This window comes from Curtobacterium sp. MMLR14_002, from assembly GCF_001864975.1.
Classification (GTDB): domain Bacteria; phylum Actinomycetota; class Actinomycetes; order Actinomycetales; family Microbacteriaceae; genus Curtobacterium; species Curtobacterium flaccumfaciens.
In genome coordinates, this window is sequence record NZ_MJGT01000050.1 from 21,949 (window position 1) to 79,401 (window position 57,453).

Below are 57,453 nucleotides of genomic sequence, written 5' to 3' on the forward strand. Positions count from 1 at the left end.
TTCCGCCCGGACCGGCTCGACGACGTCGCGGTGCCGGACGGTCGCCAGGCACGGGAAGCAGACCAGGTCGCCTTCGCGGACATCGGCGGGCAACGGAGCCGGGAGGCGGTGGAACGGACCGTCGGCCTGACCGTCACAGCGGGTGACGACGTACATCGGGGAGAGGGGAGCGGTGCTCCGGCGTCCGATCAGGCGCACCTGGTCGAGCACGGCGCAGGTCGGCAGGACCGCGTCCAGTTCCAGGAGCACCACCCCGGTGCGCGGCCGCCGCACACGGGTGACCGACGCCACGGCGACGCTGACGTCGCGGGGTGCCCAGCCGCGCGGGCGGTACCGGGGCGAGGACTGCTCGGCGGTGTGCACGGTCGGGGTGCCGGTGAGGTCGGCGAGCCGGACCATCGAGATCGCCGAGACCAGCAGGTCGTCGGTGGTCGCGACGGTGTGGGCGGGCCAGAGGAACGGGTCCATCGGATCGGGGAGCGACGCGCGGAGCGTCGGCATGATCGCAGTCAGTGTCACGACCACACGCTCTCGCGGGCTCGCGCAGCGCGGAAGGCCTCCTGACGGAACCCCTACGGTCGGCGGCGGAGTCCTGACGGAGCGCTCACCGGCGGGTGGCCGAGCGGAGGGCCGCGGTCCACCCGAGGGAGATCACGCCGGCGCCGATCAGGGTCTTCACCACGCCACCGAGGACGAACGGGTAGAGCCCGTACTGCAGGGTCTGCTGCAGGTCGAGGCCGAGTGCCACCGCGAGCCAGGCCATCCCGGCGACGAAGGTGACGACGGTGCCGAGGGCGAAGGACAGCAGCGCGTTCCGCAGCGGGCGGTCGCCGAAGCGCTCAGCGACCCAGCCGACCAGGGCCGCGGCGGCGACGAAGCCGACGATGTACCCGCCGGAGGGGCCGACGAGCACGCCGAACCCGGCCGAACCGTCCGCGAAGACCGGCAGCCCGACGACGCCGAGCAGTGCGTAGACGAGCATCGACAGGGCACCGCGACGGGCACCGAGGGCACTGCCGACGAGCAGCACGGCCAGGGTCTGCCCGGTGATCGGGACGGGCCAGATCGGCACGGACACCTGCGCGGCACCGGCGGTCAGCAGCGCGCCGCCGAGGACCAGGGCGGTGCTGACGACGGCGGTGCGGGGGAGCAGTGCGTCGGCGAGCGGACGGTGTGCGGCGGGGGTGATCGTGGTCATGGTGACTCCTTGCAGAGGGGAGAGAGAGGGTCAGACCGCGACGGCGGCCAGCAGGGACTCGGCGTCGCGTCGGGCCTCGGCCACGGCGGCGGTGTCGAGGCCGCAGGCGCGCAGGCAGGTCGCGACGAGGGCGTCGCGGTCGGCGTCCTGCACGGGGCCGGACCGGCGGAGCTGGATGACGGTCTCGGTGATCTGGATGAGCACCGCACCGAGGCGCGACGGCGAGACACCGGCGGCGACCTCCGGGGCGGCAGCGCGCGAGCCGAGGCGCCCGTAGGCCTCCTGCAGTTCGACGCGCTCGGCCCGGAACCCGTCGTAGCGCTCGCCCTGCACCTCGGGCAGCAGGTAGAGCGTGCCGATGTTGTGCGGCGTGCGGGCGAGGGTGTCCACGTCGGCGACGACCAGCGCGGCGAGGGCCCCGGCTGCGGAGGCCGACTCCGGCACGAGCTGCTCGAGGCCGCGGACCAGCTCGAGGCTCGGGCGCACCGAGGTCGTGAGCAGCTCGACGAGCATGTCGTCCTTGCCGGCGAAGTGGTAGTACAGCGAGGCCTGCCGGATCCCGACCCGTTCGGCGATCGCCTGGGTCGAGGTCGCGCTGATGCCGTTCTCGACGAACAGCGCGGCGGCGGCGTCGAGGATCTGGTCGCGCGGGCTCAGCGCGGAGTCGGCGTTCGGCACGACCCGCGGTCGGCCGGGGCGCACGGGCCGGTCGTCGGGGGACATGCCCCCATCCTGACAGCCGGTGTCCGTCACGACTGCTCCCGGTACGCGCGCCAGCCGCCGTGGTGGGTGATGTCCTCGGCCCCCTCGACCGCGAACGGCTCGACCAGGAACCCGGTGACCTCGGTGCCGTCGTCGAGCGCCACGGTGCCGATCGCCATCGGTGCCGGCAGGGCCGCGACGAAGGTGCCGAAGCCGGCGGCGGGCAGGCGCCAGACCTCCCCGACGATGCCCGAGCCCGAGCCCGAGCCCGAGCCCGAGCCGGAGCCCGGCGCGGCGGCGCCGGACGCGACCGGACCCACGCGGACCAGCCCGGGCTTGGGCGGCACCGTGTCGAGTGCGTACAGCCGGTAGTCGGACGCGGTGCGGGCCTCCCGGACGAACGATCCGCCGGACGCGACCAGCTGTCCGTTCAGGGGTTGCCCGCGCAGGTGCGCCCCGACGACCAGCAGGTCGACGGTCGGGGCGGCGAACGCGGCGGCCAACGCCGCCAGGCGCCGGTCGCTGAACGCCGGACCGGTGAGCATGACGCCGAACGGCAGGCCGTCGACGAACCCGGCGGGCACGGCGAGCGAGGCCATGTCGAGCAGGTTCGCGAAGTTCGTGAACCGACCCATCCGGCTGTTCGCGCCGATCGGGTCGGCCGCGACCTGCTCGAGCGTCGGGTGCCACGTCGTCGTCGGGGTGAGCAGGGCGGTCGTGCCCTCGAGTGCGGCGCGACCCGCTGCCCCGAACGCGTCGAGTCGTTCCTGGTCGGCGAAGAGCTCCGCGGCGGTCGGCCGTGCGCCACCGAGCACGATCGCGGCGACCGACGGGTCGAGGTCGGCACCGACCTCGTCGCGGTGGGCCTCGATGTGGGCGCCGACGGCCGCGTACCGTTCGGCGACGAACGCGCCGTCGTAGAGCAGCGACGCGGCGTCGAGCAGGGGTGCGATGTCGACCTCGACCACCTGGTGTCCGAGCGCACGGAACCGGTCGACGGCCGCGGTGAACGCCTCGGCCCAGCCGGGTGCGAGCCCCTCGAGCTGCGACGGCAGCGGCACCGCGATGCGCGGGACGGCGGGCAGGTCGGCGAGGGCGAGGTCGGGCCGCGCGAGCGGGTCGACGCCGTCCGGACCGGCCATCAGCTCGGCCGCCGTGCGCGCCAGGTCGAGCGACCGGGCGAACACCGTGACGCAGTCCTGCGAGCGGCAGGCGGGGACGACCCCGGTGTTCGGCACGAGCCCCTTCGTCGGCTTCACCCCGACCAGGTTGCCGAGCGCGGCGGGCACCCGGCCGGACCCGGCGGTGTCGGTGCCGAGCGCGAAGTCGACGATGCCCAGGGCGACCGCCGTGGCGGAACCGCTCGACGAGCCGCCGGAGATCCGCGTCGGGTCCCAGGCGTTCCGGACCGCGCCGAAGGGCGAGCGGGTGCCGACCAGGCCGGTGGCGAACTGGTCGAGGTTCGTCTTGCCGACGACGACGGCGCCGGCGGCGCGGAGCCGGGCGACGGCGGTGGCGTCGGCGGCGGGGTCGTGGGCGTAGGAGTGCGCGGCTGCGGTGGTGGGCAGGCCGGCGACGTCGATGTTGTCCTTCACGGCGAACAGCAGGCCGGCCAGGGGCAGCGTCGGGTCGACGGCTTCGGCCTCGGCCAGCACGTCGGTGCGGTCGCGCAGGGTGATCCAGACCTCGGGGCGGTCGACGGCGTCGATGCGGGCGAAGGCGTCGCGGACGCGGGCCGCGGCGGACGTCGTGGCGGCCGCGGTGGCGGCGGTCGGGCCGGCGCTCGCCGCGACGGCCCCGCTCACGCTGCCGCTCCGATCGCGGCGAGGACCTGGCCCGGCGCGACCTGGTCGCCCGGCTTGATGTACACCTCGAGCACGTGGCCCGGAACGGGTGCGTGCACCATCGACTCCATCTTCATCGCCTCCACGGCCAGCAGCTTCTGCCCCTCGTCCACACGGTCACCCGGGCGGACGTCCACCTGCCACACGGTCGAGGTGAAGGGGGCGTACACGGCGGTCGACCCCTCGGGCACGGTCACGGCGTCGGCCACCACGGCGGCCGGTTCGTCCCGGACGTCGAACTCGCCCGATGCCCGCCACCGCTCCTTCTCCTCGCCGAACGCCTGCGCCTGCTGCGCCCGGAAGTCCGCGATGGACCCGGCGTTGTCGGCCAGGAACCGGTTGTACGACGCGATCGAGAACTCGCCCTCGACGGTCTCGAACGAGCCCCGTCCGGCGTCCGTCTCCGCGCGCAGCTCGAGCAGCTCGTCGGCACCGACCGGGTACCACTCGATCCGGTCGAAGAACCGCAGCGCCCACGGGTTCTCCTGGAACAGCCCGCCCCGGCGGAACCGGTTCCAGATCTGCACCGTGCGGCCGACGAACTGGTAGCCGCCAGGACCCTCCATGCCGTAGATGCACAGGTACGCGCCACCGATGCCGACGGAGTTCTCGGCGGTCCAGGTGCGGGCCGGGTTGTACTTCGTCGTGACCAGGCGGTGCCGGGGGTCGAGCGGGGTCGCGACCGGGGCGCCGAGGTACACGTCGCCCAGGCCGAGCACCAGGTAGCTCGCGTCGAACACGGTGCGGAAGACGTCGTCGACGCTGTCGAGCCCGTTGATGCGACGGATGAACTCGATGTTCCACGGCGTCCACGGGGCGTCGTTCCGGACGCCGTTCATGTACCGCTCGATCGCCAGGCGGGTGGCCGGGTCGTCCCATGACAGCGGCAGCTTCACGGTGCGCGACGGCACGACGAGCTGGTCGGTCGGCGGGATGTCGTCCTCGAGCTCGCGGAGCAGCCCCGCCACGTCGCGCGCCTTGAGCACGGACGCGTCGGTGTGCACCTGCAGCGAGCGGATGCCCGGCGTGATGTCGAGGATCCCCTTCGGGGTGTGCTCCTGCAGCTTCGTCATGAGCGCGTGCACGCGCATCCGCAGCGCGATGTCGAGGGTCATGTCGCCGTACTCCACGAGCACGTTGTCGTCGCCGTCGCGTCGGTACGCGACGCTCGGCCGCACGTCGGTCGCGTCCAGGCGGGCGATCACGCCGTCGTCGCCGTCGCCTCCGGTGCGCGGCACCGTCCTGGAGGCCCGGCGTGCGTCGAGCGCGGCGGCGTCGGCTTCGCGGACGGGGACGAACCGGACCGTGTCACCCGGTCGGAGCTGGCCCAGCTTCCACAGGTCGCCGCTGGCGACCACGGCGGGGCAGACGAAGCCGCCGAGCGACGGCCCGTCCGGTCCGAGGATGATCGGGGTGTCCCCGGTGAAGTCGATCGCACCGACGGCATACGGGGTGTCGTGGATGTTCGACGGGTGCAGACCGGCCTCGCCGCCGTCGGTCCGCGCCCACTCCGGCCGCGGCCCGATGAGCCGGATGCCGGTGCGCGCCGAGTTGTGGTGCACGGCGTAGTCGGTGGCGTAGAAGACGTCGAGGTCGGCACGGGTGAAGAAGTCCGGTGCGGCGTGCGGCCCCTCGGTGACGGCGATCTCCCACGCGTCGGTCAGCGCGGTGCGGCGGTCGGCCGGGGTCGGACCGCCCACCAGACCCAGACGGGTCCCGGACGGGAACGCCGGGTGCGGGGCGTCCGAGTCCGGGGATCCCGGGCGCAGGACGTCGCCGGCGAGCAGGGCCCGACCGGCGTGACCGCCGAAGCCACCGAGCGTGAAGGTCGCGGTCGAGCCGAGGTAGGTCGGCACGTCGAAGCCGCCCCGGACCGCCAGGTAGGTGCGGAGGCCCGGACCGGGGGCCGTGCCGATCGCCAGGGTCTGCCCGGCGCCGACCTCGACGGGCTCCCACAGCGCCACGGGTTCGCCGTCGAGGGTGACCGGTGCCGGCGCACCCGTGAGCGCCACCACCGCGGCGGCCGAGAAGCGGAGCGTCGGGCCGGTGGCGGTGACCTCGAGCGCGGGGGCGCCGTCCGGGTTCCCCACGGCGCGGTTCGCCTCGGCGAAGGACGCCGCGTCGAACGGGCCGCTCGGCGGGACGCCCACCTGCCAGTACCCGACCCGGCCCGGCAGGTCCTGGATCATCGTCATGGTGCCCGGGGCGACGACGTCGATGCGCGGGTCCGGGTCCTCGGTCGCGTCGAGCGTCGAGGTGGAGTGCGTGGCGGTGCGGAGCTCGAGGTCGTCGGTCAGCGCGCGGAGGAGCCCGGCGTTCGTGACGATGCCGTCGATGCGGGTGGCCGCGAGCCCGTCGCGCAGCAGGTCGAGCGCGTCGTCGCGGGTCTCCCCGGTGGCGACCACCTTGGCGAGCATCGGGTCGTAGAACGCGGACACCTCGGAGCCGGTCTCGACCCAGCCGTCGACGCGGATGCCGGTGCGCTCGCCGGAGGGGGTGGTCGCGCTCGGGAACACGGCCTGGGTGACGAGGCCGCTGGAGGGCAGCGAGCCCTTCGCCGGGTCCTCGGCGTAGACGCGGGCCTCGACGGCGTGGCCGTTCGGGGTCCAGGTGCGGTCAAAGACGTCGGGATCGATGCCGGCGGCACCGTCGCGGGCCAGGCGGAGCATGAGCTCGACGAGGTCGACACCGAAGACCTCTTCCGTGACCGGGTGCTCGACCTGCAGGCGGGTGTTCACCTCGAGGAACGACGCCTCTTCGCGCACCGGGTCGTAGACGAACTCGACGGTGCCGGCGCTGCGGTACCCGACGCTCTCGGCCAGGCGGCGGGCGGACGCGTGCAGCTCGGCGCGGACGTGCTCGGGGAGCGCCGGTGCCGGGGCCTCCTCGATGACCTTCTGGTTGCGGCGCTGCAGGGAGCAGTCGCGGTCGCCGATCACCGCGACACGGCCCTCGCCGTCGCCGAAGAGCTGGACCTCGACGTGCCGGGCCGGCCGCACGAGTCGTTCGAGGAAGATGCCGGCCGACCCGAAGTTCGCAGTCGCCAGGCGGACGACGCTCGTGTAGGCCTCGCGGACCTCGTCGAGGGTGGAGCACGCCTGCATGCCGATCCCGCCGCCGCCCCCGGTGGCCTTGAGCATGACGGGCAGCCCGATGCGCTCGGCCTCGGCCACGGCGTCGTCGACGCTGGCGAGCAGTCCGGTGCCGGTGAGCATCGGGACCCCGGCTGCGGCGGCGAGCTCGCGGGCGGTGTGCTTCGCGCCGAACCGGACGATCTGGTCGGCGGTCGGCCCGACGAACCGGATGCCGGCGTCTTCGCAGGCCTGGGCGAACTCGGTGTTCTCGGACAGGAACCCGTAGCCGGGGTGCACGAGTCCGGCGCCGGTGTCCTTCGCGGCCTGCACCACCGCGTCGATGCGCAGGTAGGAGCCGCGGGCGGGTGCGGGTCCGAGCCGGACGGCGGTGTCGGCCTCGCGGACGTGGGGTGCCGCGCGGTCGGCGTCGGAGTAGACGGCGACGGTGCGCATGCCGAGTGCCTTCGCGGAGCGGATGATGCGACGGGCGATCTCACCGCGGTTCGCGACGAGGACGGTGTCGGTGCTGAGGGCAGGGGTCTGGTTCACGGTGGCGGTCCCGGTGGGGTCGGGCGCAGCGGTCACGGCTGGACCACGATCATGCGCAGCGGTGTGCAGGAGAAGTCGTTGCAGGGGTTGTTCATCTGCGGGCAGTTCGAGACGACGACGAGCACGTCCCGCTCGGCCCGGATCGCGACCCGCTTGCCGGGGGCGCTCATGCCGTCGACGATCCCGAGGGCGCCGTCGGCCTCGACCGGCACGTTCATGAACCAGTTGAGGTTCGACACGATGTCGCGGGCACCGAGTCCGTGGCGGCCGGCCTCGGCCAGGAAGTTCTCGCGGCAGCCGTGCTGGTACTGGGTGTGGTGCCCGTACCGCAGGGTGTTCGACTCCTTCGAGCACGCGCCGCCGATGGTGTCCTGCCGGTCGATCTCGTTCGCGACGACGGTCATCAGCGGGCGGCCCTCGTTCGACATCAGGACGGTGCCGGTCCGGACGTACGCGTTGCCCTGTGCGGCGAGGGTGTCCGGCACGCTGTACCGCTCGTCGGGGTCGTGGGCGTCGTAGAGCAGGCAGTCGGCGCTCTGGTTGCCGCCGACGTCGACGATGGTGAGCACCTCGCCGGCGCGGACCACGGCAGACCACGGCGCCAGCGGGGCGACCCGGTCGTCGCGGACCACGGCGCCCGGCACCAGGGACTCGCTCCAGTCGAGGGCGACGTCCGGGTCGTGGACGGCTCCGACCGGGACGGTGGAGGTGGGGGTGTGGGTCGTCGTGTCGGTCATCACAGGCCTCGGGCTTCCGCGTGGTCGATCGAGTTCAGGTAGGCGCGGGTGAGCTCCGGCGTCGCGGTGAACCGCTCGTCGGCCGCTGTCGTCGGGGCCCCTCGCCAGGCGTGCACCCGCAGTGGTCCGACGAGGTAGTCCGGGCGCGGGTCGATCGGGTGCGCGACGTTCGCGACCAGCACGAGCAGCGGCAGCTCGGCGACGAGCGTGACGTGGGTGCCCGCGCCCGCCGAACCGGTGAAGGTCATCGCCCCCTCGGCGTCGATCCGCACGCCCTGGAAGAACGAGATGCTCGGCGGCAGGTCCCGCTTGGTGAGCCCGTGCTTCGCGGCGGCCTTCGCGAACAGCGACCGACCGCTCGGGGTGCGCCCCTCGGGTGCCGCGTCGCCGTACTTCCGCTCGTTCCAGGCGTCGGTCGAGGTGCCGCAGAACGCGTCGTGGTGCCCCGAGGTGTCCTCGAGCACGGTCGCCAGCGCCCGACCGTCCCCGCTCAGCAGCGGCGAACCCTGGCCCAGGTACGCCTGCCACGGGATCTTCTGGGTGTCGGCGACGTTGAGCCGCTCCCACGGTTCGAGCGCGTTGAACACCAGGACGTTGGCGCAGGCCTGACCCGTCGGGTCGTCGAACCGCAGCCGTGACCCGCGGGCCAGCACCTTGTGCGTGTAGCCGCCCGGCGCCACCGTCTCAGCCCAGACGAGTTCTGCGGGGTCGACGCCCTCGGGGGCGAACGGTGACGACGACGCCGGCAGGTACGGCATGTACTCGGACTGCGAGCCGGCCTGGGCGCGTGCGTCGGACCGGGAGGCGAGCACGCTGTCGGTCTGGTGGAGGTCACGCATGGGGTTCCTTCCGGATCAGGCTTCGACGGAGGCGGCGGTCGGGCTCGCCACAGTCGCGGCTGCGGGGACGGGTACCGCCGCGGTGGTGGGCACCTCGGCCAGGGTGATCGGCCCGTGTGTGCGGTGCCGCCAGCTCGACCACGCCCAGCCGACGAGCAGCACGCCGCCGATGAAGAGCAGGGCGCTGTACTGCAGCCACCACGAGGTGCCGGTCAGGTCGTAGATCTCCGGCCGGGGCCAGATGAGGTTGATCGCCATGCCGATCTGGAACGCCACGGCCAGCGCGTTGAGCGGGATGCCCCAGCGACCGAGGGTGAACAGCGGCTTGCCGTCCTCGTCTACCCCGGTCGGCAGCCCCGTGCGACGGAGCTTGATCCGCTGGACCAGCAGCGGCCCGGTGACCCCGAGGTAGGCCAGGTAGAGCATCGCGATGCACAGGCTCGACAGGGCGGTGAAGATCGCGGACTGCCCGATGTTGACGGCGAGGGCCAGCCCGGCGCCGACCCCGACGACGATCGACGCGGCGATCGGGGTGCCGGTGCGGGGCGAGACCCGGGCGAGGGTGCGGTGGAAGGGCAGCGCCTTCTCGCGGGCCATCGAGTAGACCATCCGGGCACCGGCGGTCTGCACGGCGAGGGTGCAGGCGAAGACGGCGACGGCGACGGTGCAGAGCAGGAGCTGGCCGAAGACGTCGCCGAGGGTCGAGGTGATCACCCAGGCGAGACCCTGGGTGGCGAGCTTGCCGTCGGTCAGGCTCGGGGCGGCGACGAGGGCGCCGATGATGAGCAGCCCGCCGCCGAGGCCGGAGACCGTGAGTGCCCGGACGATCGTCTTCGGGGTGGTCCGGCGCGGGTTGTGGGTCTCCTCCGCGAGCTCACCGGCCGAGTCGAAGCCGACCATCACGTACGCGGCCATCAGCGAGGAGGCCAAGAACGCCCACACGTACGGCTCGGTGCTCGTCGACCCGGCGGTCGTGAACACCACGGAGGCGCTGCGGTGCGGCAGGAGGAACAGGGCGCCGATGAGCACGACCACGCCGACGATCTCGATGAGCACGCCGAAGCTCGTCACGCGGGCCATCAGCCGGACGCTCGTGATGTTCACGATCGTCGTCACGGCGAGCATCACCAGCCCGAGGACCACCGCGTTCGCGGCACCGGTCGGCGACGCGACGGACGGGTCCGCGCCCGGACCGCCGACGACCTGGAACCCGTCCCAGATCGCGGGGAGCACGGCCTGCACGGCGATGGCCGCCACCGCGACGGTGAGGATCTGGCCGATGATCATCGTCCAGCCGGTGAACCACCCGAACCGGGCTCCGGCCAGACGGCTCGACCACTGGAAGATCGCGCCGGAGATGGGCCAGCGGGCCGCGAGCTGCGCGAAGTTCAGCGCGACGAGCAGCTGGCCGCCGAAGACGAGCGGCCACGCCCAGAAGAACGCAGCACCGCCCAGCCCGAAGCCGAGTCCGAACAGCTGGAAGACCGTGGTGAGGATCGAGACGAAGGAGAAGCCCGCCGCGAAGGAGGAGAACGAGCCGACCCCGCGGTGGAGTTCCTGCTCGTAGCCGAGGCGGGCGAGCCCCTGGGTGTCGACGTCGGACGTGGCGCGCGGTGCGTGGAGCGGTGCTTGCGGAGAACGCATGACTGCAGACCTTTCGCGGAGTACCTGTCGGGTGACAGGTAGTGCGACAAGTGTCTTGCGGCCCTGTGTCGGCGCCGTTGCCCGTCTGTTTCGAGTGCGTGACGGCAGGCCCCGGCGTGTAAACGTTCCGAGTCGGCGGGCGGATCAGCGGCGGGGGATCACCGGTGGGGGATCACCCGTGGTGGGGGATCACTCGACGTCCACGTCCCGCTTGCCGCGGCGGACGATGAGCGGGTCCGGCTTGCCGATGACGTCGGCGGCCTTGTCCGGGTAGTCGAACTGCGTCAGGAAGTACCGCATCGCGTTGAGCCGCGCGCGCTTCTTGTCGTTCGACCGCACGATCGTCCACGGCGCGTAGCGCTTGCTCGTCCGGGTGAACATCGCTGTCTTCGCCTCGGTGTAGTCCTCCCACCGGTCGAGCGACAGCAGGTCGATGTCGGACAGCTTCCACCGCCGCACCGGGTCGAGCTGGCGCATCGCGAACCGGGTCCGCTGCTCGCGCCGGGTCACCGAGAACCAGAACTTCGTCAGGTGGATGCCGGAGTCGACGAGCATCCGCTCGAACTGCGGCACCTGGGTCATGAACGACTCGTACTCGTCGTCGCTGCAGAAGCCCATCACCCGTTCGACGCCGGCACGGTTGTACCAGGAGCGGTCGAACAGGACCATCTCACCCGCGGCCGGCAGGTGCTGCACGTACCGCTGGAAGTACCACTCACCGCGCTCGCGCTCGGTCGGCTTGCTCAGCGCGACGACCCGCGAGGTCCGGGGGTTGAGGTGCTCCGTGAACCGTTTGATCGTGCCGCCCTTGCCCGCGGCGTCACGACCCTCGAAGAGCACGACGACCTTCTGGCCGGTGTCCTCGAGCCAGTACTGGCACTTCAGCAGCTCGATCTGCAGCAGGTACTTCTGGTACTCGTACTCGTCCCGCGGCAGGCGCTCCGAGTACGGGTAGTCGTCCTGCCAGGTGAGCACCGGGTTGCCGTGCGGGTCGATCAGCTCCGGGTCGGCCGTCTGACCGTCCGCGACGCTGTACCCCTCGGTCCGCAGCTGTTCGATGTACTCCCGCAACGGCTGCGAGTACGGCGCTGTGTCCACGGTGTCCTCCCTCTGCGAGCCGATCGGCTGTCGGCCCCAGGGCCATCCTGGCCCGGCCACCCGCACGACCGCCCCACGCCTCGCCCTGGACGCGACCCGATGACGGCCTGGAGGCGCGGTGCGGGCCCGCCCCGTGCCTCCCGACCGCATGTGGCCCTTCGCAGGCATGATGGGGCCATGACGGACCAGGCCGAGATGATCCACCCCGAGATCGCACCGAGCGGAGACGGGTGCGTCGAGTGCGACGCGACCGGTTCGTGGTGGGTGCACCTGCGCCGCTGCGCGGCGTGCGGCCACGTCGGCTGCTGCGACGACTCCCTCAACACGCACGCGACGCGGCACTGGGAGGAGACCGGGCACGCGGTCATCCAGAGCTACGAGCCCGGCGAGACCTGGGCCTGGGACTACCGCGACGACACCCGCTCCGAGGGGCTCGAGCTCGCAGCCCCCACCAGCCACCCCGTGACGCAGGCAGTCCCCGGGCCGGCGGATCGCCTTCCCGGGGACTGGTTGGAACTGCTCGGCGGATCGCGCTGATCCGCGGCGGTCGTCAGGTCAGACGGCCGCGGTCGCCTCGTCGCGGTGCGGGAGCTTCCAGCCCGGACGCACGAAGTGGCAGGTGTAGCCGTGCGGGTTCTTCTCGAGGTAGTCCTGGTGCTCGTCCTCGGCCTCCCAGAACGGGCCGGCCGCGGTGACCTCGGTGACGACCTTGCCGGGCCAGATGCCCGACGCGTCGACGTCCGCGATGGTGTCGAGCGCGACCTGCTTCTGCTCGTCCGAGGTGAAGAAGATCGCCGAACGGTAGCTGCGACCGATGTCGTTGCCCTGGCGGTCCTTCGTCGACGGGTCGTGGATCTGGAAGAAGAACTCCAGCAGGTCCCGGTACGAGATCTGGGACGGGTCGAAGACGATCTCGACCGACTCGGCGTGGTCGCCGTGGTTGCGGTACGTCGCGTTCGGCACGTCGCCGCCGGAGTAGCCGACGCGGGTGCTGACGATGCCGGGACGACGACGGAGGAGCTGCTGCGCTCCCCAGAAGCATCCGCCGGCGAGGATGGCGGTCTCGGTGGTGGTCATGGTGGCCTCCTGGGCTCTCGTGTCACTGGCTGCGACACCGTGTGGTGCAACCGGCAACAGGGACGATCTGTTCCCGTCGTCAGGTCCGCTGTGGGGCACGGACCCACCCGGGTGTGCGGTCGGTACGACTCGACCCTACGAGTCCGTGCTCCGTGTCACCCCTGCGGTACGGTCAGCCTCACATGAAGCGGTCATCCATCGACGAAGTCCAGCGCCGTCCACCTGGTTGGTGGCTGCTCGGACTCGCGTTCTGTTTCCTCGTCTTCCTCGAGGTGTTCGTGGCGATCGGCTCGCTGCCGGGGATGCTCGCCGCGCAGCTGCTGTACACGCCGTGTGGCTCCGACGAGACGATGCGGTGTTCGTACGCGGTCGGCGATGTCGCGGAGTTCCTCGTGCCGTTCCTCGCACTCGTCGTCGCGATCACGACCTGGGTCATCGGGGCGTCCGGCGCTCCCACGGTGCGGCGACAGGTGCTGATACCCACGATCGGCCTCGTGGTCATCGTCCTGATCTTTGTACTCGGCGTCGTCGCGATCGATCTGTCGATCCGATGACGGTCGTCAAGCGAACTCGCCGCCACACGCTCCCGAGGACCTGATGCCGTTCACTCCAGAAGAAGCCGCCGAGCAGTCGGCGATCCTGGCCGACCTCCGAGCGCTGGGGTACGACTTCTCGAACCTGTCCGCCTTCGCTCAGTCGGGTATCCGGTACAAGGACGCGGTACCGACGCTGATCGAGTGGCTAGGGAAGGCGCGGACGCCGATGATGCAGCGGGCAGTCGCTCACACGCTGACGAACCCGTCGGCAAAGGGCGCAGCCATGCCCGCGCTGATCGAGGCGTTCCGGAACTTCACTGACGAAGCGGGCACGCGCTGGGCGGTGGGGAACTCGATCGAGACCGCCTACGTGGACACGTACTTCGACGACGTGGCAGCGCTCGCGCTCGATCCTCGGTACGGACGTGCACGGCAGATGGTGGCCCTCGCGCTCGGGAAGTCGAAGCGGCCCGAAGCGGTCGGCGTCCTCCTTCAGCTCATGGACGACCATGACGTCAGCGGGCATGCGGTCTTCGCACTGAGCAAGCGGCCGAACCAGCGAGCGCGGGCGGCGTTCGAGGAGAAGTTGACCGACGACCGCCCGTGGGTGCGGAAGAAGGCTGCGCTCGGGCTGCGGAAGATCGGGTAGTTCTGACCCCGCTCGTTGCGGGAGACTGCTCTTCGCGTCGATTCTCGTCGAGGAGCGCTTCCAGCAAGCCGAAGGGGCGTCGATCGACCTGCGGGGATCGAGACCAAGGAATGGCGCTCGACGCCATCACGCTCCCGAGGACCTGATGCCGTTCACTCCAGAAGAAGCCGCCGAGCAGTCGGCGATCCTGGCGGACCTCCGCGCGCTGGGGTACGACTTCTCGAACCTGTCCGCCTTCGCCCAGGCCGGTGTCCGGTACAAGGACGCGGTACCGACGCTGATCCAGTGGCTAGGGAAGGCGCGGACGCCGATGATGCAGCGGGCAGTCGCTCACACGCTGACGAACCCGTCGGCAAAGGGCGCAGCCATGCCCGCGCTGGTCGAGGCGTTCCGGAACTTCACCGACGAAGCGGATACACGCTGGGCGGTGGGGAACTCGATCGAATCAGCGTACGTGGACACGTACTTCGACGACGTGGCAGCGCTCGCGCTTGACCGGAAGTACGGCGATGCTCGCCAGATGGTGGCCCTCGCGCTCGGGAAGTCGAAGCGGCCCGAAGCGGTCGATGTCCTCCTGCAGCTCATGGACGACCACGACATCAGCGGGCATGCGGTGTTCGCGTTGAGCAAGCGGCCGAACCCGCGAGCGCGCGAGGCCTTGGAGGAGAAGTTGACCGACGACCGCCCCTGGGTGCGGAAGAAGGCTGCGCTCGGGCTGCGGAAGATCGGGTGATACGGTCAGGCCGCGTGAAGCGGTCATCCATCCACGACGAGGGTCAGCGCCCGTGTGTTCGTGGCGTCTCGCTGGAGAAGGTCGCTTGACTGCACCCGATCCAGCTCGATGGGCGTTGCACCCGAACCCGGTGTGGGCTGGCCGAGTCGACTTCGTCGCGGACGCGACGATCGCTGAAGATCCGACGAGTCCTCTGCAGTTCGAGCAGCTCCTCTTCCGGGACCTCGGTGACGGCACCCACCAGCTCTGCTGCATCCCGTTCTTCACGTACGGCTGGTCGCTCGGTGACAGAGTGCGTCTCGAGGAGCGTGACGGAGTCGGTCCCACGCCGACTGCAGTTCTCGAACGAAGCGCATTCTGGGTTCTCCGAGCATTCGTTGAGCGTGATGACGCAGCCGCAGCACTCCTGGAGCTGTTGCAGCGAAATGACGCGCTCGTGGAAACGCGCGGGCGTCTGGTCGCGTTCGCGGTCGAGGGCACCCAGAGACTCGCTGCTGTTCGAGAAGCACTGGAAGCTCTGCAGCGTCCGGACTTTCTGTCCTACGAGACCGGCTGGCTCTGACCCGCCTCGTTGCAGGAGACTGCTCTTCGTGTCGATCTTCATGGAGGAGCGCTTCCGGCAAGCCGGAGCAGCGTCGATCGATCTGCGGGGCACGACGGTCTGGGCGATCCTCGACCTTCCGCCCGGGATCGCACGGGGACGGATCGTGTTCGAGGCGGCCCGTGGTGATCGAGACCAAGGAATGGCGCTCGACGCCAAGGGGGCGACGGTGACGATCAACCATCTGAGCGGGCGCGGGTTCCGGCTCTGGACGGATACGGCACCGCCGGTCATCGAGTTCGCGGTCGACGACCCGTCACGCCTCGAGCGGATGCGGGTGTGGAACGTCTGGCGCTCCCCGTACGGCTCGGAGGATGCATGGACGGGGAACTTCGGCATGATCGTCGAGCAGGAGGTCGACGCGATGGTCGTTCGGTGCAGCAACGGACTGGGCGACGTCGACTTCGAGGACTTCCGCTTCCGCATCGAGTTCTCGCATGCATGAGGCGGCACAGCCGTTCCTGAACCGAGCTCGCCGCCCTGCGCTCCGGAGGACCTGATGCCGTTCACTCCAGAAGAAGCCGCCGAGCAGTCGGCGATCCTGGCGGACCTCCGAGCGCTGGGGTACGACTTCTCGAACCTGTCCGTCTTCGCCCAGGCCGGGATTCGTTACAAGGACGCGATCCCCCTGCTGATCGAGTGGCTGCGGAAGGCGCGGACGCCGGCCATGCAACAGGACCTCGCTCATGCGCTGTCGAACCCGTCGGCAAAGGGCACGGCCATGCCTGCGCTGGTCGAGGCGTTCCGGAACTTCACCGACGAAGCGGGTACGCGCTGGGCGGTGGGGGCCTCGATCGAGACGGCGTACGTGGACACGTACTTCGATGACGTGGCAGCGCTCGCGCTCGATCCGCAGTACGGAGGAGCACGGCAGATGGTGGCCCTCGCGCTGGGGAAGTCGAAGCGGCCAGAAGCGGTCGATGTCCTCCTGCAGCTCATGGACGACCACGACATCAGCGGGCATGCGGTGTTCGCGTTGAGCAAGCGGCCGAACCCGCGAGCGCGGGCGGCGTTCGAGGAGAAGCTGACCGACGATCGCCCGTGGGTGCGGAAGAAGGCTGCGCTCGGGCTGCGGAAGATCGGGTGAAGCCCGCCGCTCATGCGAAAGGAACCGCAGGAATGCCGGATGACACCGTCGTCACGCACGAGAACCCAGTGCTCGGAGTCGAGAAGGTCGTCCGTGTGGAGCTTGATCCGTCGTGGGACCCGATCCGCTACGAAGACCTGACGATCATCGTCCTCGACGACGGCCGCAACGTCGTCAGCTGCGTCCCCTTGTTCGCGAAGGACGTCCATCTCGGAGACATCATCGACACGGTCGAGGACACTTCGACCGGACAGCTTGAGTACGGAGGTCGCGTCGAACGGGGACAGTCGTGGGTCTTCAGGATCAGCCCTCGTGATGCAAGCGCCTTCCGCATCGCTCACCAGGTCATCCACGAATTCGGCGGCGCCGTCGAGACGTGGGGCTCGATCACAGGAGTAGCGATCCGAGGGGATGCGGCCGCCGACCAGTTCGCGGACCGGTTGCAGCGGCTGGAAGACGACGGACTCATCGAGTACGACACCGCAGAGCGCTGAGCGGGCGGGCGCGCCACGGGCTGGCGAGCCCTTGAATCGGTGCAGGACGCCGGACCGGAGGCGCGGTGCCAGCTGGCACCGCGCCTCCCGTCCGGGGTGGGGTCCCGTCAGTTCGCGGTGTCCTCGAGCGCGTCGAGTGCGGCCACGTCCTCGGCAGTGAGCACGAAGTCGACGTCGGCGTTCGCGGCGATGCGCGACGGGGTCGTGGACTTCGGCAGGGGCAGGACGTCCTTCTCGAGCAGGTAGCGGATCGCGACCTGGGCGACGGTCTTGTCGTACTTCGCCGCGATCTCGGCGATCTGCTCGTTCTCGAGCAGGCCTCCGGTGGCGAGCGGGGAGTATCCCTCGGTCAGGATGTCGTGCTCGCGGTCGAAGGCGGTCGTCTCGTCCTGGGTGTTGCCGATGAACCAGCGGATCTGGTTGGCGTGCGGGACGACGTCCGTGCGGCCGAGCAGGTCCTCGAGGTCGGCGACGGCGAAGTTCGAGACACCGATGCTCTTGGTGCGGCCGGCGTCGTAGAGCTCCTCGAAGACCTTCCACACCTCGACGTTGCCGTCGCGGTGGTCCGAGCCCATGTCGCTCCAGGGCCACGGCGCGTGGATCAGGTACAGGTCGACGTGTCCGAGGTCGAGGTTGCGGCTCGACTCCTCGAAGGCGTCGCGGGCACCCGAGGCCGTCTTGATCTCGGCCGGCAGCTTCGTGGTGATGAAGAGTTCGTCGCGGGGGATGCCACTGTCGCGGACGGCCTCGCCGACGCTGGCCTCGTTGCCGTATGCCAGGGCGGTGTCGATGTGGCGGTAGCCGAGGTCGAGGGCCGTCTTCGTGGCGTCGTACGCGTCGGAGCCGGACGGGATCTGCCAGGTGCCGAAGCCGATCTTCGGGATGTGCAGACCGTTGGACAGGGTGAACGTGTCGATGAGTGCGGGCATGCAGCGGACAGTACGCCGGTCGGGTTCAGCCGCGGTCACGGAGCGGAACGCGGGTGTCCTCGGGCTTGCGCGCACTCGGGGAGGAAGTGCCGGTACTCCTCCTTGCGGGCAGCGGTGCTCACTGCGCCGTCGAAGTCGGTCTCCGGAACAACCCCGACCGCGACGTCACCGTGGCCAATCCCATCGCAGACGGCGACGATGATGCCGTCCGCTCCGTCGGCCTGAGACAGTGTCGCTGGGCGATGGAGCACCTGTGGAGACAGGTCGTACCAGACGAAAGCGGACGCGTCAGGGGCGACTGCTGACGCTTCGGCGATGGTCATCCCGACCCGGATCTTCGTGGGGACCGGCGGTGTCAGAGGGGTGCACCCCGTCAGCAGCACTGCAACGAGGGAGCTCGCGAGAGCTGCGGCTGGCTTCGTCATCCGACCAGTCTGCCGCGTGCAACACCGCATGCAAAACATCAGCCATTATGCAGTCGGTCACCGGCCATGCGAGGGCGGGGAGGTGCCAACGGGTTGCATGGCGCCCACCTCGAACGGACGGAAGGACGCCCGCATGCCCCTGAACCCCACCGTGCACGACCGGAAGACCGGTGTCACCCCGCCCGGAGAACCCGGCGGCTTCGAGCTCGCCCTGCTCGACCGCGGCGCCGCCGTGTTGCAGACCTCGGCGCCGCTGCGGGGTTTTGACGTCTACGTGGTCGGCTTCCACTGCGTGAAGGGCGAGCCCGACGTGCAGATGGAGGCGCACCACTTCTGCAAGGTGGTGAACGCCGAGATGCTGCAGTGCGTGCTCTTCGACGGCAACACCGCCGACGCGAACCTGATCGGCATCGAGTACATCGTGTCCGAGCGGCTGTTCGACTCCCTGCCCGAGGACGAGCAGGCGTCGTGGCACCCGCACAACCACGAGGTGTTCTCCGGCGAACTCGTCGCTCCGGGGCTGCCGATCGCGGTGGAGACCGAGCTGATGGGGCACCTGGTGAACTCGTACGGCAAGACCTGGCACACCTGGCACAGCACCCCGATGGGTTCGCAGCCCGCACACGACCTGCCGATCGGTGATCCGATGCTCATGTGGTCGTTCAACCGCGAGGGCGAGGTGGACAGTGCGCTGCAGCAGGACCGGAACCAGGCGATGCGCACCGATCCGGAACCGCGCAAGGAGTCGCGGGCCAAGTACCTGGACCGCGCCCACCCGCAGCGCGGTGTCGGCACGATGCGCGACGCTTTCACCGGCACCACCCCGACCCCGGGCGTCGTCGACGCGGACGACGGACGCCCCTGATGACGGACGGGAGGCCCGTGGCGGTGTCGCCACGGGCCTCCCGTCCGGTGTGTGCTGTGGTTCAGCGCGCGGTGCGCGTCCCGATCCGCGGCAGGACGAAGCCGAGCACGATCATCGCGACGGCCAGGAAGGCGTGCAGCACGTTGTCCGCGCTGTTCAGCGGCACGAAGTTCGCGCCACCGGCCATGCCCGCGGTGAAGAGCCCGTAGACGAAGAGCACCGCGTACACGATGCCGCCGGCGACGAGGTACAGGCGTGCGGAGGCTGCACGCCGGGCGGCGAGCAGCCCGACGATGCCGAAGAGCAGGTGCACGATGTTGTGCAGGACGGACACCTGGAACAGGCCCAGGAGCAGGGCCATGGAGCCGTGGCCGGCCATGGACATCGAGCCCATGTCCATGGTGAGTCCGGGGATGAACCCGGCGATGCCGACGATCAGGAAGACGACACCGAAGACGAACGCGCCCCGCTGGGTCCACGTCGAACCGGAGGTGGTGCGTGCGGTTGCTGCGCTGCTGGTCATGATCAGCCCTCTTTTCTGTACGCGCCGCAGTGTGCGGCACACATGACATTCGGAGCGCTTCCCCGGTCGGTTTGCAGGTCAATGCTCAGCGGTCACGGCGGCGGTCACCGCGGTGGTCAATCCGCGCACCAGCAACGCCCGCGATCGGGCGGTCGCGGTGCCGTCCGGATCGCTCGACGCGGCGCGGGCGAGCCCGTCCACCAGGGTGATCACGGCGTCGGCGACGACGGGCACCGGCTCGGACGGCGTCGCCCCGTGCCGTGCGGTCCAGCGCTCGATCCCGGCGACCACGCCGTCGCGCCAGAGCCGTCGTTCGGCGTCGAGCAGGTCCCCGTCGCCGTCCGGGGAGAGGGCCGTCGCGCTGAGGGCCTCGAGCACCCGGAAGCGCTCGGGCTCGCGCCGCACCAGGTCGAGGTACGCCGAGATCCCCGCCTCGAGCGCCGCGGCGAGGTCGTCGTGCTCGTCGGCGGCCGCGAGCACCGGCGGCAGGACCGCACGCGCCTGCCGTTCGAGCAGCGCGACGACCAGGTTGCGCCGCGCACCGAAGGCGTAGTGCACGACACCGTGGGCGACGCCGGCTCGGGCGGCAACGGCCCGGGTGGTGAGGCCGCGCAGGCCGTCGTCCCGCACGACCAGGGCGGCGGCGTCGAGCAGTTCCGCACGCCGGTCCTGTCGGCTGCGGTACCCGCGCGACTGCTGGTCCTCGGTCATCACAGGAAGCGTACGGGGCGCGTGCAGGACCGACCGTGAAGATGAAGTCGGCCACGTGGCCAAATCAACGAGCACCCGAGGAGTCAGCATGGAGACCGTCGTCCGAGCAGCAGGACCCGCCGAGCTCGAGGCGGCCGCAGCCGTCCTCGCCGAGGCCTTCGACGACGACCCGGTGCTCGCCGAGTTCCGGCCACCGCGACCCGGCGAGGACCGCCCCGCCGTGCTGACCGGGCTGTTCGCCGCGCTCATCCGGTCGGTGCCGATGCCCGCGCGACGGGTGGACGTCGCCACGATCGGTGACCGGGTGGTCGGCGCCGCCTTCTGGCAGGCACCCGGTCGGCAGCCCGGAGGCGTCCGGGCCTTCGTGCGGCAGGTGCCGGCGTTCCTCCGGACCCTGGGGCTCGGCGGGGCGCTCCGCGCGGTGGCCCACCTGCGCCGCATGGAGCGCGCCCGACCGGTCACCCCGCACTGGTACCTCGCCGAGATCGGGGTGTCCGCGTCGGCACGTGGTCGGGGCATCGGCGGACTGCTGCTCGGCCACGCACTCGAGCGCGCTGACCGGACCGCGGACGGCGTGTACCTGGAGTCCTCCACCCCCGTGAACCGCCGGCTGTACCGACGGCACGGGTTCACGGACGGTGCGCCGATCGCGGGGTTCCGCGCGGCGACCCCCATCAGCATGTGGCGTCCGGCCGCCGGCTGAACCGCCGGGGGACATCGACCCTGTACCGGCGTGCACGAGCGCTGCCTACCGTCCACGGCACACCACGACGAGAGGAAACACCATGGCAAGTGGAGTCGCAGCAGTCTGGGTCCCGGTCAGCGACATGGAGCGCGCCGTCGCGTTCTACCGCGACACGCTCGGTCTCACCGTCAAGGACCAGTCCGACGACTGGAGCGAGATCGACGCCGGTGGCCTGATGATCGGCCTGAACGGGCGTGAGTCCGCCAGCCAGGCGAGCGACGGCGGCGCCGTCGTGTCGTTCCAGCCGGACGGCAGCATCGAGGACGAGGTCGCCGCGCTCAAGGAGCGCGGCGCGGACATCCAGGGCGAGATCAGCGAGCACCCGTGGGGCAAGATCATCCCCTTCAAGGACAGCGAGGGCAACGACCTGCAGCTGTACTCGCCCCCGCAGGGCTGACCCGGCCGGGTGCGGGACGCACCCATGGACGGACGGGAGGCCCGTGGCGACGCCGCCACGGGCCTCCCGTCCATTCGTGGCCGGCTACGCGGACCCGCGCCAGACGACCTCCGTCGGCAACAGCAGACCGCGTGGACCGTCGTCGGTGCCGCCGATCTGCTCGAGGACCTGGTGCGCCGCCTGCTCGCCGAGCAGGCGCGCCGGCTGCCGCACCGTCGACAGCTGTGGGTCGCACCGCAGCGCCCAGGCGCTGTCGTCGAACCCGACCACACCGACGTCGCCCGGCACGCTCCGACCGCTGCGCTGCAGGACGTCCATCGCACCGGCGGCGACCGCGTCCGACGCGGCGAACACCCCGTCGATGTCCGGGGCCCGCTCGAGCAGCTCGCGCATGCCCTCGGCGCCGGCGGTGTAGCTGAACAGGGGGTTCCTGGCGACGAGGTCGGGGTCGAAGCGCTCGCCGAGTGCCGCGGTGAACCCCGCCAGGCGGTCCTGCCCGGAGTCGCGGTCGAGCCCCGACGCCAGCATTCCGATCCGGCGTCGACCGGTGTCGACCAGCCGTCGGGTGATCTGCTCGGCGGCGGCGCGGTTGTCGATGCCGATGTACGAGATGTTCGCGGCGTCGGACGGGTGCCCGACGAAGCACGCGGGCATGCCGATCTCCTCGATCGCGCCGGTGATCGGGTCGCCGTCACGGGCGGACAGCACGATGGCGCCGTCGACGAACCCACCGCGCAGGTACTCGACCACGCGCTCGCTGTCACGGGCGGAGTCGACCATGATCGTGACGAGCTGCTGGTCGGCATCGGACAGCACGGCGTTCGTGCCGATCAGGATGTTGCCGATGTTGGGGTCGTCGAGCACCACGACCGAGGGTTCGTGGACGATGAGTGCGATCGCGCCGGAGCGCCGGGTGACCAGGCTGCGGGCGGCGGCGCTGCGCACGTAGCCGACGCGTCGGACGGCGTCCTGCACGGCCTCGCGCGCCTTCGGCGACACGTACGGCTCGTCGTTGAGCACCCGTGAGACGGTGCCGCGGGACATCCCCGCTTCGTCGGCGACGTCCTGGATCGTGGCGCGCTGACGAGCGGATCGGACCTCGGACATGGGGCAACCATATCCGCCGCTGAGGAGCCCTCGGAACGCCTCGCAGTTGACAGGGTGGAGCCGCTGGTGTTTGATCTGGGAGCGCTCCCAGAAACATCCGGCCCCGATCGGCCGGTGCGGACTGGGAGCGCTCCCAGAACAATGGGTGGCCTTCGCCGTCGAAGGGGTCGCACGCGACCGAGGCGGCCGGGGTCGCCCCGATCAGCGAGGATCCCCGTGACGACCACCACCCTGCCGACGACCGCCACCGGCGCGCTCGGCCTCGGCTCGACGGGCCTCGCGTTCGGGTGCGACTACAACCCCGAGCAGTGGGACCCCGAGGTGTGGGTCGAGGACGTCCGGCTCATGCGCGAGGCCGGCGTGAACCTCGTCGCGATCAACGTCTTCGGCTGGTCGCACGTCGAACCGCGGCAGGGCGAGTACGACTTCGCCGCGCTCGACACCGTCATCGAGCTGCTGCACGGCGCGGGCATCGGGGTCGACCTCGGCACCGGCACCGCCTCGACCCCGCCGTGGCTCACCACCCGGTACCCCGAGGTCCTGCCCGTCGTCGCCGACGGCACGACCCGCTGGCCCGGTGGCCGCCAGGCGTTCTGCCCGAGCTCGCCGATCTACCGCGAGCACGCCCTCGCCCTGGTCCGCGCCACCGCCGAGCGCTACGGCGACCACCCCGCCGTGCGGCTCTGGCACGTGTCGAACGAGCTCGGCTGCCACAACGCACACTGCTACTGCGACGTCTCCGCCCAGGCGTTCCGCGGCTGGCTGCAGGCCCGGTACGGCACGGTCGACGCACTCAACGCCGCCTGGGGCACCTCGTTCTGGAGCCAGCGCTACTCCGCGTGGGAGCAAGTGCTGCCGCCCCGCGCGACGCTGTCGTTCACGAACCCGGCGCAGACCATCGACTTCGACCGGTTCTCGTCCGACGAGCTCCTCGGCCACCACCGTGCCGAGGCCGCCGTCCTGCGCGAGCTGAGCGACAAGGCCGTCACGACGAACTTCATGGTCGCCGCGCACATCACGGCGCTCGACTACTGGTCGTGGGCCGGCGACATGGACGTCATCGCGAACGACCACTACCTGGACCACCGTCTGCCCCGGCCGCACGTCGAGCTCGCCTTCGCCGCCGACACCACCCGTGGCCTGGCCGGCGGCGCCCCCTGGCTGCTCATGGAGCACTCGACGGGCGCCGTCAACTGGCAGCCGCACAACGTCGCGAAGGCCCCGGGGGAGATGCTCCGGAACACCGCGGCGCACATCGCCCGCGGGGCCGACGGGGTCTGCTTCTTCCAGTGGCGCGCGTCCGTGCAGGGCAGCGAGAAGTTCCACTCGGCGCTGCTGCCGCACGCGGGGACCGAGTCGAAGACCTGGCACGACGTGGTCGCGCTCGGCGCCCTGGTCGAGCGGCTCGGCGAACTGCGCGGGTCACGCGTGGTCGCCGACGTCGCGCTCGTCTTCAGCTGGGAGAACCAGTGGGCGGCCGACCTGGAGGCCCACCCCAGCACCGCGCTCCGCTACCTGGAGCAGGTCCACGCCTTCCACGCCGCGCTCTGGGACCTCGGCGTGACCGTCGACGTCGTCGCCCCCGGAGCGCCGCTCGACGGGTACGCGCTCGTCGTCGTCCCCGAGCTGTACCTGGTGCGCGACGAGCACGCGGCCGTCATCGCCGACCACGTCGCCGGCGGCGGGCACGCGATCGTCAGCTGCTTCAGCGGCATCGTCGACGAGCGCGACCGGGTCCGCACCGGCGGCTACCCCGGCGCCTTCCGTGACCTGCTCGGCGTGCGCGTGGACGAGTTCCTCCCGCTCGCCGCCGACGCCACGATCGCGCTGTCCGACGGCACGACCGGCAGCGTCTGGTCGGAACCGGTCGAGCTGCGCGGTGCGACGAGCGTCGTCGACTACGCCGAGGGCTCGCTCGCCGGCCGTCCTGCCGTCACCCGCAACGAGCACGGCGCCGGGACCGCCTGGTACACGTCCACGGTGCTCGACGCCGGTGCGCTGGGCGGGTTCGTCCACCGCGTCCTCGACGAGGCCGGGGTGCGCGCCGACCCCGCCGTCCGCCCCGGACTCGAGGTCGTTCGTCGCCGGGACGACACCCACGAGTGGGTCTTCCTGCTGAACCACTCCGACCGCACCGTCGAGCACCACGAGGCCGGCCACGAGCTCGTCGCCGACCGCCCCGTCACCGGGACCACCGCCATCGCCCCCGGCGGGACCCAGATCATCCGCACCGACAGGAACCGCTCATGACCACCACCGCACAGTCGCCCAGCGCGACCCGACGACGCCGGGGCGGCGGGTTCCGCTACCGCCGCGCCATCGCGATCTTCGTCCTGCCGTTCGCCGTCCTGTTCACGGCGTTCTACCTGGTCCCCATCCTCTACGCCGTGTGGGAGTCGCTGCAGAAGATCGAGCGGCAGGGCACGTTCGGCGCCCCGACGCAGGTCTTCGGCGGTCTGAGCCAGTACGCCCTGGTGTTCCAGGACGGCGAGTTCTGGAGCTCCGTGCTCCGCGTGCTGCTGTTCGGTGTCGTGCAGGTGCCGGTGATGCTCGGGCTCGCGCTCCTGTTCGCGCTGCTGCTCGACTCCCCGCTGCTGCGCGGCAAGCGGTTCTTCCGCCTGGCGTTCTTCGCGCCGTACGCGGTGCCCGGCGTCATCGCCGCGATCATGTGGGGCTACCTCTACGCCCCCGACCTGTCGCCGTTCTCCGCGGTGACCTCGCGGGTCGACCTGCTCGGCGGCAGCACCGTGCTGTGGGCCGTGGCCAACGTCGTGACCTGGGTCTACGTCGGCTACAACATGCTCATCATCTACTCGTCGCTCCTCGCGATCCCCGCCGAGGTGTACGAGGCGGCGAAGCTCGACGGTGCGTCCCAGCTCCGGATCGCCCTGTCGATCAAGATCCCGCTCGTGGTGCCGGCCATCGTCCTCACCGCGGTGTTCTCCGTCATCGGCACCCTGCAGCTGCTGACCGAGCCGACCGTGTTCCGCCAGTTCACCTCGACCATCTCGTCGACGTTCACGCCGAACATGCTCGTCTACTCGACGTCCTCGGTGCCGAACTTCAACCTCGCCGCGGCGTTCTCGGTCGTCCTCGCCGTCGCCACGTTCGTCCTGTCGATCGGGTTCCTCCGACTGACCCAGCGGAAGGCCGCCGAATGACCGTCAACGCCCCGTCCCAAGGCGACCTCGTCCGCGACGTCGGCCGACCGCTCGAGCCGAACCGGGCCTCCCGTCCGCACCAGCGCGGAGCGCGCGGTCCCCGTGAGAGCGTCATCTCGCGCAGCGCCGCGATGATCGTGATGGGGGTCTTCACCCTCTACTTCCTGCTGCCGATCTTCTGGCTGCTGGTCTCGTCCACCAAGACCGCTGCGAACTTCAACTCGACGTTCTCGCTGTGGTTCAGCGCCACCTCGGTGCAGGACTTCTTCGGCAACCTCGTCGAGCTGTTCACGCGGCAGGACGGCATCTACCTGCGCTGGCTGCTGAACAGCATCGCTTACGCCGGGGTCGCCGGCCTGCTCGGCACCGTGCTCTCCGCGATGTGCGGGTACGCCCTGGCCAAGTACCGGTTCCGCGGCCGCGAGGTCCTGTTCAACGTGTTCCTCGGCGGCGTGCTCGTGCCGGCGACCGCCCTGGCCCTGCCGCTGTTCCTCATCTTCAGCCAGGTCGACCTGACCGACACGTTCTGGTCGGTGTTCCTGCCGAGCATCGTCAGCCCGTTCGGCGTCTACCTGTCACGGCTGTTCGCGGCGTCGAGCGTGCCGGACGAGATCATCGAGGCCGCCCGCATCGACGGCTCCGGCGAGGTCCGCACGTTCTTCACCGTGGCCGTGCGGCTCATGTCGCCCGCGCTCGTGACGATCTTCCTGTTCCAGTTCGTCGCCGTGTGGAACAACTTCTTCCTGCCGCTCGTGATGCTCCGCGACTCGTCGCTGTTCCCCGTCACCCTCGGCCTCTACACGTGGAACTCGAGCGTGAACCAGTACCCGGACCTGCGCACCCTCGTGCTCATCGGGTCGTTCGTCTCGATCATCCCGCTGCTCATCGCATTCCTGAGCCTGCAGCGCTTCTGGCGCTCCGGCCTCGGCTCCGGCGGCCTGAAGTAGCCCCTCGACCCGCACCCCTTCCCGCACCAGCTCTCCCCACACCACATCCGAACGGAAACAGCATGAAGACAACGAAGTTCCTCAGCGTCGCCGCGATCGCCGTGGCCGCCACCGTGGCCCTCGCCGGCTGCAGCACCGGTGGCAGCAGCAGCGGCGGCGGTGGATCCGACACCGCGGCCGCCAGCTGCAAGCCCTCGGACGGCAAGGTCACCCTCGACTTCACGACCTGGGTGCCGAACATGGACAAGGTCGTCGCGATCTGGAATAAGGCCAACCCGGACATCCAGGTCAAGGTCTCGATCGTCGCGAACGGCAACAGCGGCACCTACCAGAACTTCTTCAACCAGCTGAAGGCCAAGCAGGCGCCGGACATCGGCCAGGTCGAGTACGACACCCTGCCGGCGTTCCGCGTGCAGGGCGGCCTCGAGGACATCGGCGCGTGCGCCGGCATCAGCGACGCGAAGAAGGACTTCTCCGACGGCCTGTGGAACCAGGTCACCTTCGGCGAAGGGAAGTCGGTCTACGCCGTGCCGCAGGACTCCGGTCCGATGGCGCTGTACTACCGCAAGGACCTGTTCGAGAAGGCCGGCCTCGACGCCCCGAAGACGTGGGAGGAGTACGCCGAGGACGCCGTGAAGATCAAGAAGCTCGGCGGCAACATCACGAACTTCGCCAAGGGTGACGTCAACCAGTTCGCCGGGCTCGTCTCGCAGGCCGGTGGCCAGTGGTTCGAGAACTCGGGCCAGGACTGGAAGGTCAACCTGGACGACGCCGCGTCGAAGAAGGTCGCCGACTACTGGCAGGACCTGATCGACAAGAAGCTCGTCAACACCCTGCCGAGCTTCACCGACCAGTGGAACAACGCCTACGACAGCGGCAAGGACTGGACCTGGGTCTCCGCGGTCTGGGGTGCGAACACCATCTCCAGCGGTGCGCCGTCGACCTCGGGCAAGTGGGCCGTCGCCCCGATGCCGCAGTGGAAGTCCGGCGAGACCAAGTCGGCCGCCTGGGGCGGTTCGTCGAACGTCGTCTTCGCGGGCAGCAAGCACCCGGCAGAGGCGTCGAAGTTCCTGGTCTGGCTGAACACCTCGACCGAGGCGCTCTCCGCACTGAACAAGGAGGCCAACCTGTACCCGGCCTCGACCACCGGCGCCGACCTGCCGGCCCTGACCGAGGGGCTCGACTTCTACGGTGGCCAGAAGATCTACGAGGAGTTCGCCACCGCGGCGAAGGACATCCAGCCCTTCACCTGGGGTCCGACGATGACGCAGACCTACTCGGACGTGTCCGACGGCTTCGGGCAGGCGGCGTCCGGCTCGGGCACCCTGAGCGAGGCGCTCGAGTCCGGGCAGTCCAAGACCATCGCGGCGCTCAAGGCGCAGTCGATCCCGGTCAAGGGCTGACGGACGGCGGCTGACGTCGCGCGGTCCACGCGCTGACAGCGGACAGGAGGCCCGTGGCGGGATCGCCACGGGCCTCCTGTCCGTCTCGGGTCGTTTCCAGCCCTACGCGACCGCGATCTCGTTGGGCACGCCCGGCAGCTCGTCGCTCGAGGCGATGACCTTCCCGGTGGTCAGGTCGACGGCGTGGATCTTCTGCTCGGCGGGGTCGGTGACGTAGGCGACGTCACCCTCGACCTTCAGGGCCGGGTGGGCGTCCTGCCACTCGGTCGGGCCCTCCCACGCGTCGATCACCGGGTACGACTCCAGCTGCTCGCCGGTCGTCTCGTCGAAGGTGTGCAGGGCACCGTCGTCGCCGAGCACGACGGCCTCGTCGCCGGGGCCACGGGCCAGGTCGCGGAACGTGAAGCCGACGCCGTCGGGCATGTCCGCGACGGTGTACTTCCCCGAGGCCGCGTCGATCAGGGCGATCTGGTCGAGCAGGTACCCCTCGCTGTCGGGGTCGTCGTTGTAGTCGCCGACGGCGACGGACGAGTCCTCGGTGGTGAACAGGTTGCCGGTGCGGCCGTACTCGGTCGGGGCGTCGGTCTTCTCGAACGCGCCGTCCTGGTAGACCAGGGCGCCGTCGGTGCAGCCGAACACCGCGACCTCACCTCGCACCGCACCCTCGCCGTGCACGTCGGGGCACTCCTCGGACCGGGTGATCTCCGTGCCGTCGGCGTCCAGGGCGCGCACGCCGGAGCGGCTCTCCTCGGTGCCGATGGTCGTCAGGAGCGTGCCGTCCTCGAGCTCGATCGCGACGCCGTGGTGGGCGGCCTCGGACTTCGTCGTCTCGACCTCGGGCAGGTCGGCTCCGTCGAGCTCGGTGTGGTCGAACGTCGTCACGTCGCCGGTGCCGTCGGCGAACAGGGCGGTGCGGTCGCCGTGGACGACCGCGTGGCCACCGGTGTCGGCGGGGAAGACCGCGTCGGTCAGGGCCGGCTCAGCCTGGGTGTCGAGGACCCGGAAGCCCTCGGGCACGGTGACGAGCACGTGGCGTCCGTCACCGGCCGGGTTGACCCGGGTGAAGCCGTCGATCGCGTCGTCGGCCATCACCTGCAGGTCCTGGTCGAGGACGAGCAGGCCGCCGTCGTAGGTCAGGGTGATGCGGGTCCCGTCGGCCTTCGGGGTCGCAGTGGTGTCGGACCCGGCGTCGGTGTTCGTGGCGCACCCGGTCAGGGCCAGGGCGGCCGCGCCGAGCAGGGCGGCGGGCCACGCGGCCCGGAGCGTCTTCGTGTTCGTCATGTCGCTCACTGTATTGATTCTCATTCTCAATTACCAGTCGACAGGCCGTCGAAGATGGCCTCGGTGTTCGAGCGCATCATGCCGAGGTAGGTGGAGGCGTCGCCGTCCTCCGTGAGGGACTCCGTGGCCAGCGGGTGGATCTCGACGTGCAGGTCGACCTCTTCCGCGAGCACCTCGGCCAGTCGCGCGGGCTGCGAGGCGTCGGCGAAGATCGTCCGGACCCTCGCCTCGTCGATGGCGTCGGCCAGGTCGCGCAGGTCGGCGGCGCTCGGGGAGGCCAGCGTGGTCCCGCTCGGGATCACCGCCCCGACGACCCGGAACCCGTAGTGGTCGGCCAGGTATCCGAACACGTGGTGGTTCGTGACGAGCGCCCGGCGTTCTTCGGGCACGGTCCGGAACGCGGTCGTCATCGTGTCGTCGAGGTCGCGCAGCTCGTCCAGGTAGGCGTCGGTGCCGGTCGGCTCGATGCCGGCGTCCCGCAGGTCCTGGTCGAGGGCCTCGACCACGTCGACCATCCGGGCGGGGTCGGTCCAGAAGTGCGGGTCGGGGCCGCTGTCGTCCTCGGTGGTCCACTCCAGCGGGTCGAACGCGTCCCCGGCGGTGGAGACCGGCACGCCGTCCTCGGCCGCCGCCGCGACGTGACGGGCGACCCCTTCTTCGAGCCCGAGCCCGTTCTCGACCACCAGGTCGGCGCTCCGCAGTCGTGCGGCTTCCTGCGCGGAGACCTCGAACGAGTGGGGGTCGGCGCCCGGGGGCATGAGGACCATGACGTCGGCCTGGTCCCCGACGACTTCGCTGACGACGTCGCCGAGGATGTTCGTCGTCACCGCGACGAGGGGTCGGTCGGAGCCGGCGGTGGTGCACCCCGTGGCGACGAGGGCGACGGCTGCGGCGACGAGGCCCGCGGTCAGGGCACTGGTGCCGGTCACAGTCCGACCTCGGCGAAGGCGACGGGGGTGACGGGGAGCTCGATCGTGCGAGCGACCCGGGCGCCGTCGGCGAAGTCGATCTCGTGCACGGTGCCGTCCGCGGGGTCGGCCACGTAGGCGCGCTGGGCGTCGAGCTGCAGCATCGGCGCGGGGCCGTCTGCGCCGGTGTCGATGAGCGCCTTCGTCGTGGCCGCCTTCCCCGTCGAGGCGGTCACGACGACCACCCGCCCGGAGTCGTCGAGCCCGACCACGTGCTCGTCCTCGTCGTCCACCGCGACCACGGCGCGCAGGGGCCGTTCGGTCGGCACGAGCCGCCACGAGCCCTGTCGCACGTCGAGCAACCAGAACCCGGTGGTGCCGGCCAGTCCGGCGACGGTGGGCCGGCCGGCGCGGGCGGCGAAGGCGGTCGGACGCTCGGCGCCGTCGGGCAGGTCGACGAACGAGGTCTCGCCGGCGTCGTCCACCACGACCGCTCCGTCTGCGCAGCCCACGACGGCACCGGCGCGGGTGACGATCCCGCCGGCGGGGTCGGTGCAGGTCTGCGCTGTGCCGGCGGGGTCGGTCGCCTCGCCGTCCGCGTCGAGCACGCGGACCGTGTCGCCGTCGGCCGCCACGAGCTGCTCGCCCATCGGCAGCAGGACGCGCGCGTCGATCCGTGCGGTCTCGTCGACCTCGCCCTGGCCCAGCGCCTCGCGGTCGAGCACGACGGCCTCGGCGCGGTCCGGCCAGGTGATCGTCGTCATGGTCTCGGACGAGTGCACGTCGACCCGGCCACCGCCGTCGATCGTGCCGACGACCCGGGGCTCGGCTGCGTAGTAGTGCGTGTGGTCGCCGTGGTCGACGGTCCAGGACCCGCCGTCGACGATCGTCGTGCGGTCGGCATCGCTCGTCACGAGGAACCGGCCGTCGGTCGCCGAGTGCTCCGGTGCGTCCACGTCGTCGAGTTCGGTGGTCTCCTCGGTGAGCAGGTCGTGCAGCGCGGTCGCGCCGGTCGCCGACACGGCCAGGAGGCGCACCTGGGGTTCCTGGGACTCGCTCGCGCCCGCCACGTAACCGTGGGGACGGGCGGTGCCGGTCGAGCTGTCGGCCGACGGGGTGCCCGTGGAACAGGCGCTGACGGTGAGGGCCAGGCCGGTGGCGAGGCCGATGGTGGACAGGAGGCGCGCGGGGGCGCGGCTGGTGGTCGAGTGCTTCATGCTCCCTCTCGAGACGGTGCGGCGGATCGTGGTGCTGCCGGCGCGGCCGCGCGCGCCGGTGTGGGGATCGGTGTGTGCCGCAGGACGACGGCGGCCAGGGCGCGCGAGACCACGACGCCGCCGACGGCGACCGCGGCGATGCTCGCGCCGGCGGCGGTGCCGGCGTGCCAGGACACGAGCAGCCCGACGAGCACGGCGGCGGCACCGATGCCGGCGCCGAGGAGCATCGTCGAGGCCACGTGCCGGGTCCAGGCACGGGCGGCCGCCGCCGGCGCGAGCAGCAGGCCCACGACGAGCAGGGTGCCGACGGCCCGGTACGAGGCGACGACCGCCAGGGTGACGAGCCCGATGAGCACGACCTCGGCCAGTCGTGGGTGCAGGCCGAGCGTCGTGGCCTTGCGGGTGTCGAACGCCAGTGCGGTGAAGGGCCGGTGGAACGCCACGGCGACGGCCAGGGCCACGGCTGCGGCGATCGCGAGGCCGCCGACGTCGGCCCGGGTGACGGCGAGGACGTCGCCGAACAGGATCGCGGTGACGTCGGTGGCGAACGACCGCGAGGACGACACGATGATCACGCCGAGTGCGAGCATCCCGACGAAGAGCAGGCCGATCGAGGTGTCGTACGACAGTCGTGCACGACGACGCAGTGCCCCGACGCCGAGCACCATCACGCCCGCGCTCACCGCGGCACCGATCACCGGGGGGATCCCGGTCAGGGTGGCGATCGCGACGCCGGGCAGCATGCCGTGCGAGAGCGCCTCGCCCAGGAACGCCATGCCCCGGACCAGCACCCACGTTCCGACCACGGCGCAGAGGACCGCCGCCAGGGAGCCGCCGACCAGGGCGCGCAGCATGAAGTCGACGGAGAACGGATCGGTCAGCCAGGGCACGGTCCGAGACGCTACATGAAAACGAGTATCGATACTGATAGCGTGCTCAGGTGCCTGCGACCGAGCCGACCGACCCCTCCGCGCCCCGATCTGCCGTCCACCTGGACCGGGTGACGGCAGTCCTCGGCGACCGGACCGTCCTCGACATGCTCGACGTGACGTTTCCCGCCGGGGCCGTCACCGCGCTCACCGGACCGAACGGATCCGGCAAGTCGACGCTGCTCGACGTGGTCGCGGACGTCGTGCGGCCGACCGCCGGGCGCGTGACGGGCCTCCCGTCCGACGGTGTCGCCTACGTGACCCAGTCCGTGCCGCCGACCACGCTCCCGCTCACCGTCCGCGCGGCCGTCACGATGGGGCGGTGGCGGCACCGCGCGTGGTGGCGGCCGCTCGGAAGCGCTGACCGAGCGGTCGTCGACGCGCAGCTCGAGCGGATGGCGATCACGGACCTCGACGACCGGCCGATCGAGGAACTCTCGGGCGGGCAGCGGCAGCGCACGCTCGTCGCGCTCGGGCTGGCCCAGCGGGCGGGGGTGCTGCTGGTCGACGAACCGACCGCCGGCGTGGACGCCGAGTCAGCGGCGCTCGTGGTGGCGGCGCTCGCCGACGAGGCCGCGGCCGGCGTCGTGGTCGTGCACGCGGCCCACGACCCGGCGGCGATCGCCGCAGCCGACCGCATCGTCACCCTGACCTGACCCTGCTTCCGTCGGGTCGATTCCGCAAAACACCGGTGTTCACCCGTTTGAACCGCGGTCTGCGCGTGTTCAGAGTGCGAACACCGGTGTCTTGCGGACGCCGGAGCGGGTGGCGGTGAGGTCGATCTCGGACTGGGTGCGCAGGATTTTCTGAGATACGGCCTGATCTCAGAAAATCTGGTGCGTCGATTCTGAGATCAGGGAGTGCTCGTGTTCAGGCCGTCGGGACCGGTTCCGCGCCGTCCGGCTCGCAAAACACCGGTGTTCACCCGTTGAACCGCGGTTCTCGCGTCTGCAGAGCACGAACACCGGTGTTTTGCGGGCCCCGGAACGGCGGTCAGGGGCACGCGACGGCCACCGGGCCGGTCGGCGTCGGGTCGGCTGCGACCGGCTCGACCACCGGCACGGCACTCGACTTCCGCAGCCCCATCGCGACGAGCACCACGGCACCGACGATCGCGACCCCGCCCGCTAGCCAGAAGTCGGCAGCCAGACCGAACGACGACACCGCGGCCCCACCGAGCACCGAACCGGCGGCGATCGCGAGCTGGATCGTCGTGACGAACAGCGCGAGCCCGGTCTCGGACCCGGCCGGCGACGCCGTCGACATCCACGTCTGCATCCCGAGCGGCAGCGCACCCCACACCAGGCCCCACACGACGAGCAGCACGAAGACCCCCACGACGGAGTGGGCGAGCAGCGGGAGCAGCACGAGTGCCGCCGCGAGCACGAACTTCGACGCCCCGATGGTGCCGAGGACACTGCGGTCGAGCGTGAAGCCGGCGGCGAAGTTCCCGACGATGCCCGCGACGCCGAACACCAGCAGCGCGATCGTCACGGTGTCCGGGCCGACGCCGACGAGCTGCTGCAGGTACGGCGCGATGTAGGTGTACGCGGCGAACTGGGCCGCGAAGACGAAGGCTGCGGCGATGAGCCCGACCCGGGCGCGGGGCACGCGGAGCAGCGACCCGAGCGTGGCGAACCGCACCCGCTGCTGCGCGGGGATCCTCGGCAGCATCGCGAGCTGCAGGACGAGCGCGACGACACCGAGCGCCCCACCGATCACGAAGCCGAGGCGCCAGCTGGCGAGCGACGACACCAGGGCGCCGAGCGGCAGGCTCACGACGGTCGCGACGGAGACGCCGGCCGTGATGAGCGAGGTCGCGCGGATCGTCAGCTCCGGCCGGACGAGTCGCCCGGCGATCCCGGCACCGATGGCCCAGAAGCCCCCGATACCGACACCGAGCAGCATCCGTGCGATGAGCAGCACCCAGAACGACGGCGCGATCGCGGCGAGGCCGTCGGCGACGACGAGCAGCACGGTCAGGGACACGAGCACCACCCGGCGGTCGAGTCGCGAGGTCAGGACGGTGACGACCGGTGCCGCGACGGCGCCGACGAGTCCGGTGGCGACGACCATCAGGCCGGCGGTGCCGATGCCGACGTCCAGGTCGTCGGCGATGGCGGGGAGCAGCCCGATGGGCAGGAACTCGGACAGGACGAGCACGAACGACCCGAGTGCGACGGACGTGACGCTGAGCCACCCGCGGCGCGCTGCTGACGATGTCATGGGGGCATCAAGCCCCGGAGTGCGACGATCCATTCCCGGCCTCGCCGAGTCCGCTCCACAGGTGCGCGATCGTCGCCGCACCGTCGAGCAGGGTGCGCAGGTCGACGCTCTCGTCGCTGGCGTGCCAGTGGTCCTCCGGCAGCCCCGTGCCGACGAACAGGACGGGGGCGTCGAACACCCGGCCGAGCAGCTCCGCGGGACCGCCCCCGGCGTTGCCCATCCGCCCGGCGGTCTCGGTGCCGTGCCCGAGTTCCATCGCCCGCACGAGCGCGTCGAGTTCGGGGCCCGACGGGGTCACGTACGGGTCCTGGCCGGTCTCCTCGGGGATCGTGAGCTCGTAGGTCACTCCGTCGGGCATCGTGTCCCGGACGAACCGGCGCAGCTGCTCGGCGACGGCCTGCACCCGCTGCCCCGGCACGGTCCGGATGCTGATCTCGGCCGTTGCCTCACGCGGGACCACGGCTCGTGGGAACCCGGTGGGGTCGCCTGCGAGCAGGGTCAGCACCTCGATCGACGGTCGTGCCCAGAGCCGCTCCTCGACCGAGTACCCCGCCTCGCCGGTGATCGCCCGGGTCTCGGTTCGCTCGACCCAGACGTCGGCGTCGAAGTCGAGTGCCTGCAGCTCGGCACGGCGTTCGTCCGTGAGCGCGTCGACGTCGTCCAGGAACCCGGGGATCGTGATGCGGCCCTCGTCGTCGTGCAGGGCCGCGAGCACGGTGACGAGCGCGTGCACCGGGTTCGGCGCGGGACCGGACACGGCACCGCTGTGGACGTCGCGCGCTGGCCCGGTGACGGTGAGGGTCGCGCCCGTCATGCCACGCATCGACGTGACGACGGCGGGGTTGCCGGCCTTCCACTGCAGCGTGTCCGAGAACACGACGACGTCGCACGCCAGCCGTTCCTTCTCGGCGTCGAGCAGGTCGGCGAAGTGGCTGGAGCCGAGCTCCTCTTCTCCTTCGACGAGGAACTTGAGGTTCACGGCCGGGGTGCCGTCCGGTCGGGTGGCGAGGTGCGCGCGCAGCCCCCACAGGTGGGCGAGCACCTGCCCCTTCGCGTCGGACGCCCCGCGCCCGTACAGGCGTCCGTCACGGAACACGGGTTCCCACGGCGAGGTCTCGTGCCACTCCTCGGGCTTCGCGTGCCGCACGTCGTGGTGGCTGTAGACGAGCACGGTCGGCAGCGCCGGGTCGACGAGCAGCTCGGCGTACACGGCCGGTGCGGGACCGGCCTGCAGGATCTCGGTCTCGAGGCCGAGCTCGCGCATCGCTCCGGCCAGCCAGTGCGCGGACCGTTCGACGTCGATCGCGCGCTCGGGTTGCGAAGCGACGGACGGGATCCGCACCCACTCGCTGAGTTGCCGCACCAGGTGTTCGCGGTGCTCCTCGAGGAACCGCGCGACCTCGGCGCGACGGGTGTCGGGTTCGGTGCTGTCGGTCACGGGAGCGGACACGGTTCTCCGTTCGGTCAGGTGGTGCCGACCGTAGGAGCGGGTCCCTCCGGGTGGTCCCGAATTGGCCTGGAGGCGCGGTGTGCGTCCGCCACGCGCCGCACCTCGGACCCGGTGCGGGTCCGGAGCCCAGTGTGGGTCCGGGGCCTCGGTGCGGGTCCGGAACGACTCAGGCGTCGAGCGCGCGCCGCGCGGCCGCGACGACCTCGGCGTCGGTGACGAAGTGCGCCGAGCCGTCGTCCCCGGCGCCCATCGGCACCCCGGCGTGCGTGCTGTCCGCGGCCGGACGCTTGGCCGACAGGTGCACGGCGGCGGCACCGGTGGCGAGCAATGCGCGGACGTCGGCGGGGGTGACCCCGGCGCCGGCCATCACCTGCACGGGCCCGGCGGCCTCGACCATGCGGGCGATCGTGTCGGCGCCGGCGACCGCGGTGGGGGCGGCACCCGACGTCAGGACGCGGGTGAACCCGAGCGCGGCGAGCGACCCGGCTGCGGCGACGGGGTCGGTCGCGTGGTCGATCGCGCGGTGCAGGGTGACCTCGGCGGTGGCGCTGACCGACCGGGCGGCGTCCACGAAGCGGCGGAGGGCGTCCTCGTCCAGGGTCCGGTCGGGGCGCAGGGCACCGACCACGACACCGGCGGCCCCGGACCGCAGGACCGTGCGGACCTCGCGCACCATGAGCTCGACCTCGTCGGGGGAGTGCACGAACCCGCCCGGACGGCAGCGGACCAGCGCGTGCGCCGGGATCCCGGTCTCGTGGGTCGTCTCGACCAGGGCCTGCGAGGGGGTGAGCCCGCCGAGCTCGAGCCCGACGCAGAGTTCGACGCGGTCGGCGCCGCCGTCCCGCGCGGTGATCGCACCAGCCGGAGAGGTCACGGCGATCTCGAGTGCGGCGGTGGTGCTCATGCAGGGGCTCCGAGCGGTTCGTTGGAGGCGGGGACGATGCGGGCGCGGAGGTCCGGTGCCGTCGGGAACACTCGATCGTAGGGGAACATCGGCCGCTCGATCCTGTGGTGCCCGAGGCGCAGCAGGTCCTGGTCGACACCGCCCGGGGTGAGCGCGAGCATCCAGTCGGCGGACATGTCGAACAGCTCCGGTTCGAGGTACCCGATCTTCACGATGACGACGTCCGCCTGCCGCGGCGCCAGGTCGAGGTCGGTGAAGTCGTGCTCGTGGTGGTAAGGCTTTCGCAGCTTCGTCAGGATCGCGAAGACGCTGCCGACCTGCAGCACGACCTCGGTCTCGGCGTCTCGGTCGCCGTGCTTGATCGCGTGCACCCGGCCGGTCATCGTGATCGGGCCGGCATGCACGTGGTCGACCTCGGCACCGGCGGTCACGGTGATCGTCGCACCGACGCCGGCGTCCACCGCCGCGGCGACCGCGGCCGGTCCGGGCACGCTCGCGTAGATGACGGTCGGGCCGGACGGGTCCTGGAACTCCGGGCGGGCGAGCACCTGCGTCAGGCCCCAGGTCATGTCCCCGGAGCCGCCCGCCGTGGGGTTGTCGCCCGAGTCCGAGACGAAGTACGGCTTCGCGGCGCCCGGGGCGAGCGCGGCGTCGAGGCACTCCTCGAACGTGCCGGTGGGGGCGACGAACACGAAGTCCTCGCGGACGTCCCAGAACGCCGCCGCGAGCCGTTCGGCACCGGCGGCGACGGCGGCCTCGTCCCACCCGGTGACGACGGTGACGGCCTGGTCGCGGGGCTGGTCGGCCCAGGCGTACCCGACCCAGATCGCGGCGTCGAGCACGCCCTCGGTCTGCTCGACGAGCGGGACCTGCGCGTACAGGGACTTCGCCGGCTCGAGGCGGGTCGAGGTCTGCTCGCCGGGCAGCAGGACGGGGATCGGGATCCAGGCCTTCACGGGTCGCTGCGCACCGACGGGTCGTTCGGTGAGCACGTCGACGAGGTTCCGGACGGCACGCTCCTTCGTCTCGAGGGTGTCCTCGTGCGGGGCCATCCGGTAGCAGGTGACGAGGTCGACCTGGTGGGCGAGCTCGCGCGTGACGTTGCCGTGCAGGTCCATCGACGCGGACACGATGACGTCGGAGCCGACGACCGCGCGGATTCGACCGAGCAGGTCCGTCTCGGCGTCGTCGAGCCCCTCGACCACCATCGCGCCGTGGATGTCGTACCAGAGCCCGTCGACCGGACCCATCGCACCCAACCGCTCGACGATCTCGTCGGCCAGGGCTTCGTACGACGCCCGGTCGACGATCCCGCCGGGCAGCGCGTGCCCGATGAGCGCCCCACGGAAGTCCGCCCGGTCGGCCATGGTCGCCAGGAACGGGTACCGCGCGACGGCTTCATCCCCGCGGTCCGGGTGGAAAGCGGGGGCGTGGGTCCGGGTCGGCGTGAACGTCGAGGTCTCGATGGCGAGCCCGGCGATGGCGATGACCGGGCGACGGGCACCAGCGGTGCTGGCGGGGGCGGCGGGGGTGACGGGACCGGTCTCAGACACGGACGCTCCTGTTCCTGGTGGTGGACTGGGGGATGGGCGCGGAGAGCTCCTCGAGCGAGGCGGCGAGGCCCCGCTGCAGCGCGAACTGCCCGGCGCCGACGAGCCCGGCGTCGGCACCGAGCGACACCGGCTCGATGGCCAGGTGCTGGGTCATCAACGGGTGGCAGCTCTCGTAGAGCTGGCTCCGCACGGCGGCGATGAACGGGTCGAGGGTCGACAGGATGCCGCCCAGGTAGACGGCGTCCGGGTTGAAGAAGTTCACGTTGGCGGCGAGCACCTCGCCCAGGTACTTGCCCGCCATCCGCACGGCACGGGTGGCCTCGGGGTGTGCGTCCGAGGCGAGCCGGACGACGTCGGCGGTCGAGGCGACGTCGACCCCCGCGTTCGACAGGATCCGGACCAGGGCGGCCCCGGACGCCACCGTCTCGAGGCATCCGGTGTTGCCACACGAGCACGGGGTGTCCCCGGCGGCGTCGATCCGCACGTGCGTGATGTCCCCGGCCGCACCGGTCGACCCCCGGTAGAGCCGACCGTCGATGACGATGCCCGCGCCGATCGCCGACCCGGCCTTGATCGTGATGGTCTGGCGTCGAGCGGGATCCTGCACGGTCTGCTCACCCGCCGCCATGCAGTTCGCGTCGTTGTCGACGATCGCCGGCAGCCCGAACCGGTCGCTCAGCCACGCGGCCACGGGGAACCCGTTCCACCCCGGCATCCGGCTCGGCAGGTCCACGACCCCGGCGACGACGTCGACGGGCCCGGGCAGGCTGAGCCCGACGCCCCGCAGCCCTTCGCGACCACGGTCGTCGGCGAGCCGCTCGAGCATCGCGGCCAGGCGCTGGAGCCCGGCGGTCGGACCGTCGGAGAGCGCGAACGGGACGTTCGCGACCGACTCGAGCGCGCCTCCAGGCAGGACCACGCCGATGCGCGCGTGCCCGCCACCGACGTCCGCGGCGACCGCGTACTCGTCGACGCCGCCGATGCGGAGCACCTTGCGGGGGCGCCCGCCGGTCGAGACGTCGGTGCCTTCCTCGGCGAGGATCCCGTGCTCCAGGAGCTGGCCGACGACGTGCGAGACGGTCGAGGGGGCGGCTCCGAGCACCTTCGCGATCTCGGTCCGGCTGGCGGCCTGCCCCGATGCGACGAGCTCGAGGACGCGGGCGCTGAGATCGGCCACGACTTTCTCCAATCCGGGCGGAACGGGAGCGGAACACCGGTCGGTGGTCCGTTCTGCCGCGAGCCTACGGGGCGGATCGAGCGGTCCACCCTTTCGTCCGTTCCGCAGTAACGCAGTTTTTACATCGAGATGTTTGTTTTTCCAATCGCTTTGGTCCTTGACTGTCCTCGTGCCGCTCGGCACCCGTGCTCCACCTCCCCGAAGTCCCTCGCACAAGGAGACACCGCATGTCCAAGCCCCGTCGCTGGGCGCTCCTCACCGGAGCTGCGATCGCCGTGAGCGCGCTGCTCGCCGGCTGTTCCGGAGGCGGCAACGCCTCGCAGGGATCGACCGACGAGATCGACTACGCGCTCCCCGCCAACTTCACGCCGAACTGGATCCTGCCGATCGGCACCGCCGCGCACCTCAACACGAACAACGGCTCCATCGCCCAGTCGCTGTACGAGCCGCTCGTCGCCTACGACGGCTCCACCGGCAAGATCGCGTGGAACAAGGCCGGCTCCGTCGCCACCGACGCGAAGTTCGCCGACGACGGCAAGAGCGTCACCATGACGCTCGGCGACCGGCACTGGTCGGACGGCGAGGGGATCACGAGCCGCGACGTCGGGTTCTGGTTCAACCTGATCAGGGCGAACAAGGACCAGTGGGGCTCGTACTCCAAGGGCAAGGCGCCGGACAACTGGACGTCGTTCAAGGCCGTCGACGACACGCACTTCACCATCACGTTCGACAAGGCCTACAACTCGGACTGGATGCTCGCCAACCAGCTGAGCCACATCATCCCGCTGCCCCAGCACGCCTGGGACAAGACCAGCGCGACCGCGAAGGTGACCGACGCCGACGAGACCACCGCCGGCGCGAAGCAGGTGTGGAAGTACCTCAACACCGCCGCCGGCAAGATCTCCGACTACGCCACCGACGACCTGTGGAAGACCATCTCCGGCCCCTACGGCGTCAAGACCTTCACCACGGCCGGCAAGGTCACCCTGACGGCGAACAAGAAGTACGACGGTGGTGAGAAGCCGTCGATCACGACGGTGAACCTGCTGCCCTTCACCACGGCCGACGCCGAGGTGAACGCCGTCCGCTCGGGCGAGGTCGACTACGGCTACATCAACGCCACCGACATGGACCAGAAGTCCGCGTTCACGGCGAAGGGCTACTCCGTGGAGCCGTGGACCGGCTGGGCGATCACGTACATGCCGTACAACTTCAACAACCCCGACATGGGCGACGTCTTCAAGCAGCTGTACGCCCGTCAGGCCGTCCAGATGTCGATCGACCAGACGTCGCTGTCGAAGGTGGTCTTCAACGGCACCGCCACCTCGACCTACGGTCCGATCCCGCAGGCACAGGAGTCCGACTACGTCTCCGACGTGCAGAAGTCGAACCCGTACCCGTTCAGCACCTCGAAGGCCAAGGACCTGCTGACCAGCCACGGCTGGGAGGAGCAGGGCGGCACGATGGTCTGCACCGACCCGGGCACGTCCGCCAGCCAGTGCGGCGAGGGTGTCAAGGAGGGCACGAAGTTCTCGATGCAGGTGCTGTCGCAGTCCGGTTCGACCGTGACCGACAACATGATGAGCGCGATCCAGTCCTCGCTCGCGAAGACCGGCATCGACTTCACCATCAAGACCGCGCCGGTGTCGAGCGTGCTGTCGCAGACCCCGACCTGCACCTCGGACGAGGCCAGCTGCGACTGGGACCTGTCCTTCTTCGGCACCGCGGGCAGCTGGTACTTCCCGGCCTACCCGACCGGTGAGTCGCTGTTCCAGACCGGCGGTTCGGCGAACTTCGGCAGCTACTCGAACAAGGAGGTCGACTCCCTGATCGACGCGACCACCACCTCGACCGACGCCACCGCCGTGCAGGACTACAGCGCCGCGGTCGCGAAGGACCTGCCGGTGATCTGGCTGCCGAGCCCGGACTACCAGATCTCGGTCGTCAAGAAGGGCCTGTCCGGCTTCGACCAGGACTCGCTCGCCAACTTCCACCCGGCCCAGTGGAAGTGGACCAAGTAGGAAACCGACCCTGGAGGCGCGGTGCGCGACCGACGCGCACCGCGCCTCCTCCCCGGCTCACGTCTCCAATCCGACCATCGGAAGCCGCATGACCACAGCTCTCTACCTCACCAGGCGCGTCCTGCAGGCGCTCGCGGTGATCCTCATCGTCACCGTCGTGGTGTTCTGCCTGCTGCACGCGCTGCCCGGCGGCCCCGCCCGCGGCGTGCTCGGCGTCTCCGCGACCCCCACGCAGATCGCCCAGTTCAACCAGGCGCAGGGGCTCGACCAGCCGCTGCCCGTGCAGTACCTGCGGTTCCTCGGTCGTCTGCTGACCGGCGACCTCGGCACCTCGTACACGCTCAACGAGCCGGTCTCGCAGCTCATCGCCGAGCGCCTGCCGAAGACCCTCGTGCTCACCGGCATCTCCGCGGTGCTCGGACTCGTCGTCGCGATCCCGGTCGGGATGCTCCAGGCGGCCCGCCGCAACGGTGCGGTCGACTACGCCGCCACCGCCCTGGCCTTCGTCTTCTACTCGACGCCCGCGTTCTTCCTGGGTCTCGTCCTGATCATCGTCTTCAGTCAGCAGCTGCCGTGGCTGCCGTCACAGGCCCCGAGCGGCACCACCCTCGCCGAGGTGTTCCAGGACCCCGCCGGACTCGTGCTGCCCGTGGTGACCGGAGCCCTCGCGATGATCGCGGTGTTCAGTCGGTACATGCGCGCCTCGACGCTCGAGAACCTGCAGGAGGACTACGTCCGCACCGCCCGTGCCGGCGGCGCCTCGACCGCGACGATCCTGCGGCGGCACGTGTTCCGGAACTCGCTGACCCCGGTCGTCGCGATGCTCGGGTACTACCTGCCGGTGCTCTTCGGTGGTGCCCTGGTGACCGAGCAGCTGTTCAACTACCCCGGCATGGGGCTGCTGTTCTGGAACGCCGCACAGTCCTCCGACTACCCGACGCTGCTCGGCTGCGTGCTCGTCATCTCCATCGCGACCGTCATCGGCACCCTGCTCGCCGACGTCGCACAGTCCCTCATCGATCCCAGAGTGAAGGCGAGCCGCGCATGACCGCCGTCCAGATGGCCCCCGAAGCCCCGGGCGCCCCCGTCACCGTCGCGGCCACCGGGTTCCGGCTCGCCGCCCGCCGGTTCCGGGGCAACACCCTCGCCGTGATCGGCCTCGCCCTGATCGTCGTCATCGTGCTGTTCTGCTTCGTCGGCCCGTTCGTGTACCCGACCGACCAGACCCACACGCTCCTCGAGCAGGCCAACCAGGGCCCGAGCGCCGCGCACTGGCTCGGCACCGACGCCGTCGGCCACGACGTCCTCGGCCGCCTGATGTACGGCGGCAAGGTCTCCCTGATGGTGGGCATCGCCGCCGGGGTCCTGGCCACCGTCGTCGGCACCCTGTGGGGTTCCGTCGCCGGGTACGTCGGCGGCTGGGTCGACGCCCTGATGATGCGCGTCGTCGACGCCGGCATCGCGATCCCGGCCCTGTTCATCCTGCTCGTCATCTCGGCGATCACGAACCCGGGCGTCGGTGGCCTCATCGTCATCCTCGGCCTGGTGTCGTGGCTCGTGCCGTCCCGTCTGATCCGCGCCGAGACCCTGACGCTCAAGAACCGCGACTACGTCCTGACCCTGCGCGCGATCGGCGGCTCGCACGCCCGCGCCATCGGCAAGCACCTGCTGCCGAACTCGGTGTCGACGATCGTCGTCGCGGCGACGTTCCAGGTCGCCGACGCGATCCTGCTGGTCGCCTACGTCTCGTACCTCGGGCTCGGCGTGCAGCCGCCCGCGACGGACTGGGGCGGCATGCTCTCGGCGGGACTCACCGCCGCCTACTCCGGACGCTGGTGGCTCATCGTGCCGCCGGGTCTGGCCGTGATCCTGGTCGTCTGCGCGTTCAACGCGGTGGGCGACGGACTGCGGGACGCCTTCGACGTACGGGGCCGCTGATGACGACCGAACCGATCCTGCGGACGACCGACCTCGGCGTCTCCTTCAGCACCGAGTCCGGCACCGTCGACGCCGTGCGGGGGGTGTCCCTGTCGGTCGCCCCCGGCGAGACCCTCGCCCTGGTCGGCGAGTCCGGCTCCGGCAAGTCCACCGTCGCCCTCGCCGCGATGGGCCTGCTCTCCGGCAACGCGACGGCCTCGGGCAGCGCCGTCGTCGCCGGCCACGAGGTCGTCGGCGCCCCCGAACCCGCGCTCCGGGCCCTGCGCGGCTCGACCGTCTCGATGGTCTTCCAGGAGCCCGCGACCGCCCTCGACCCGCTCACCCGCGTCGGTGCCCAGATCGCGGAGGTGATCCGGAACCACCGTGACGTCTCCGCGTCCGCCGCCGCGGCCGAGGCCGTCGACCTGCTGCGCCGGGTCGGCATCCCCGACCCCGAGTCGCGCACCCGGTCGTTCCCGTTCCAGCTGTCGGGTGGGCAGCGTCAGCGCGTGGTCATCGCGATGGCGATCGCGAACGCGCCGAAGCTGCTCATCGCGGACGAGCCGACCACGGCCCTCGACGTGACCGTGCAGGCCGAGATCCTCGAGCTCCTCCGTGCGCTCGCCGTCGAGACCGGTACCGGCGTGCTGCTCGTCACGCACAACATGGGGGTCGTCGCGGACTTCGCCGACCGGGTCGCGGTCATGCTCCAGGGCGAGATCGTCGAGACCGGCGGGGTCGAGGACGTCCTCCTCCGCCCCGAGCACGAGTACACCAAGCGGTTGCTCGCCGCGGTGCCGCGGCTCGACGTGGCGGGCGATCGTCCGCCGGCTCCCGTCACCGACGCGGAGACCGAGCCGGCCGGGAGGCCCGGTGCGGCCCCGGTGGTCGACCTGCGGGACGTCTCGGTGACGTTCGGGCGCGGGGCGCGCGCCGTCCACGCGCTCGCGGGCATCGACATCGCGGTGCACGCCGGTGAGACCGTCGGCCTGGTCGGCGAGTCCGGCTCCGGCAAGTCGACCGCGGCCCGGGTGGCGCTCGGGCTCATCAAGCCGACCTCCGGCACGGTGTCGCTGTTCGGGCAGGACCTGCGGACCGCGAAGGGCCGTGACCGACGTGCACTCCGCTCCGGCATCGGCGTCGTGCTGCAGGACCCGGTGGCGTCCCTCGACGCCCGGATGTCGGTGGCCGAGTGCATCGCGGAGCCCCTCGCCGTGCACCGTCGCGGGATGTCCTCGGCCGATCGTCGTCGTCGCATCGACGAGGTGCTCGACGCCGTCCGGCTGCCGCGGACCCTGGCGTCCCGTGCCCCCCGCGAGCTGTCCGGAGGGCAGCGCCAGCGGGTCTCGCTCGCCCGGGCGCTGGTGCTCGAACCGCGGTTGCTCGTCGCCGACGAACCGACCTCGGCGCTCGACGTCAGCGTGCAGGAGACCGTGCTCGAGGTCCTCGGCGAGCTGCAGGACGACCTCGGCTTCGCGTGCCTGTTCGTCTCGCACGACCTGGCCGTCGTGCAGCACTTCGCCGAGCGCGTCGTCGTGATGCGCCAGGGCGTCGTCGAGGAGCAGGGCACCACCGGCACGACGCTGCTGCACCCCACCACCGACTACACCCGTCGCCTGCTCGCCGCGGTGCCGGTGCCCGACCCCGTGCTGCAACGGCAGCGTCGGACGGAGCGCCTCGCCTCACTCGCGGCGGTGACCGCGTGACCCGGGTCCTGGCCGGCGTCGACGTCGGCGGCACGAACACGAAGGTCGTCCTGACCACGCCCGACCTCGAGGTCATCGACCGCCTCGACCTGCCGACGCCCGCCCACGCGGGCGGGGCAGCGATCGTGACGGCCGCACTCGGGGCCGTGACGGGTCTGCTCGAGACGCACCGGGCCTCCTTGGCGGGTGTCGGGGTGGGCGCGGCCGGCGTCGTCGACCGGACCACGGGGACCGTCCTGGTCACCGGCAACTCGTTCACGGGATGGGCCGGGTACGGCGTGACCCGCGCGGTGACGGACGCCCTCGGCGTCCCCGCGACCCTGGACAACGACGTGAACGCGTTCCTGCTCGGCGAGATCGCCACCGGCGCGGTCGTGGGGGAGTCCGACGTGCTCGGGATGACCCTCGGCACCGGTGTCGGCGGCGCGCTCGTGCTCGACGGACGGCTCTTCGCCGGCCCGCGCGGTGCCGCGGGTGAGATCGGCCACGTCCCCGGCTTCGGCGACGCCCGGTGCACCTGCGGGCAGACCGGGCACCTGGAGACCATCGCGGGCGCACGCGGCATCGCCGACCGCTACGCCGAACGCTCCGGGCGGATGCTCTCGGCACGGGACGTCGCCGTCGCCGCACGCGGCGGGGACGCCGACGCGGCGGCCGTCTTCGCCACGGCGGGGTGGGGCCTGGCGCGGGCCGCGCTGCTGACCGCGGGGATCCTCGACGTCACCACCGTCCTGATCGGCGGCGGGATCGCTCGGTCCTGGGACCTGCTCGAACCGGCCATCTCGGCGGCGATCGCCGCGGAACCGCCGGTCAGCGGGGCGACGATCCGGCTCGCGCAGTCGACGCTCGGGTCCGACGCCGTGGCACTCGGCGCAGCGGCGCAGGTGCGGGCGCGCGTGCTGGAGCCGGAGACCGCGTAGCGGGGGAGCGCCCGGTCAGGGCACCCAGACGACGATGCCGCGCAGGTCGTGGAGCACGGCGGCGAGTCCGGCGCGCAGGCCGCGGGCCGCGCGGTCCTCGGTGAAGGTCTCCGGGTCGTAGTGACTCGACGGCCCGAGGCCCTCGCCGCGGAACCCGCCGCCCGTCCAGTCCGCCGCCGTGACGTTCGACGTCGGCTCCGCGATCTCGGCACCGACGACCAGGAACTGCTGGTGGAGCGCGGTCGGCGAGACGGCCGCGAGCGGGTCGACCATGTGGTTGCCGACGGTGATGACCAGGTCGGGCTCGGCGTCGACGGCGCGCAGGACCGCGGCGATCCGGTCGTCCGGACCCTTCGCCGAGACCGGGGTGACGGTGACGTCCTCGTCCGCGGCCCACGACTCGACGGCGTCGAGCAGGGTCCGGGTCGGAGCGTCGGCGGCGTCACCCGCGTCGGAGAGCAGCACGACGTCGTAGCCGGCGGGGGCGTGCACCCCGGACCACGAACCGGGCTCGGGGTGGATGGTGGCCTCGGGGGCCGGCGGCTGGTCGGGGTCGGAGAACCCGGTGCCCAGGACCCCGGCCGAGGCGTGCGCCGACGCGCTCGCCGTCGGGCCGGTGCCGGTGCCGCCGGTGGGGCCGTTCGACGCCCCGGAGCAGCCGGCCAGCAGAGCGGTGCCGGCCACGGCGAGGGCGACGGCGGTCAACAGGGAGGTCGGCCGGGTGGCGGGGCGGATCACGGCACCATGCAAGCACGCCCGACGGCCGCTCCGGGCCGGTCCGGGGACCTGTCCAACCGCCGTCCCGTTGCTGGTCACCGGTTGTTCACCTGCCGGTCGTCTGCGGGCCGGATCGTCTGCGCGTGCCCTCCGGAACCACCGCCGCGCTCCTGCGCGCCCGCCCTGCCCGCTCCCTCCCCCTGTTCGCGCTCGTCGCACGGGTCGTCGCCGCGCTCGTGCTGCTCGGGGTGGTCGTGATCGGCGTGCTGGCGGGCGCGGCGCCGGCGTCGGCGCACGGCTTCAGCTCGGTGGTCTACGCCGACGTCACGTCCACGAAGCCGACCGTCGTGCAGGCGAAGCTCGGGCTCGAGTACGACCTGATGCTCGTCTCGGTGGCCACGAGCGAGCACGACGACGCGCTGCACGAGCAGGGGCAGCGGGCGTGGGACGACGGTGACTTCCCCGGCATGGTCTCGGCTGCCGAAGCGCACACCGACGCGATCGGGAAGTACGTCTTCGACCGGTTCCGGGTCACCGGAGCCGGCGGGCAGGCCTGCACGGGCACGCTCGACGACACCGTCACCGTCGACCTGCAGGACGAGGTGCCGTACGCCCACGTGACCGCGGACTTCACCTGCCCGGAACCGTCCGAGACGCAGTCCGGGCACGTGGTGTCGTCGGAGCTCTTCCCCGACGACGAGACCTTCGTGCGCGACACCAAGACGATCGTCACCTACGACGTCGACGACCGGACGGGTTCGGCCACCCTCGACGCCTCGCAGCGCACGTTCTCGACCGAGCAGTCGGCGGGTGAGCGCTTCTGGGAGTTCTTCCGGCTCGGCGCCGAGCACCTGCTCACCGGGATCGACCACATCCTGTTCCTCGTGGCGCTCATCGCCGGTTCGCGTCGTCTGCGCGAGGTCGTCTACACGGCGTCCGCGTTCACGATCGCCCACTCGATCACGTTCATCCTCGCCGCCCTCGGTGTGGTCAGCCCGCCCGCGATCGTCGTCGAGCCGCTCATCGCCCTGTCGATCGCCGCGGTCGCCGGCTGGTACCTGTGGCGGCTCTGGCGTCGTCGATCGCGGGCCGACGAACTGGTGGTCGGCGAGCACGGACACTTCTCGCTCGACCGCGCCGGGTGGACCCGCCTGGCCGTCGTCTTCGCCTTCGGGCTCATCCACGGGCTCGGGTTCGCCGGGGCCCTCGGGATCCACGAGGCGTTCTCGTGGCAGCTGCTCGTCTCGCTCCTCATCTTCAACGTCGGGATCGAGGCCGTGCAGCTCGCGATCATCGTCATCGTCTTCCCGCCGCTCTCGCTGCTGCGGCGGAAGGCGCACCGGGTGTCGCTGTGGGTGACGGGCGCGGTGACCGCCGGCGTGTTCGTGATGGGGATGATCTGGTTCGTCGAGCGGCTCGCGGCGGGCTGACGATCGCCACGGACCTGCTGACGAGTCGCGTTCGTTCCTGAACAGCGACGAACCGTCACTCAGCGTTTACCAAGACGTTTTGCAGTGCATGCAGAGTCTTCCGTGCTGCACCATCCCACGTCTGAGAAACGGACCCACATGAGTCTCCTGTCCGGCGCCACTACCCGGCGCAGAACCACCACCCTCCGCGTCTGCGGAGCCGTCCTCGGGGCCGCGCTCATCGCCGGTGCCTCGATGGTCGGCACGAACGCCGCCACCGCTGCGACGAACACCCCCACCACCAACATCTCGACCGGTGGCCCGATCCACATCCTGCTCGGCGTCGGCGCGACCGAGAGCCAGCGCATCGCGTCGTGGTACTTCCCCACGAACGTCGCGCAGTCGCTCGAGATCCAGAAGACCGCGTCCATGACGGACGGTGTCTTCACCGACGCCAAGAAGACGATCGACGCCTCGGAGGCCGCGAACACCGCCGCCGACACGAGCACGACCGACTCGAACACCAAGAGCATCCCCGGCATCGCCGCCGAGTCGGGCTACATCAACGCGCACGCGACGATCTCGGATCTCGAGCCGAACACCTCGTACACGTACCACGTCGGTGCTGCGGACGGCTCGGCCTGGTCCGCGTCGTACACCTTCACCACGAAGAGCTTCTCCGGCGACTTCGACTTCCTGTTCTTCGGTGACCCGCAGATCGGTTCGTCGGGCTTCACCGACGACGACGGCGCCGGCTGGGCGGACACGCTCAAGTACGCCACGTCGACCGAGCCGGACGCCGAGCTCCTGGTCTCCGGCGGCGACCAGATCGAGCACGCCAACAACGAGTACGAGTGGGGCGCGTTCGCGGACAGCAGCGACGTGCTGAAGCGCTACCCGTGGGCCTCGACCATCGGCAACCACGACGTGGGCGGCAAGGCCTACGAGCAGCACAACCAGGTGCCGAACTCCCTCAAGGTGCCGGACTTCTACCCGGGTGGCAACACGACCGCGAACTCGGGTGGCGACTACTGGTACATGTACAAGGGCGTCCTGTTCATCGACATCAACTCGAACGCCTACGCGGCCGGTTCGGACGCTGCCCACGTGAACTACGTGCGCGACGTCATCAACCGCTCCGGCGACGACGCGAAGTGGACGACGCTGGTCTACCACCACTCGATCTACTCGCCGGCCGACCACGCGAACGACAAGGACAACCAGCAGCGCCGGTTCGACTTCACGCGTTCGTTCTCGGACATGGGTGTCGACCTGGTCCTGCAGGGCCACGACCACTCCTACTCGCGCAGCTACGCGATCAAGAACGGCAAGAAGGCCAACGTCAACGAGCAGCCCGCTGCTCCCGACGTCTTCTCCGGCCCCGGCGGCGTCATCTACATGACGGCGAACTCGGCCTCCGGCTCGAAGTACTACGACCTCACCACCCCGGACGCCACGCAGAGCGGCTACGGAGCGGACCCGCTCGACCCCAAGGGTGAGCGTCACTGGGCCAACTCGGTCGAGAACCAGGAGCACGTCCGCACCTTCGTGAAGGTCTCGGTCACCGACGACAAGCTCGCCGTCGAGAACATCCGCGCCAGCGACTGCACCACGCTCAACTCGGCGGTGCAGCACGGCAAGGTGGACAGCTGCGGTGTGACCCTCCAGCCGACGGCCACGGCCGACCCGGCTGCGATCGGTTCGACGGTCGACAAGTTCAACCTGCACGCCACGCTGCCGACGACGACCACCACGCTCACCGCGTCGGCCGCCGAGCAGACCTACGGCACCGCCAAGCCGGCCACGGTCACCGCGACCATCGCCGGTGGCATCGGTACCCAGCAGGGCACCGTGACGTTCAAGGACGGCAGCAAGGTCCTCGGCACCGCCCCGGTCAAGGACGGCGCGGCCAGCATGACGCTGCCGAAGACGCTCGCCATCGGCAAGCACGCGGTCACGGCCTCGTTCGTCAACGCGGACCCGGTGTACTCGGGAACGAACTCGAAGACGGCGAAGGCCATGACGGTCACCGTCGAGAAGGCCCCGTCCCGCACCGCCATCAAGTACAGCGGTGGCAAGGCGACCGTCCAGGTGAAGGCCACCGGCTTCAGCGTCGACGGCACCGCCCGGATCTACCAGGGCTCGAAGCGCCTCGCCACCGTCACGGTGGAGAACGGCGTGGTCACCTCGAAGCTCGCGCTGAAGAAGGGCGCGCACAACCTGCACGCCGTCTTCGCGGGAACGTCGGAGCTCACCACGAGCACCAGCCCGACCATCACGGTCGTCATCAAGTAGCACCCGGTACCAGCAAGGGCCCCGCGATCCCGATCGCGGGGCCCTTCGCCGTGTGGTCCGGGGGTGGGCGACCGGTCCTACCCGGGACCGGCGCCGCACCGGCTGACGGGAGACCCGAACTCCCTACCCGTCCGCTGGTGAGAGCGGCCGGTCAACCTGTGGTGAGCATGCGCTCACGGGCCGGGATCGCCTAGGCAGCCAGGCCAACTGCCAGGCTTTGAGCGAATGTTCAGACATTCCTAGGTAATCGCTGTGGAGAAGCGCATACTTCGAGCCACCGAGAATGCGCGCTCGTCGCCGACGTCACCCCGCCTCTCCTTGCAGGAAGCGGTCGGACCGTGCAGGCTCGCCATCTCAGACGCAGTTCCCTCCTCGTCATCTCGGCGGCTGCCGTCGCCGCGCTGGTCACCCTCGGAACCGGTGGCGGAGCATCCGCCGCCACGGTCATCGACGGTCGGGTCAACCTCGGAACCGCATCGACCTACGGCGTCCTCGGCGCGAGCGCGGTCACGAACACCGGCCCCTCCGTGATCAACGGCGACCTCGGGTTGTCGCCGGGCACGTCCATCACCGGCTTCGGCGGCGCACCGAACGGCGTCGTCAACGGCACCACGCACCAGACCGACGCCGCGGCCGCACAGGCCCAGCGCGACACCACCACCGCGTACAACGTCGCCGCGTCGCTCTCCCCGACCCAGACCGGTCTGACCGAGCTGAACGGCCTCTCGCTCTCACCCGGCGTGTACTCCGGCGGCGCCCTCGCCCTGGCCAACAACGGTGCGCTGACCCTGGCCGGCAGCGCGAACTCCGTCTGGGTGTTCCAGGCCGCGTCGACCCTGACCATCGGGTCCGCCAGCCAGATCGTGATCACCGGCGGCGCCAGCTCGTGCAACGTGTTCTGGCAGGTCGGCAGCTCCGCCACCGTCGGCACCGGCGCCCAGTTCCAGGGCACCGTCCTGGCGCAGCAGTCCGTGACCGCCACCACCGGCGCGACCGTGCAGGGCCGACTGCTGGCACGCACCGGCGCCGTCACCCTCGACACCAACACGATCACGGCCTCCAACGGCTGCCCCGCACCGGGCACGCCGTCCGAGTCGCCGACCATCACCTCGGGCACCCCGTCCGACGGCACCGTTGACGTGCCCTACTCGTCCACCGTCACCGCGACCGGCACCCCGAACCCGACCTTCACCGCCACGGGCCTGCCCGACGGCCTGACGATCGACAGCACCACCGGCGTCATCTCCGGCACCCCGACCACCCCGGGCACCTCGACCGTGACGATCACCGCGTCGAACGGCACCAGCCCGGACGACACCCAGACGGTCACCATCACGGTCCGCGCCCCGGCACCGGTGCCCACCGCGACACCCACCCCGACGGCACCCGCAGTGGTGCCCACCGCCACCCCGAGCGGCCCCGCAGGCGCCGGCGGCGGCGGTGGCGGCGGAACCGACCAGCCCACCGGTGAGCTCGCGTTCACCGGCTCGGACCCGACCGTCCCGCTGAGCATCGCCGCGGCACTGCTCGCCGCGGGTGCAACGCTCATGGTCCTGCTGCGTCGTCGTCGCCGCACCGTCGGCCGCATCTGATCCACCCGTACCATCGACGGCCCCGCGACCCTGGTCGCGGGGCCGTCTGCGTGCCGTCACCGGCCTTGCGGTCGGTCCACGTGCCCGATTGCATGGGGGCATGTCGACCGATTGTGCCTTCGACGCCGTGCCACGGGCCTCCCGGCTCGTCGAGGACGACCTGGTCGTCGCGCTGCTGGACGTGAACCCGGTCTCGCCCGGGCACAGCCTGGTCGTCCCGAAGCGCCACGTGGTGTCGTGGTTCGAGGCCACCGCGGACGAAGTGGCCGCGATGACGCGGCTCGTCCGCGCACTCAAGCTGGTGCTCGACGACCGGTACCGACCGGACGGGTACAACGTCGGGTTCAACGACGGCGCGGCAGCCGGGCAGACGGTGTTCCACGCCCACCTGCACGTGATCCCGCGGTACGGCGGCGATGTGCCGGACCTGGCCGGCGGCATCCGGCACACGGTGCCGGGCCGGGGGTACTACTCGCCCGGCACCCGGCCGTCGCACCCGTGAGGACCCTCAGGGACCGAACCGTCACCTCATCCTCCAGGACGATCCGCGGTGAGCAGCGCGCTCCCTACTGTTGGCGACGGAGCGTGCGGTGGCGCATGCCCGTCGCACCAGGGGAGATCCGACGTGAACCGTTCGCCGAGACGCCGTTCCACCATCGCGCTGCAGATCGCGTGTTCGACACTCATCGCCGGGGCGCTCGCCGTCTCCGGCACGATCGCGGCGTTGCCGGCCACGGCGGCACCGGGTGACGGGTCCACCGCCGCGACGGGGACGACCACGATCACGACGCCGGGCACGCCCGTCGCGCAGGGTGACGACTGGACGGTCACGCTGACCGACGGCGGGTACACCGTCGTCCTGACCCTCGCCGACCCCCTGCCGCTCCGTGCGGCGGCCCCCGTCCTGCTCGTGGACGGCACCGACATCGGCGTCGCGCAGACGAGCCTCGACCAGCGGCAGCTGACGGTCACCACGACCGACCCCGCGGTCGCCGATGCCCGCAGCGTCGAGCTCGGCTGGACGGGCGAGACCGACCTGCAGGGCAACCGGCAGGCAGCCACCGCGCCGCAGACGGTCGCGCCGAGCGAAGCCCCGGCGCCCCTGACCGACGACCCGGCGGCCGCGGGCCAGTACGCGGTCACCCGGGCCGACTACGACCTGGGCAACGAAGCCGAGACGATCAAGGGCTTCGGGCGCAAGGGCGAGATGCGTGCCGCGGTCTTCGTGCCGAAGGACGCCCCGGGCAAGCGTCCGGTCGTGGTGTTCCTGCACGGCCGCCACGAGGCCTGCTACGGCGGCACGTACAACCCGAAGGCGTGGCCGTGTGGGAAGGGACAGACCGACATCCCGAGCTACCTCGGCTACAACGCAGCAGCGACCGCGCTGGCGAGCCACGGCAACGTCGTCGTGTCGATCTCCGCGAACGCGATCAACGCCCTCGACGGCAGCTACTCGGACGACGGCGGAGCGGTGGCCCGCGGGCAGCTCGTCCTCGACCACCTCAGCCTGCTGCAGCGCGCGGACGCCGGACAGGAGCCCCAGCTCTCGCCGCTGCTCACCGGCAAGCTCGACCTGCAGGACGTCGGCCTCATGGGCCACTCACGCGGCGGTGACGGTGTGGTCCGCGCGGCCCTGCTCAACACGCAGCGCACGAACCCCTTCGGCATCCGTGCCGTCCTGCCCCTGGCACCGACCGACTTCGGGCGCATGACCCTGCCGGACACCAACACGGCGGTCGTCCTGCCGTACTGCGACGGCGACGTGTCCGACCTGCAGGGACAGCACTTCTACGACGACTCCCGCACCGCCTTCGGGGACGACGTGCTGCGCTCCTCGGTGCTGGTGATGGGTGCGAACCACAACTTCTTCAACACGACGTGGACGCCCGGCAAGTACGCGAAGGCGTCGTCGGACGACTGGTACGACGAGTCCGACGCGGTCTGCGGGGCGAAGGCGAAGCACACCACGCGGCTGTCGTCCGACCAGCAGTACGCCGTCGGCACGAGCCTGATCAGTGGCTTCTTCCGCCTGACGCTCGACCGTGAGCAGCAGTTCCTGCCGATGTTCGACGGCACCAACCGCCAGCCCGCCGCCCTGGGTGCGGCTGACATACGGGTGAGCGCTTCCCAGCCCGGCGCGAGCCGCCGTGACCTCGCCCTGTTCGACACCGCGAACCCGGCGATCACCACGACCGGGGCCCTGACGGCGAAGACCTGCGCGAGCTCCGACAGCCTGCCCGCAAAGCAGGTCCTGCCGGCGTGCGTCTCGATCTCGTCCAACGCCCCGGACTACACACCGGCCTACCTGGCGTCCTCGGTGCCGGCCACCCCCGCCCTGCACGTCTCGCCCACCAAGGTGGCGACCGGCGGCCAGGTGCACGTCCCGGTGGCTCCGGCGGCCGGTGACTTCACGGGGCTCCAGGCGCTGTCGCTCCGCCTCACCCCGGACGACACCGCGACGACGAACGCGAACGTCTCGATCACCCTCCGCGACGCGACCGGTGCCGTGGCGACCCGACGCCTGTCCGACACCAGCCGTGCCGGACAGCTGCTCCCCGGTACCCGGATGGCCCCGCGCAAGACGATCCTGCAGCAGGCGCGCATCCCCCTCGACACGTTCACCGGCATCGACCTGACGTCGGTGCGCGAGGTGACCATCGACTTCCCGCAGAAGAACAGCGGGGTCCTGCTGAGCGACCTGTCGCTCGTGCCTGCTGCGACCCTCGGCACCCCGGTGGTCACGAAGCGTCCCGCCGCACGCATCGCTGACCGGTTCGTCGACGAGGGCCGCACGCGCACGGTGGTCCGGGCAGCGGTCGTGCTCTCCCGACCGGCCGAGCAGGCCACCACCGTGTACTTCGACCTCGACCAGGCGTACGACGGGCGCATCCGCCCGGCGGTCCAGCCCGTCACGTTCCAGCCCGGTGAGGTCTGCCGCACGGTCGCGGTCTCGGTGAACGGTGACCGCACCCCGTCGTTCTCGCGGACGTCGGACTACGCGATGACCCTCAGCAACACCCAGGGCGGATCGGTGATCGGTGACTCGGTCGGCACGATGCGCATCCGCGAGGACGACGGCGTGCGCAGCGTGAACGGACGGCCGACCGCGTCCGCTCCGGCGGTCGGGACCCCGGGTGACGCGTGTGCCGAGGCACAGGCGACCAGCACGGCCATCGCCGTGACGCCGACGAGCAGCCGGAAGGGTGCCAAGGTCGCGATCTCGGCGACGGGGTTCCGCGCCGGCGAGTCGGTCACCGTCAGCATCGACGGCGGTCGGGCCACCCGCACGACGGCCAACGCCGACGGCAGGGTCCGCCTGAAGATCACGAAGGCCGTGGCGGCGCTGGCACCGGGCGCGCACGTGGTGCGTGCCCGCGGGTACGGATCGGACCAGCGGGCCCGGGGCACCTTCACGACGACGAAGTAGTCGCGCGACCTCGGCAGCACCGCTCAGCCGGTGCTGCCGAGGTCGGCGCCCCGGTGCACGACGTCCTCCGCCATGGCCCGGATCCCGCGGCCCGCACCGGCAGCAGCATGCCGCAGGATCTGGAACGCCTCGTCCATCCGGATGCCCCGGCGGTACGCGAGTGCACCCTTGGCCTGTTCGAGGAGCTCCCGGGCCTCGAGCGCGTCCTCGACCTGTTCCTCGATCGTGGTCGACACCCCGCGGTCGCGCTGTCGGATCAGGGCAGCCGAAGCCGCGTCGGCGAGCAGCTGGAGCAGCACGACGTCCTGGTCGCTGTGCCCGCGGGTGTGGTCGGCGAAGACGCACAGGGAGCCGATGGTCCGGTCCCGCAGACGGATCGGCTCGGCGAACGTGCCCTGCAGCCCGCGTTCGCGCATCGTCGCCGCGAACGTCGGCCACTCCGACTCGTGCGTCGACACGTCGGGCACGTCGATCGTCTCGCCGGTCCGGTAGCAGTCGAGACACGAGCCCTCGTTCGTCCCGAGCTGCGCTTCCTCGGCCTCACTGCTGCGCTCGCTCGTCGAGGCGATGACCTGCAACGCACCGGACCGGTCCGCGAGCACGACCCCCGCCTCCGTCGCCGAGGTCCCCTCCACGCACGCCGCGATGACACGGTCCATGGCGTCGAGCACCTCGAGGTCGGGGTCCAGGGCCGGATTCAACCGATCCGGCAGGTTGATCGCGTCACTGGTCGTCATGCTTCGACGCTACGACCAGACCGATGGCGCACGGCTCAGCCAGTTCGCGTACCGGATCACGGCGTTCGAGTGGCAAGCAGCCGCGTCCGTCGAAGTGCGGACTGGTGCGACCCCTGGACAGGGGGTCAGGATGACGCATCAGTTGCACAGAGCAACTGGCAGGTGCTTCACCGACAGAGGAGTCGTCATGAAGAAGTCCATCGCAGCCGCGTTCGCCGCGGTCGCCGTCATCACCGCCGGCGTGTTCGCCGCTTCGCCCGCCTCCGCGCTGCCCGTCAGCACGAAGGTCGTCGGCGGCGAGAAGGCCCCCACCACCTCGTGGGCGGTGCAGCTCGAAGCCTCCGGCGGCTCCATCCCCTCCGGCTACGTCAGCAACTGCACCGGCGAGCAGCTCAACGCCTCGTGGATCCTCACCGCCCGGCACTGCATCGACGGCATCGGTGCGATGAACGTCTACCACTCCAACTCCACCGTCAACCGCGGTACGGCCGTCGCCGTCGACCGCGTCAGCGCCTCGCCGGCGGGTGACATCGCGCTCGTGCACCTGCGGACCGCCTACTCGCTGTCCACCTACGCACCCCTCGACCTCACCGCGACGGCCAAGTCGAGCGGCACCGGCACCATCCAGGGCTACGGCCTGCGTGCGAACGCGACCCAGTCCGACGGCCTGTACCAGGCCACGGTCTCGCTCACCGGCGCGAGCACCGACGCCTTCAGCGGTCGTGCCCAGCACCTCACCGGCGTGACCGGCGCATCGAACCACGGCGACTCGGGCGGCCCGCTGCTCGTCAACGGCAAGGTCGTCGCCGTCTGCTCCACCGGCGACAGCGCCGACCCCGGCGCGAACACCAAGGCCGGCTCGAACTACGCCCTGCTGTCGCAGGCCTCGTCCTGGATCCGGACCACGGCCGGCGTCTGAACCACCTGACGGACTGGAGGCGCGGTTTCAGCTGGCACCGCGCCTCCAGTCCGTCCCCACCCGTCTCCAGAAC

The 57,453-nt window shown here is 71.1% G+C and carries 53 protein-coding genes; 27 read left to right on the forward strand and 26 right to left on the reverse strand.

Annotation, left to right across the window (positions count from 1 at the left end; genetic code table 11):
* The 9 genes from BIU91_RS18845 to ppk2 all read right to left on the reverse strand — a co-directional run.
* The coding region (locus BIU91_RS18845) for a hypothetical protein (protein WP_171907791.1) at positions 1-519 on the reverse strand (519 nt) is incomplete at its 3' end.
* A gap of 85 nt (positions 520-604) precedes the next feature.
* On the reverse strand, positions 605-1,198 hold the full coding sequence (locus BIU91_RS06675) for a biotin transporter BioY (protein ID WP_071404755.1): 594 nt from the start codon (positions 1,196-1,198) through the stop codon (positions 605-607).
* Between the two features lie 30 nt (positions 1,199-1,228).
* Entirely contained in the window at positions 1,229-1,921 is a 693-nt protein-coding gene (locus BIU91_RS06680; protein ID WP_071404756.1) for a TetR/AcrR family transcriptional regulator, read from the reverse strand.
* A gap of 26 nt (positions 1,922-1,947) precedes the next feature.
* Positions 1,948-3,705, reverse strand: a complete 1,758-nt coding sequence (atzF, locus tag BIU91_RS06685; RefSeq protein WP_071404757.1) for an allophanate hydrolase — start codon at positions 3,703-3,705, stop codon at positions 1,948-1,950.
* A complete protein-coding gene (gene uca / locus BIU91_RS06690; protein WP_071404966.1) occupies positions 3,702-7,367 on the reverse strand; it encodes an urea carboxylase in 3,666 nt (1,221 codons plus the stop codon). The genes atzF and uca overlap by 4 nt, the downstream gene beginning before the upstream one ends.
* A gap of 32 nt (positions 7,368-7,399) precedes the next feature.
* A complete protein-coding gene (locus BIU91_RS06695) occupies positions 7,400-8,104 on the reverse strand; it encodes an urea amidolyase associated protein UAAP2 (protein WP_071404758.1) in 705 nt (234 codons plus the stop codon).
* Positions 8,104-8,943, reverse strand: coding sequence for an urea amidolyase associated protein UAAP1 (locus BIU91_RS06700; RefSeq protein WP_071404759.1), 840 nt, complete (start codon positions 8,941-8,943; stop codon positions 8,104-8,106). The genes BIU91_RS06695 and BIU91_RS06700 overlap by 1 nt, the downstream gene beginning before the upstream one ends.
* A 15-nt stretch (positions 8,944-8,958) precedes the next feature.
* A complete protein-coding gene (locus tag BIU91_RS06705) occupies positions 8,959-10,587 on the reverse strand; it encodes an amino acid permease (RefSeq protein ID WP_071404760.1) in 1,629 nt (542 codons plus the stop codon).
* A gap of 189 nt (positions 10,588-10,776) precedes the next feature.
* A complete protein-coding gene (ppk2, locus tag BIU91_RS06710) occupies positions 10,777-11,685 on the reverse strand; it encodes a polyphosphate kinase 2 (RefSeq protein ID WP_027467245.1) in 909 nt (302 codons plus the stop codon).
* A gap of 177 nt (positions 11,686-11,862) precedes the next feature.
* Between ppk2 and BIU91_RS06715 the strand changes: the two genes are divergently transcribed.
* Positions 11,863-12,222 carry a UBP-type zinc finger domain-containing protein gene (locus BIU91_RS06715; RefSeq protein WP_071404761.1) on the forward strand — a complete coding sequence of 120 codons (360 nt, stop codon included), beginning with the start codon at positions 11,863-11,865 and terminating at the stop codon, positions 12,220-12,222.
* Between the two features lie 18 nt (positions 12,223-12,240).
* Here BIU91_RS06715 and msrA read toward each other — a convergent pair whose 3' ends face one another.
* A complete protein-coding gene (gene msrA / locus BIU91_RS06720; protein ID WP_071404762.1) occupies positions 12,241-12,762 on the reverse strand; it encodes a peptide-methionine (S)-S-oxide reductase MsrA in 522 nt (173 codons plus the stop codon).
* A gap of 182 nt (positions 12,763-12,944) precedes the next feature.
* On the opposite strand from msrA, the gene BIU91_RS06725 reads away from it, so the two are divergent.
* The 7 genes from BIU91_RS06725 to BIU91_RS06755 all read left to right on the forward strand — a co-directional run bounded on the left by BIU91_RS06725 (position 12,945) and on the right by BIU91_RS06755 (position 16,862).
* Positions 12,945-13,316: a hypothetical protein gene (locus BIU91_RS06725; protein WP_071404763.1), complete on the forward strand. Its 372-nt coding sequence runs from the start codon at positions 12,945-12,947 to the stop codon at positions 13,314-13,316.
* Between the two features lie 43 nt (positions 13,317-13,359).
* Positions 13,360-13,947 carry a HEAT repeat domain-containing protein gene (locus tag BIU91_RS06730; RefSeq protein WP_071404764.1) on the forward strand — a complete coding sequence of 196 codons (588 nt, stop codon included), beginning with the start codon at positions 13,360-13,362 and terminating at the stop codon, positions 13,945-13,947.
* 145 nt (positions 13,948-14,092) lie between these two features.
* Positions 14,093-14,680: a HEAT repeat domain-containing protein gene (locus BIU91_RS06735; protein WP_071404765.1), complete on the forward strand. Its 588-nt coding sequence runs from the start codon at positions 14,093-14,095 to the stop codon at positions 14,678-14,680.
* 85 nt (positions 14,681-14,765) lie between these two features.
* Positions 14,766-15,242 carry a DUF4265 domain-containing protein gene (locus BIU91_RS06740; protein WP_171907792.1) on the forward strand — a complete coding sequence of 159 codons (477 nt, stop codon included), beginning with the start codon at positions 14,766-14,768 and terminating at the stop codon, positions 15,240-15,242.
* A gap of 28 nt (positions 15,243-15,270) precedes the next feature.
* Positions 15,271-15,726 carry a hypothetical protein gene (locus tag BIU91_RS06745; RefSeq protein ID WP_071404767.1) on the forward strand — a complete coding sequence of 152 codons (456 nt, stop codon included), beginning with the start codon at positions 15,271-15,273 and terminating at the stop codon, positions 15,724-15,726.
* 54 nt (positions 15,727-15,780) lie between these two features.
* A complete protein-coding gene (locus BIU91_RS06750) occupies positions 15,781-16,368 on the forward strand; it encodes a HEAT repeat domain-containing protein (protein WP_071404768.1) in 588 nt (195 codons plus the stop codon).
* Between the two features lie 32 nt (positions 16,369-16,400).
* Positions 16,401-16,862, forward strand: coding sequence for a DUF4265 domain-containing protein (locus tag BIU91_RS06755; protein ID WP_071404769.1), 462 nt, complete (start codon positions 16,401-16,403; stop codon positions 16,860-16,862).
* 107 nt (positions 16,863-16,969) lie between these two features.
* Here the strand turns inward: BIU91_RS06755 and BIU91_RS06760 are convergent, their stop codons facing one another.
* Positions 16,970-17,791 (reverse strand): aldo/keto reductase, encoded by an 822-nt coding sequence (locus tag BIU91_RS06760; RefSeq protein WP_071404770.1) that lies wholly within the window; start codon positions 17,789-17,791, stop codon positions 16,970-16,972.
* A gap of 35 nt (positions 17,792-17,826) precedes the next feature.
* Complete coding sequence (locus tag BIU91_RS06765) at positions 17,827-18,114, reverse strand: hypothetical protein (protein WP_139196666.1); 288 nt, start codon at positions 18,112-18,114, stop codon at positions 17,827-17,829.
* Positions 18,115-18,349: 235 nt separating this feature from the next.
* Between BIU91_RS06765 and BIU91_RS06770 the strand changes: the two genes are divergently transcribed.
* On the forward strand, positions 18,350-19,081 hold the full coding sequence (locus tag BIU91_RS06770) for an OBAP family protein (RefSeq protein WP_084740776.1): 732 nt from the start codon (positions 18,350-18,352) through the stop codon (positions 19,079-19,081).
* A gap of 61 nt (positions 19,082-19,142) precedes the next feature.
* On the opposite strand, the gene BIU91_RS06775 is transcribed toward BIU91_RS06770, so the two are convergent.
* Together BIU91_RS06775 and BIU91_RS06780 are read right to left on the reverse strand one after the other, a co-directional pair.
* Positions 19,143-19,604, reverse strand: a complete 462-nt coding sequence (locus BIU91_RS06775; protein ID WP_027467234.1) for a DUF4383 domain-containing protein — start codon at positions 19,602-19,604, stop codon at positions 19,143-19,145.
* Between the two features lie 78 nt (positions 19,605-19,682).
* Positions 19,683-20,315, reverse strand: coding sequence for a TetR family transcriptional regulator (locus BIU91_RS06780; RefSeq protein ID WP_071404772.1), 633 nt, complete (start codon positions 20,313-20,315; stop codon positions 19,683-19,685).
* Positions 20,316-20,403: 88 nt separating this feature from the next.
* Between BIU91_RS06780 and BIU91_RS06785 the strand changes: the two genes are divergently transcribed.
* Both BIU91_RS06785 and BIU91_RS06790 read left to right on the forward strand, forming a co-directional pair.
* Complete coding sequence (locus BIU91_RS06785) at positions 20,404-21,018, forward strand: GNAT family N-acetyltransferase (RefSeq protein WP_071404773.1); 615 nt, start codon at positions 20,404-20,406, stop codon at positions 21,016-21,018.
* An 82-nt stretch (positions 21,019-21,100) separates the two neighbouring features.
* Positions 21,101-21,457, forward strand: a complete 357-nt coding sequence (locus BIU91_RS06790; RefSeq protein ID WP_027467232.1) for a VOC family protein — start codon at positions 21,101-21,103, stop codon at positions 21,455-21,457.
* 84 nt (positions 21,458-21,541) lie between these two features.
* On the opposite strand, the gene BIU91_RS06795 is transcribed toward BIU91_RS06790, so the two are convergent.
* Positions 21,542-22,564 (reverse strand): LacI family DNA-binding transcriptional regulator, encoded by a 1,023-nt coding sequence (locus BIU91_RS06795; RefSeq protein WP_071245173.1) that lies wholly within the window; start codon positions 22,562-22,564, stop codon positions 21,542-21,544.
* Positions 22,565-22,780: 216 nt separating this feature from the next.
* Between BIU91_RS06795 and BIU91_RS06800 the strand changes: the two genes are divergently transcribed.
* The 4 genes from BIU91_RS06800 to BIU91_RS06815 all read left to right on the forward strand — a co-directional run bounded on the left by BIU91_RS06800 (position 22,781) and on the right by BIU91_RS06815 (position 28,075).
* Positions 22,781-24,814: a beta-galactosidase gene (locus BIU91_RS06800; protein ID WP_084740779.1), complete on the forward strand. Its 2,034-nt coding sequence runs from the start codon at positions 22,781-22,783 to the stop codon at positions 24,812-24,814.
* Positions 24,811-25,725, forward strand: coding sequence for a carbohydrate ABC transporter permease (locus BIU91_RS06805; protein ID WP_027467229.1), 915 nt, complete (start codon positions 24,811-24,813; stop codon positions 25,723-25,725). The genes BIU91_RS06800 and BIU91_RS06805 overlap by 4 nt, the downstream gene beginning before the upstream one ends.
* Positions 25,722-26,672 carry a carbohydrate ABC transporter permease gene (locus tag BIU91_RS06810; RefSeq protein WP_228516621.1) on the forward strand — a complete coding sequence of 317 codons (951 nt, stop codon included), beginning with the start codon at positions 25,722-25,724 and terminating at the stop codon, positions 26,670-26,672. The genes BIU91_RS06805 and BIU91_RS06810 overlap by 4 nt, the downstream gene beginning before the upstream one ends.
* Positions 26,673-26,734: 62 nt before the next feature.
* Positions 26,735-28,075 (forward strand): sugar ABC transporter substrate-binding protein, encoded by a 1,341-nt coding sequence (locus tag BIU91_RS06815; protein ID WP_071404774.1) that lies wholly within the window; start codon positions 26,735-26,737, stop codon positions 28,073-28,075.
* 102 nt (positions 28,076-28,177) lie between these two features.
* On the opposite strand, the gene BIU91_RS06820 is transcribed toward BIU91_RS06815, so the two are convergent.
* Genes BIU91_RS06820 through aztB form a run of 4 tightly spaced genes read right to left on the reverse strand, consistent with a single transcriptional unit; the run spans position 28,178 to position 32,371 of the window.
* On the reverse strand, positions 28,178-29,356 hold the full coding sequence (locus BIU91_RS06820; RefSeq protein WP_139196668.1) for a hypothetical protein: 1,179 nt from the start codon (positions 29,354-29,356) through the stop codon (positions 28,178-28,180).
* A 26-nt stretch (positions 29,357-29,382) separates the two neighbouring features.
* A complete protein-coding gene (locus tag BIU91_RS06825; protein WP_253183702.1) occupies positions 29,383-30,285 on the reverse strand; it encodes a metal ABC transporter substrate-binding protein in 903 nt (300 codons plus the stop codon).
* The gene (locus BIU91_RS06830; protein ID WP_071404776.1) at positions 30,282-31,481 is read right to left on the reverse strand and encodes a hypothetical protein; all 1,200 of its coding nucleotides are present in this window, start codon (positions 31,479-31,481) and stop codon (positions 30,282-30,284) included. The genes BIU91_RS06825 and BIU91_RS06830 overlap by 4 nt, the downstream gene beginning before the upstream one ends.
* Complete coding sequence (gene aztB, locus BIU91_RS06835) at positions 31,478-32,371, reverse strand: zinc ABC transporter permease AztB (RefSeq protein ID WP_139196670.1); 894 nt, start codon at positions 32,369-32,371, stop codon at positions 31,478-31,480. The genes BIU91_RS06830 and aztB overlap by 4 nt, the downstream gene beginning before the upstream one ends.
* A 50-nt stretch (positions 32,372-32,421) precedes the next feature.
* Here aztB and BIU91_RS06840 point away from each other — a divergent pair, with 50 nt between their 5' ends.
* The gene (locus BIU91_RS06840; RefSeq protein ID WP_253183703.1) at positions 32,422-33,066 is read left to right on the forward strand and encodes an ATP-binding cassette domain-containing protein; all 645 of its coding nucleotides are present in this window, start codon (positions 32,422-32,424) and stop codon (positions 33,064-33,066) included.
* Positions 33,067-33,403: 337 nt separating this feature from the next.
* Here the strand turns inward: BIU91_RS06840 and BIU91_RS06845 are convergent, their stop codons facing one another.
* From BIU91_RS06845 to BIU91_RS06865, 5 genes are all read right to left on the reverse strand, one after another.
* The gene (locus tag BIU91_RS06845) at positions 33,404-34,636 is read right to left on the reverse strand and encodes an MFS transporter (RefSeq protein ID WP_071404777.1); all 1,233 of its coding nucleotides are present in this window, start codon (positions 34,634-34,636) and stop codon (positions 33,404-33,406) included.
* A gap of 7 nt (positions 34,637-34,643) precedes the next feature.
* Positions 34,644-36,074, reverse strand: coding sequence for a M20/M25/M40 family metallo-hydrolase (locus BIU91_RS06850; protein WP_071404778.1), 1,431 nt, complete (start codon positions 36,072-36,074; stop codon positions 34,644-34,646).
* 178 nt (positions 36,075-36,252) lie between these two features.
* On the reverse strand, positions 36,253-36,990 hold the full coding sequence (locus BIU91_RS06855; RefSeq protein ID WP_071404779.1) for a copper homeostasis protein CutC: 738 nt from the start codon (positions 36,988-36,990) through the stop codon (positions 36,253-36,255).
* Positions 36,987-38,543 carry a M81 family metallopeptidase gene (locus tag BIU91_RS06860; RefSeq protein WP_071404780.1) on the reverse strand — a complete coding sequence of 519 codons (1,557 nt, stop codon included), beginning with the start codon at positions 38,541-38,543 and terminating at the stop codon, positions 36,987-36,989. The genes BIU91_RS06855 and BIU91_RS06860 overlap by 4 nt, the downstream gene beginning before the upstream one ends.
* A complete protein-coding gene (locus BIU91_RS06865; RefSeq protein WP_084740782.1) occupies positions 38,536-39,720 on the reverse strand; it encodes an ROK family protein in 1,185 nt (394 codons plus the stop codon). Before BIU91_RS06865 ends, BIU91_RS06860 begins: the two co-directional genes overlap by 8 nt.
* Positions 39,721-39,947: 227 nt before the next feature.
* Between BIU91_RS06865 and BIU91_RS06870 the strand changes: the two genes are divergently transcribed.
* The 5 genes from BIU91_RS06870 (at position 39,948) to BIU91_RS06890 (ending at position 46,284) form a co-directional block, all read left to right on the forward strand.
* The gene (locus BIU91_RS06870) at positions 39,948-41,741 is read left to right on the forward strand and encodes a peptide ABC transporter substrate-binding protein (protein ID WP_071404782.1); all 1,794 of its coding nucleotides are present in this window, start codon (positions 39,948-39,950) and stop codon (positions 41,739-41,741) included.
* A gap of 88 nt (positions 41,742-41,829) precedes the next feature.
* Complete coding sequence (locus tag BIU91_RS06875) at positions 41,830-42,789, forward strand: ABC transporter permease (protein ID WP_027467218.1); 960 nt, start codon at positions 41,830-41,832, stop codon at positions 42,787-42,789.
* Positions 42,786-43,679 carry an ABC transporter permease gene (locus tag BIU91_RS06880; protein WP_027467217.1) on the forward strand — a complete coding sequence of 298 codons (894 nt, stop codon included), beginning with the start codon at positions 42,786-42,788 and terminating at the stop codon, positions 43,677-43,679. Before BIU91_RS06875 ends, BIU91_RS06880 begins: the two co-directional genes overlap by 4 nt.
* Positions 43,679-45,364 carry an ABC transporter ATP-binding protein gene (locus BIU91_RS06885; protein WP_071404783.1) on the forward strand — a complete coding sequence of 562 codons (1,686 nt, stop codon included), beginning with the start codon at positions 43,679-43,681 and terminating at the stop codon, positions 45,362-45,364. The genes BIU91_RS06880 and BIU91_RS06885 overlap by 1 nt, the downstream gene beginning before the upstream one ends.
* Positions 45,361-46,284, forward strand: a complete 924-nt coding sequence (locus BIU91_RS06890; protein ID WP_071404784.1) for an ROK family protein — start codon at positions 45,361-45,363, stop codon at positions 46,282-46,284. The genes BIU91_RS06885 and BIU91_RS06890 overlap by 4 nt, the downstream gene beginning before the upstream one ends.
* 15 nt (positions 46,285-46,299) lie before the next feature.
* Here the strand turns inward: BIU91_RS06890 and BIU91_RS06895 are convergent, their stop codons facing one another.
* Entirely contained in the window at positions 46,300-47,022 is a 723-nt protein-coding gene (locus tag BIU91_RS06895; protein ID WP_071404785.1) for a hypothetical protein, read from the reverse strand.
* Between the two features lie 122 nt (positions 47,023-47,144).
* On the opposite strand from BIU91_RS06895, the gene BIU91_RS06900 reads away from it, so the two are divergent.
* From BIU91_RS06900 to BIU91_RS06920, 5 genes are all read left to right on the forward strand, one after another.
* The gene (locus BIU91_RS06900) at positions 47,145-48,431 is read left to right on the forward strand and encodes a HupE/UreJ family protein (RefSeq protein WP_139196672.1); all 1,287 of its coding nucleotides are present in this window, start codon (positions 47,145-47,147) and stop codon (positions 48,429-48,431) included.
* A gap of 138 nt (positions 48,432-48,569) precedes the next feature.
* Positions 48,570-50,705: an Ig-like domain repeat protein gene (locus BIU91_RS06905; RefSeq protein WP_071404786.1), complete on the forward strand. Its 2,136-nt coding sequence runs from the start codon at positions 48,570-48,572 to the stop codon at positions 50,703-50,705.
* A 338-nt stretch (positions 50,706-51,043) separates the two neighbouring features.
* A complete protein-coding gene (locus tag BIU91_RS06910) occupies positions 51,044-52,297 on the forward strand; it encodes an ice-binding family protein (RefSeq protein ID WP_071404787.1) in 1,254 nt (417 codons plus the stop codon).
* 100 nt (positions 52,298-52,397) lie between these two features.
* Entirely contained in the window at positions 52,398-52,799 is a 402-nt protein-coding gene (locus BIU91_RS06915) for an HIT family protein (protein WP_071404788.1), read from the forward strand.
* A gap of 123 nt (positions 52,800-52,922) precedes the next feature.
* Positions 52,923-55,724, forward strand: coding sequence for a hypothetical protein (locus tag BIU91_RS06920; RefSeq protein WP_071404789.1), 2,802 nt, complete (start codon positions 52,923-52,925; stop codon positions 55,722-55,724).
* A gap of 23 nt (positions 55,725-55,747) precedes the next feature.
* Here BIU91_RS06920 and BIU91_RS06925 read toward each other — a convergent pair whose 3' ends face one another.
* Positions 55,748-56,461, reverse strand: coding sequence for a GAF and ANTAR domain-containing protein (locus BIU91_RS06925; protein WP_071404790.1), 714 nt, complete (start codon positions 56,459-56,461; stop codon positions 55,748-55,750).
* A gap of 187 nt (positions 56,462-56,648) precedes the next feature.
* Here BIU91_RS06925 and BIU91_RS06930 point away from each other — a divergent pair, with 187 nt between their 5' ends.
* Positions 56,649-57,380, forward strand: coding sequence for a trypsin-like serine protease (locus tag BIU91_RS06930; RefSeq protein WP_084740785.1), 732 nt, complete (start codon positions 56,649-56,651; stop codon positions 57,378-57,380).
* Positions 57,381-57,453 lie beyond the last annotated feature (73 nt).

Coding starts and splice junctions, on each gene's coding strand:
- BIU91_RS06675 (WP_071404755.1), bottom strand. CDS start 1,198: ATGACCACGATCACCCCCGCCGCACACCGTCCGCTCGCCGACGCACTG.
- BIU91_RS06820 (WP_139196668.1), bottom strand. CDS start 29,356: ATGACGAACACGAAGACGCTCCGGGCCGCGTGGCCCGCCGCCCTGCTC.
- BIU91_RS06815 (WP_071404774.1), top strand. CDS start 26,735: ATGAAGACAACGAAGTTCCTCAGCGTCGCCGCGATCGCCGTGGCCGCC.
- BIU91_RS06780 (WP_071404772.1), bottom strand. CDS start 20,315: ATGACCGAGGACCAGCAGTCGCGCGGGTACCGCAGCCGACAGGACCGG.
- BIU91_RS06680 (WP_071404756.1), bottom strand. CDS start 1,921: ATGTCCCCCGACGACCGGCCCGTGCGCCCCGGCCGACCGCGGGTCGTG.
- BIU91_RS06870 (WP_071404782.1), top strand. CDS start 39,948: ATGTCCAAGCCCCGTCGCTGGGCGCTCCTCACCGGAGCTGCGATCGCC.
- BIU91_RS06735 (WP_071404765.1), top strand. CDS start 14,093: ATGCCGTTCACTCCAGAAGAAGCCGCCGAGCAGTCGGCGATCCTGGCG.
- msrA (WP_071404762.1), bottom strand. CDS start 12,762: ATGACCACCACCGAGACCGCCATCCTCGCCGGCGGATGCTTCTGGGGA.
- BIU91_RS06770 (WP_084740776.1), top strand. CDS start 18,350: ATGCCCCTGAACCCCACCGTGCACGACCGGAAGACCGGTGTCACCCCG.
- BIU91_RS06725 (WP_071404763.1), top strand. CDS start 12,945: ATGAAGCGGTCATCCATCGACGAAGTCCAGCGCCGTCCACCTGGTTGG.
- BIU91_RS06925 (WP_071404790.1), bottom strand. CDS start 56,461: ATGACGACCAGTGACGCGATCAACCTGCCGGATCGGTTGAATCCGGCC.
- BIU91_RS06730 (WP_071404764.1), top strand. CDS start 13,360: ATGCCGTTCACTCCAGAAGAAGCCGCCGAGCAGTCGGCGATCCTGGCC.
- BIU91_RS06760 (WP_071404770.1), bottom strand. CDS start 17,791: ATGCCCGCACTCATCGACACGTTCACCCTGTCCAACGGTCTGCACATC.
- BIU91_RS06885 (WP_071404783.1), top strand. CDS start 43,679: ATGACGACCGAACCGATCCTGCGGACGACCGACCTCGGCGTCTCCTTC.
- BIU91_RS06700 (WP_071404759.1), bottom strand. CDS start 8,943: ATGCGTGACCTCCACCAGACCGACAGCGTGCTCGCCTCCCGGTCCGAC.
- BIU91_RS06785 (WP_071404773.1), top strand. CDS start 20,404: ATGGAGACCGTCGTCCGAGCAGCAGGACCCGCCGAGCTCGAGGCGGCC.
- BIU91_RS06905 (WP_071404786.1), top strand. CDS start 48,570: ATGAGTCTCCTGTCCGGCGCCACTACCCGGCGCAGAACCACCACCCTC.
- BIU91_RS06830 (WP_071404776.1), bottom strand. CDS start 31,481: ATGAAGCACTCGACCACCAGCCGCGCCCCCGCGCGCCTCCTGTCCACC.
- BIU91_RS06915 (WP_071404788.1), top strand. CDS start 52,398: ATGTCGACCGATTGTGCCTTCGACGCCGTGCCACGGGCCTCCCGGCTC.
- BIU91_RS06695 (WP_071404758.1), bottom strand. CDS start 8,104: ATGACCGACACGACGACCCACACCCCCACCTCCACCGTCCCGGTCGGA.
- BIU91_RS06750 (WP_071404768.1), top strand. CDS start 15,781: ATGCCGTTCACTCCAGAAGAAGCCGCCGAGCAGTCGGCGATCCTGGCG.
- BIU91_RS06875 (WP_027467218.1), top strand. CDS start 41,830: ATGACCACAGCTCTCTACCTCACCAGGCGCGTCCTGCAGGCGCTCGCG.
- BIU91_RS06855 (WP_071404779.1), bottom strand. CDS start 36,990: ATGAGCACCACCGCCGCACTCGAGATCGCCGTGACCTCTCCGGCTGGT.
- BIU91_RS06775 (WP_027467234.1), bottom strand. CDS start 19,604: ATGACCAGCAGCGCAGCAACCGCACGCACCACCTCCGGTTCGACGTGG.
- BIU91_RS06845 (WP_071404777.1), bottom strand. CDS start 34,636: ATGACATCGTCAGCAGCGCGCCGCGGGTGGCTCAGCGTCACGTCCGTC.
- BIU91_RS06930 (WP_084740785.1), top strand. CDS start 56,649: ATGAAGAAGTCCATCGCAGCCGCGTTCGCCGCGGTCGCCGTCATCACC.
- BIU91_RS06805 (WP_027467229.1), top strand. CDS start 24,811: ATGACCACCACCGCACAGTCGCCCAGCGCGACCCGACGACGCCGGGGC.
- BIU91_RS06790 (WP_027467232.1), top strand. CDS start 21,101: ATGGCAAGTGGAGTCGCAGCAGTCTGGGTCCCGGTCAGCGACATGGAG.
- BIU91_RS06810 (WP_228516621.1), top strand. CDS start 25,722: ATGACCGTCAACGCCCCGTCCCAAGGCGACCTCGTCCGCGACGTCGGC.
- BIU91_RS06705 (WP_071404760.1), bottom strand. CDS start 10,587: ATGCGTTCTCCGCAAGCACCGCTCCACGCACCGCGCGCCACGTCCGAC.
- BIU91_RS06755 (WP_071404769.1), top strand. CDS start 16,401: ATGCCGGATGACACCGTCGTCACGCACGAGAACCCAGTGCTCGGAGTC.
- BIU91_RS06765 (WP_139196666.1), bottom strand. CDS start 18,114: ATGACCATCGCCGAAGCGTCAGCAGTCGCCCCTGACGCGTCCGCTTTC.
- BIU91_RS06880 (WP_027467217.1), top strand. CDS start 42,786: ATGACCGCCGTCCAGATGGCCCCCGAAGCCCCGGGCGCCCCCGTCACC.
- BIU91_RS06795 (WP_071245173.1), bottom strand. CDS start 22,564: ATGTCCGAGGTCCGATCCGCTCGTCAGCGCGCCACGATCCAGGACGTC.
- BIU91_RS06715 (WP_071404761.1), top strand. CDS start 11,863: ATGACGGACCAGGCCGAGATGATCCACCCCGAGATCGCACCGAGCGGA.